At 63.3% G+C, this 57,671-nt stretch carries 42 protein-coding genes and 1 tRNA gene (1 of these 43 running past the window's edge); 23 read left to right on the forward strand and 20 right to left on the reverse strand.

The window, feature by feature from the left end; all coding sequences use genetic code 11:
• Window positions 1-18 precede the first annotated feature (18 nt).
• The 3 genes from QOL62_RS15950 (at window position 19) to QOL62_RS15960 (ending at window position 3,881) form a co-directional block, all read left to right on the forward strand.
• A tRNA-Met gene (locus QOL62_RS15950) sits at window positions 19-95 on the forward strand.
• Between the two features lie 1,341 nt (window positions 96-1,436).
• Window positions 1,437-2,834, forward strand: coding sequence for an aldehyde dehydrogenase (locus QOL62_RS15955; protein ID WP_283406938.1), 1,398 nt, complete (start codon window positions 1,437-1,439; stop codon window positions 2,832-2,834).
• 174 nt (window positions 2,835-3,008) lie between these two features.
• Window positions 3,009-3,881: an amidohydrolase family protein gene (locus QOL62_RS15960; RefSeq protein WP_283406939.1), complete on the forward strand. Its 873-nt coding sequence runs from the start codon at window positions 3,009-3,011 to the stop codon at window positions 3,879-3,881.
• Window positions 3,882-3,960: 79 nt separating this feature from the next.
• Here the strand turns inward: QOL62_RS15960 and QOL62_RS15965 are convergent, their stop codons facing one another.
• On the reverse strand, window positions 3,961-4,371 hold the full coding sequence (locus tag QOL62_RS15965) for a MarR family winged helix-turn-helix transcriptional regulator (protein ID WP_283406940.1): 411 nt from the start codon (window positions 4,369-4,371) through the stop codon (window positions 3,961-3,963).
• Between the two features lie 73 nt (window positions 4,372-4,444).
• On the opposite strand from QOL62_RS15965, the gene QOL62_RS15970 reads away from it, so the two are divergent.
• The 3 genes from QOL62_RS15970 (at window position 4,445) to QOL62_RS15980 (ending at window position 8,851) form a co-directional block, all read left to right on the forward strand.
• A complete protein-coding gene (locus QOL62_RS15970; RefSeq protein ID WP_283406941.1) occupies window positions 4,445-5,278 on the forward strand; it encodes a p-hydroxycinnamoyl CoA hydratase/lyase in 834 nt (277 codons plus the stop codon).
• A 23-nt stretch (window positions 5,279-5,301) separates the two neighbouring features.
• Entirely contained in the window at window positions 5,302-7,434 is a 2,133-nt protein-coding gene (locus tag QOL62_RS15975) for an acetate--CoA ligase family protein (RefSeq protein WP_283406942.1), read from the forward strand.
• 61 nt (window positions 7,435-7,495) lie between these two features.
• On the forward strand, window positions 7,496-8,851 hold the full coding sequence (locus QOL62_RS15980; RefSeq protein WP_283406943.1) for an MFS transporter: 1,356 nt from the start codon (window positions 7,496-7,498) through the stop codon (window positions 8,849-8,851).
• Window positions 8,852-8,941: 90 nt separating this feature from the next.
• Here QOL62_RS15980 and QOL62_RS15985 read toward each other — a convergent pair whose 3' ends face one another.
• From QOL62_RS15985 to QOL62_RS16020, 8 genes are all read right to left on the reverse strand, one after another.
• A complete protein-coding gene (locus QOL62_RS15985; protein ID WP_283406944.1) occupies window positions 8,942-9,940 on the reverse strand; it encodes an aldo/keto reductase in 999 nt (332 codons plus the stop codon).
• Window positions 9,940-10,896, reverse strand: a complete 957-nt coding sequence (locus tag QOL62_RS15990) for a Gfo/Idh/MocA family oxidoreductase (RefSeq protein ID WP_283406945.1) — start codon at window positions 10,894-10,896, stop codon at window positions 9,940-9,942. Before QOL62_RS15990 ends, QOL62_RS15985 begins: the two co-directional genes overlap by 1 nt.
• 48 nt (window positions 10,897-10,944) lie before the next feature.
• Window positions 10,945-11,853 carry a class III extradiol dioxygenase subunit beta gene (locus QOL62_RS15995; protein WP_283406946.1) on the reverse strand — a complete coding sequence of 303 codons (909 nt, stop codon included), beginning with the start codon at window positions 11,851-11,853 and terminating at the stop codon, window positions 10,945-10,947.
• A 1-nt stretch (window position 11,854) separates the two neighbouring features.
• Window positions 11,855-12,265: a protocatechuate 4,5-dioxygenase subunit alpha gene (gene ligA, locus QOL62_RS16000; protein WP_283406947.1), complete on the reverse strand. Its 411-nt coding sequence runs from the start codon at window positions 12,263-12,265 to the stop codon at window positions 11,855-11,857.
• Window positions 12,262-13,290: an aromatic ring-hydroxylating oxygenase subunit alpha gene (locus tag QOL62_RS16005; RefSeq protein ID WP_283406948.1), complete on the reverse strand. Its 1,029-nt coding sequence runs from the start codon at window positions 13,288-13,290 to the stop codon at window positions 12,262-12,264. Before QOL62_RS16005 ends, ligA begins: the two co-directional genes overlap by 4 nt.
• A gap of 2 nt (window positions 13,291-13,292) precedes the next feature.
• Window positions 13,293-14,318 carry an amidohydrolase family protein gene (locus QOL62_RS16010; RefSeq protein WP_283406949.1) on the reverse strand — a complete coding sequence of 342 codons (1,026 nt, stop codon included), beginning with the start codon at window positions 14,316-14,318 and terminating at the stop codon, window positions 13,293-13,295.
• Window positions 14,319-14,321: 3 nt separating this feature from the next.
• Window positions 14,322-15,179, reverse strand: a complete 858-nt coding sequence (locus QOL62_RS16015; protein WP_283406950.1) for an NAD(P)-dependent oxidoreductase — start codon at window positions 15,177-15,179, stop codon at window positions 14,322-14,324.
• Window positions 15,180-15,303: 124 nt separating this feature from the next.
• Window positions 15,304-16,455 (reverse strand): LysR substrate-binding domain-containing protein, encoded by a 1,152-nt coding sequence (locus tag QOL62_RS16020; RefSeq protein ID WP_283406951.1) that lies wholly within the window; start codon window positions 16,453-16,455, stop codon window positions 15,304-15,306.
• Window positions 16,456-16,554: 99 nt separating this feature from the next.
• Between QOL62_RS16020 and ligK the strand changes: the two genes are divergently transcribed.
• The 3 genes from ligK to QOL62_RS16035 all read left to right on the forward strand — a co-directional run bounded on the left by ligK (window position 16,555) and on the right by QOL62_RS16035 (window position 19,242).
• Window positions 16,555-17,229 (forward strand): 4-carboxy-4-hydroxy-2-oxoadipate aldolase/oxaloacetate decarboxylase, encoded by a 675-nt coding sequence (ligK, locus tag QOL62_RS16025; protein ID WP_283406952.1) that lies wholly within the window; start codon window positions 16,555-16,557, stop codon window positions 17,227-17,229.
• Window positions 17,222-18,286: a 4-oxalomesaconate tautomerase gene (locus tag QOL62_RS16030; protein ID WP_283406953.1), complete on the forward strand. Its 1,065-nt coding sequence runs from the start codon at window positions 17,222-17,224 to the stop codon at window positions 18,284-18,286. Before ligK ends, QOL62_RS16030 begins: the two co-directional genes overlap by 8 nt.
• Before the next feature lie 80 nt (window positions 18,287-18,366).
• A complete protein-coding gene (locus QOL62_RS16035) occupies window positions 18,367-19,242 on the forward strand; it encodes an amidohydrolase family protein (protein WP_283406954.1) in 876 nt (291 codons plus the stop codon).
• Window positions 19,243-19,343: 101 nt separating this feature from the next.
• Here QOL62_RS16035 and pobA read toward each other — a convergent pair whose 3' ends face one another.
• On the reverse strand, window positions 19,344-20,513 hold the full coding sequence (pobA, locus tag QOL62_RS16040; RefSeq protein ID WP_283406955.1) for a 4-hydroxybenzoate 3-monooxygenase: 1,170 nt from the start codon (window positions 20,511-20,513) through the stop codon (window positions 19,344-19,346).
• 86 nt (window positions 20,514-20,599) lie between these two features.
• Here pobA and QOL62_RS16045 point away from each other — a divergent pair, with 86 nt between their 5' ends.
• Window positions 20,600-21,511: a helix-turn-helix domain-containing protein gene (locus QOL62_RS16045; protein ID WP_283406956.1), complete on the forward strand. Its 912-nt coding sequence runs from the start codon at window positions 20,600-20,602 to the stop codon at window positions 21,509-21,511.
• A gap of 163 nt (window positions 21,512-21,674) precedes the next feature.
• Entirely contained in the window at window positions 21,675-22,934 is a 1,260-nt protein-coding gene (locus QOL62_RS16050) for an MFS transporter (RefSeq protein ID WP_283406957.1), read from the forward strand.
• Between the two features lie 22 nt (window positions 22,935-22,956).
• Here the strand turns inward: QOL62_RS16050 and QOL62_RS16055 are convergent, their stop codons facing one another.
• The gene (locus QOL62_RS16055) at window positions 22,957-25,749 is read right to left on the reverse strand and encodes a DUF5695 domain-containing protein (protein ID WP_283406958.1); all 2,793 of its coding nucleotides are present in this window, start codon (window positions 25,747-25,749) and stop codon (window positions 22,957-22,959) included.
• A 150-nt stretch (window positions 25,750-25,899) separates the two neighbouring features.
• Here QOL62_RS16055 and QOL62_RS16060 point away from each other — a divergent pair, with 150 nt between their 5' ends.
• The 6 genes from QOL62_RS16060 (at window position 25,900) to QOL62_RS16085 (ending at window position 38,761) form a co-directional block, all read left to right on the forward strand.
• Window positions 25,900-28,260, forward strand: a complete 2,361-nt coding sequence (locus tag QOL62_RS16060) for a glycoside hydrolase family 127 protein (protein WP_283406959.1) — start codon at window positions 25,900-25,902, stop codon at window positions 28,258-28,260.
• 6 nt (window positions 28,261-28,266) lie between these two features.
• A complete protein-coding gene (locus tag QOL62_RS19920) occupies window positions 28,267-31,080 on the forward strand; it encodes a DUF885 family protein (protein ID WP_283406960.1) in 2,814 nt (937 codons plus the stop codon).
• Between the two features lie 179 nt (window positions 31,081-31,259).
• Entirely contained in the window at window positions 31,260-32,168 is a 909-nt protein-coding gene (locus tag QOL62_RS16070) for a dihydrodipicolinate synthase family protein (protein WP_103728673.1), read from the forward strand.
• A gap of 10 nt (window positions 32,169-32,178) precedes the next feature.
• Window positions 32,179-33,177: a 4-hydroxyproline epimerase gene (locus tag QOL62_RS16075; RefSeq protein WP_283406961.1), complete on the forward strand. Its 999-nt coding sequence runs from the start codon at window positions 32,179-32,181 to the stop codon at window positions 33,175-33,177.
• Between the two features lie 67 nt (window positions 33,178-33,244).
• Window positions 33,245-35,521, forward strand: coding sequence for a DPP IV N-terminal domain-containing protein (locus QOL62_RS16080; protein ID WP_283406962.1), 2,277 nt, complete (start codon window positions 33,245-33,247; stop codon window positions 35,519-35,521).
• Window positions 35,522-35,635: 114 nt separating this feature from the next.
• Window positions 35,636-38,761 (forward strand): glycoside hydrolase family 2 TIM barrel-domain containing protein, encoded by a 3,126-nt coding sequence (locus tag QOL62_RS16085; RefSeq protein ID WP_283406963.1) that lies wholly within the window; start codon window positions 35,636-35,638, stop codon window positions 38,759-38,761.
• Between the two features lie 218 nt (window positions 38,762-38,979).
• Here QOL62_RS16085 and QOL62_RS16090 read toward each other — a convergent pair whose 3' ends face one another.
• The 3 genes from QOL62_RS16090 to QOL62_RS16100 form a co-directional block, all read right to left on the reverse strand.
• Window positions 38,980-41,895, reverse strand: a complete 2,916-nt coding sequence (locus tag QOL62_RS16090; protein WP_283406964.1) for a TonB-dependent receptor domain-containing protein — start codon at window positions 41,893-41,895, stop codon at window positions 38,980-38,982.
• A gap of 262 nt (window positions 41,896-42,157) precedes the next feature.
• Window positions 42,158-43,588 (reverse strand): amino acid permease, encoded by a 1,431-nt coding sequence (locus tag QOL62_RS16095; protein WP_283406965.1) that lies wholly within the window; start codon window positions 43,586-43,588, stop codon window positions 42,158-42,160.
• A 22-nt stretch (window positions 43,589-43,610) separates the two neighbouring features.
• The gene (locus QOL62_RS16100; RefSeq protein WP_283406966.1) at window positions 43,611-44,267 is read right to left on the reverse strand and encodes a GntR family transcriptional regulator; all 657 of its coding nucleotides are present in this window, start codon (window positions 44,265-44,267) and stop codon (window positions 43,611-43,613) included.
• A 257-nt stretch (window positions 44,268-44,524) separates the two neighbouring features.
• Between QOL62_RS16100 and QOL62_RS16105 the strand changes: the two genes are divergently transcribed.
• Window positions 44,525-45,745 carry an NAD(P)/FAD-dependent oxidoreductase gene (locus tag QOL62_RS16105; RefSeq protein WP_283406967.1) on the forward strand — a complete coding sequence of 407 codons (1,221 nt, stop codon included), beginning with the start codon at window positions 44,525-44,527 and terminating at the stop codon, window positions 45,743-45,745.
• Window positions 45,746-45,756: 11 nt separating this feature from the next.
• Window positions 45,757-46,944, forward strand: coding sequence for a M24 family metallopeptidase (locus QOL62_RS16110; RefSeq protein WP_283406968.1), 1,188 nt, complete (start codon window positions 45,757-45,759; stop codon window positions 46,942-46,944).
• A 146-nt stretch (window positions 46,945-47,090) separates the two neighbouring features.
• Here QOL62_RS16110 and QOL62_RS16115 read toward each other — a convergent pair whose 3' ends face one another.
• The 3 genes from QOL62_RS16115 to QOL62_RS16125 form a co-directional block, all read right to left on the reverse strand.
• The gene (locus tag QOL62_RS16115) at window positions 47,091-47,297 is read right to left on the reverse strand and encodes a cold-shock protein (protein ID WP_103728665.1); all 207 of its coding nucleotides are present in this window, start codon (window positions 47,295-47,297) and stop codon (window positions 47,091-47,093) included.
• A 224-nt stretch (window positions 47,298-47,521) separates the two neighbouring features.
• Complete coding sequence (locus QOL62_RS16120) at window positions 47,522-47,785, reverse strand: antitoxin Xre/MbcA/ParS toxin-binding domain-containing protein (RefSeq protein ID WP_283406969.1); 264 nt, start codon at window positions 47,783-47,785, stop codon at window positions 47,522-47,524.
• Window positions 47,786-47,884: 99 nt separating this feature from the next.
• Window positions 47,885-48,058, reverse strand: a complete 174-nt coding sequence (locus QOL62_RS16125) for a hypothetical protein (RefSeq protein ID WP_283406970.1) — start codon at window positions 48,056-48,058, stop codon at window positions 47,885-47,887.
• A gap of 308 nt (window positions 48,059-48,366) precedes the next feature.
• Here QOL62_RS16125 and infA point away from each other — a divergent pair, with 308 nt between their 5' ends.
• Both infA and QOL62_RS16135 read left to right on the forward strand, forming a co-directional pair.
• Window positions 48,367-48,636 carry a translation initiation factor IF-1 gene (infA, locus tag QOL62_RS16130; protein WP_103728663.1) on the forward strand — a complete coding sequence of 90 codons (270 nt, stop codon included), beginning with the start codon at window positions 48,367-48,369 and terminating at the stop codon, window positions 48,634-48,636.
• 32 nt (window positions 48,637-48,668) lie between these two features.
• Complete coding sequence (locus QOL62_RS16135; protein WP_158250625.1) at window positions 48,669-48,815, forward strand: hypothetical protein; 147 nt, start codon at window positions 48,669-48,671, stop codon at window positions 48,813-48,815.
• 137 nt (window positions 48,816-48,952) lie between these two features.
• On the opposite strand, the gene QOL62_RS16140 is transcribed toward QOL62_RS16135, so the two are convergent.
• Window positions 48,953-49,681 (reverse strand): dienelactone hydrolase family protein, encoded by a 729-nt coding sequence (locus QOL62_RS16140; protein ID WP_283406971.1) that lies wholly within the window; start codon window positions 49,679-49,681, stop codon window positions 48,953-48,955.
• Window positions 49,682-50,373: 692 nt separating this feature from the next.
• Between QOL62_RS16140 and QOL62_RS16145 the strand changes: the two genes are divergently transcribed.
• Window positions 50,374-52,902 (forward strand): TonB-dependent receptor, encoded by a 2,529-nt coding sequence (locus QOL62_RS16145; protein ID WP_283406972.1) that lies wholly within the window; start codon window positions 50,374-50,376, stop codon window positions 52,900-52,902.
• A 238-nt stretch (window positions 52,903-53,140) separates the two neighbouring features.
• Window positions 53,141-54,202, forward strand: coding sequence for a choice-of-anchor A family protein (locus QOL62_RS16150; RefSeq protein ID WP_283406973.1), 1,062 nt, complete (start codon window positions 53,141-53,143; stop codon window positions 54,200-54,202).
• Window positions 54,203-54,311: 109 nt separating this feature from the next.
• On the opposite strand, the gene QOL62_RS16155 is transcribed toward QOL62_RS16150, so the two are convergent.
• Both QOL62_RS16155 and QOL62_RS16160 read right to left on the reverse strand, forming a co-directional pair.
• A complete protein-coding gene (locus tag QOL62_RS16155; protein WP_283406974.1) occupies window positions 54,312-56,027 on the reverse strand; it encodes a GMC oxidoreductase in 1,716 nt (571 codons plus the stop codon).
• Between the two features lie 235 nt (window positions 56,028-56,262).
• Window positions 56,263-57,671: the 3' portion of a sensor histidine kinase gene (locus QOL62_RS16160; RefSeq protein WP_283406992.1), read on the reverse strand. It continues 61 nt past the right edge of the window; 1,409 of the gene's 1,470 nt are visible here — the last part of the coding sequence; the start codon falls outside the window, past its right edge; its stop codon occupies window positions 56,263-56,265.

The following is a 57,671-nucleotide window of genomic DNA, read 5'->3' on the forward strand; positions in this document are numbered from 1 at the left end:
AACGCACACAATCGGTGACGCGGGGTGGAGCAGCCCGGTAGCTCGTCAGGCTCATAACCTGAAGGTCGCAGGTTCAAATCCTGCCCCCGCAACCATACTCAATAAAGCCCACAGCCCTACAGAGAACGCCCAGCGTGGCCGCGCGCGGAGCCACCATCCCATTGCCGCACCGAGCCGGCAATCACGATGGCAAAAAGCAGGCGGAACATCATGCCAGGCAACTCCAACAGATGGCGGTTTTCGCCATTTCGGTACAGCCAGTTCCAAGATCCTGTTGACGGGACGCTCCGCAATACCCGACGGCATCAGCCAGCCACGTGGTTGAGCCGGCGGTCTGGATCACGTGTGAGCGCTGCGGCGTGCTGTTGCCGCGATCCGAACGCCTCACGTCATGCCGTCCGTCCGAGTGGTACGCAGCATAGTGTCCCCTCGGGCGGCTTGCTTGTAAGGCAGATCCTCTATCGTGAAGGAACCGGATGAAGGCATCCCAGCACCGGAGCATGCAGTTGATGCCTTGGCCAGATTCAGGGCGCGCGCTAAGTTCCTGCCGGAGGACGACATGCTCGTCTGCTGTTGATGCCGCGATCGATCTTGAGCACCGCATTGGAGAAGGTGTGGGATGAACCGGCCGTCGACGTGAAGACGCTGTTGCCTAATAGCGGGGGCTGACGCTCGCGACTGACTTTTTTGGAAGGCGCGCGCGACACGGCCGGTTTGGTGCCCGGCATTAAGCGATGATTGAGGGCTCCCACACCTCGCCGATGCCGCGTCAGGTGGGGACCGGGCATAAGCCCGCGCCGGGGCATAATCTGCTCCCCCAGCTGCCGAACGGGCCGCAGTCTCATCTATCTGGCGGCCACCGTCGACCGGTTCAGCCGCAAGGTCGGCACCCATCGGCCCTTTCATCACGCTGGAGACAAACTTCTACGTGGAAGCGCTCGAGGAGGCTAGGCTCGCTGCGGCAGGGCGGAGATTTTCAACACGAACCAGAGACGGTCAGTTCACAGGTCAGGCTTTCACGAGTGTGCCCCGGCGGGAGGGAGTTACCATCAGCATGGGCGGCCGCGGGTCGAACTGGGCGGCGGCGGTTCTACGACGGCGGCCTTTCCCCTAACGGGGCTATGGCCGTACCGCCTGCCACGAGGACTTTAACGAGGCGGACGGATGCCGTTCGCTGCTGCTGACGTCAGGAGAAGAGCGAGCGCTGATCGCTTTCCTTGGTACGCGTTTGGGAAACCGCAATCCTGCGCGGGTCTCGCCTGTCACTCTTGGAAGATGCTTGCGCAAATGCCCTCTAAGGGAGCGGTACCGGTTCGTCGGTGGCCCGGAAATGGGAGGGATGCAGCGGAGGGCTTTGCCGCCACGGACGTCATCGCTCTTGTCCACTCGACCCTTATGCTATAAGCTATAGCAAACTCCTAGGGAGAATGCATGCCATGAAGTTTGAGCGTATCAATCCGCTGACGGGCGATGTCGCCTCCAGTGCAGAGGCCATGACGGCAGACCGGATGGCAGCGATCGCCGAAGTTGCCGGCGGCGCGCAGCCCGCCTGGGCCGCACTGGGGCCCAATGCGCGCCGTGCCGTCCTGTTGCGCGCGGCAGACGCTCTGGAAGCGCGCAAGGACGCATTCGTAGACGCCATGATGGGCGAAATCGGCGCAACGGCCGGTTGGGCGATGTTCAATCTGACCTTGGCTGCCGGTATCGTGCGCGAAGCCGCATCGCTGACAACCCAGATCACCGGCGAAATCATCCCGTCTGACAAACCAGGATGCCTTGCCATGGCGATCCGTGAACCGGTTGGCGTGATCCTTGGCATCGCGCCGTGGAATGCCCCGATCATCCTCGGCGTGCGAGCCATCGCGGTTCCGCTCGCCTGTGGCAATGCCGTTATCCTGAAGGCCAGCGAACAGTGCCCGCGCACCCACGCTCTCATCATCGAGTCCTTTGCAGCGGCCGGCTTTCCCGAAGGCGTGGTCAATGTCGTCACCAATGCCCCGGCCGATGCCCCTGCGGTGGTGGGGGCCCTGATCGATGCGCCGCAGGTGAAGCGCATCAATTTCACCGGCTCCACGGCCGTGGGCAAGATTATTGCGCAACGCGCCGCCGGCCTGTTGAAGCCTTGTCTTCTCGAGCTGGGCGGGAAGGCACCGTTCGTGGTCCTGCATGATGCCGATCTCGACGAAGCGGTGAAGGCCGCCGCCTTCGGTGCCTTCATGAACCAGGGCCAGATCTGCATGTCGACCGAGCGCATCATCGTGGTCGAGGCGGTGGCGGATGCCTTTGCCGAGAAGTTCGCGGCGAAGGTGGCCTCGATGGCTACCGGCGATCCGCGTGAAGGCACGACCCCGCTGGGTGCGGTCGTCGACCGCAAGACTGTTGATCACGTCAACGCCCTGATCGCCGACGCCGCCGGCAAGGGCGCGACGGTGCTGACCGGCGGCCAGGCGGACAGCGTGCTGATGCCCGCCACGGTGGTGGACCGGGTGACTTCGGCCATGAACCTCTATCGCGATGAGAGCTTCGGCCCCGTTGTCGCCATGATCCGTGCCCGCGACGAGGAACATGCGATCGAGCTGGCGAACGATACCGAGTATGGCCTTTCGGCCGCCGTCTTCACCCGCGACGCCGCGCGCGGTCTGGGTGTGGCGCGCCGCATCAAGTCCGGCATCTGCCACGTGAACGGCCCGACGGTGCATGATGAGGCACAGATGCCCTTTGGGGGCGTCGGCGCCTCGGGCTACGGCCGCTTCGGCGGCAGGCAGGGGATCGACAGCTTCACCGAGACCCGCTGGATCACGGTGGAAACGCAGCCGGGCCATTTCCCGATCTGACCTGAAGCCCTGCGATGAGCGCCTATCCTCCTCCGGGACGGGCGCTCATGTCCACCAGTTCGGCCTGCTCGCCACAGCCTCCGGCGCGCAGAGCGCCGGGACCAGAGCAGGGTCCGTGTGTTCTGTGCTTCAGGCGGCTCGGTTTCGGCCCCCATTCCTGGCTGGGGAGAGACAATGACCATCGACTTGGAAAGCGTACGCGCGATCGATGTGCATGTGCATGCCGAAGTTTCGTGCCACGATCCGGAAGATCCGGTGATGGCTGAGTTCTTCGACGCGGCGTCGGCCTATTTCAAGATGCCACGCGAAAGGCCGAAACTGCCGGAGATCGCGGCTCTGTACCGGGAGAAGCGCATCGCCTTCTGCCTTTTTACAGTGGACTGCGAGAGCAATCTGGGCGCGCGCCGGGTCTCCAACTATGAAGTTGCGGACTTCGCGGCCGAGAACGCGGATATCTGCATTCCGTTCGCATCCATAGATCCGCACAAGGGCAAGCTTGGTGCGCGGGAGGCGCGCGACCTTGTCGAGAACCACGGTGTCCGGGGATTCAAGTTCCATCATATCCTGCAGGGGATCGATCCCGCAGATCGGGTGGCCTGGCCGCTCTATGAGGTCATCGCGGAGTATGGGTTGCCGGCGATCTTCCACACCGGCCATTCGGGGATCGGCACCGGGATGCGCGGCGGCGGCGGCCTTCGTCTGAAGTACGGACAGCCGATACTGGTGGACGACGTGGCGGCGGATTTCCCGGACATGAAGATCATCCTCGCTCACCCGAGCTGGCCATGGACGGACGAAAGCCTGTCCATGGCGCTGCACAAGACTAACGTCTTCATCGATCTGTCCGGTTGGAGTCCCAAGTACTTTCCGCCGCAAGTGGTGCGCTACGCCAATGGCCAGTTGCGGGACAAGGTAATGTTCGGAAGCGATTTTCCTGTCATCCACCCCGACAGGTGGATCGATGCCGCCAGGGATGCCGGCTTTCGTGAAGACGTTCTACCCGGGATCATGAAGAACAACGCCGCCCGCGTGCTCGGCCTCGCATAGGAGCTGCAGTTCGAGCGTCGACAGCGGCGAGTCTTTTGCTGAGGCGGCAGCCGTAGCAGAGGAAGGGTTCAAGGAAGCATCAACGCCAGATCGCGTTCAGCGCGGGAAGCAGGTGGTCGCGATGCTCTTCGGGAACGCGTTGCAGCAGGCCCTGTTCGTAGACCTCGATCACGCTGGCAAGTTCCGTCACCTTGGCGGCGCCTTCGGCGGTCAGCACGATAGCGAGCGATTTGCCGTCGAGCGGTTTGCGCCGGATCCACCCCGCGGCTTCCAGGCGGTTGAGCAGCGGGACCATGTTGGCGCGCTGGATGTCCAGCGTCTTGCCGATCTGGCTGCTGGTTAAATCCGAGCGATCCTGCACCAGCAGAAGCACGGCCGCCTCTGTGATTCGAAAACCCCGGTCGCCCAGGATGTCGCCCAACTCCCCCATCACGGCGTTAGCGGCACGGCGCAGCGCATATCCCGGCAGCCGCCCCAGAAGATCAGTCATGCCCTCTCCTTATGCTATTGACGATAACAATCGGGTTGCTATTCCTTACAGCAATCAAGCAAAGAGGAATGCCATGCAAGACCGCGCTGAACACGATACCGTTTCGTACACGATCGAGAATCGCATCGCCTGGGTGTCGTTCAACCGCCCCGAAAAGCGCAACTGCATGAGCCCGAGCCTGAATCGCCGGATGCAGGAAGTTCTGGACGAGCTGGAATTCCGTGACGATGTCGGCGTGCTGGTCCTGACCGGCGAAGGGTCGGCCTTTTCGGCGGGCATGGACCTCAAGGAGTACTTTCGCGAAAACGAGGAAAAGGGGCTCGGCCACGTGCGCAAGGCCCAGCGCGAGGCCTACGGCTGGTGGGAGCGCCTGCGCTGGTACGAGAAGCCGACGATCGCGATGGTGAACGGCTGGTGCTTCGGCGGCGCCTATGGCCCGCTGTTCGGCTGTGACTTGGCGGTGGCGGCCGAGGACGCGCAGTTCGGCCTCTCCGAGATCAACTGGGGCATCCTGCCCGGTGGCGGCGCCAGCAAGATCATCGTGGAACTGACCGGCTTCCGCAATGCCATGTATCACGCCATGATGGGCGAGAACGTGGATGGCCGAAAGGCGGCGGAATGGGGCCTGGTCAACGAAGCAGTGCCTGCGGACACGCTCAAGGAGCGGGTCACCGAGATCGCAACGGTCCTGCTCGGCAAGAACCCGGTCGCACTGCGCGGCACCAAGTGGGCAATCCGCCGCGTGCGCGAGATGACGTTCGACAATTCGATGGATTATCTGGTCCGCACGCAGGAGGCAGCCAACTTTTTCGATGCCGAAGGCCGCAAGGAGGCCACGCGCCAGTTCATCGATGACAAGACGTACAAGCCCGGTCTGGGCGCATACGATCTGAACAAGGCGCGCTGAGCGCCGGGCCGGGAGAGGCAGCGATGAACGATAGAACCCTTTCCAGGGGCGCCGTTGCGCGTCTGCTGCGCCCGCGCTCCGTCGCGGTCGTGGGGGCGAGCGACAAGCCAGGAGCGCTGGGCGCCTCAGTGCTTGGCAACCTTGACCGCAACGGCTTCGGGGGTGAAGTCTACCCGATCAATCCCAACCGCGAAACGATCGGCGCACGTGCGTGCCTGCCGTCGGTGGAGGCCCTGCCGGAAGGCGTCGACGTGGCTGTCCTGGCGATCCCGCAGGCCGGTGTTCTCGAGGCCGTGCGCGGACTGGCTGCGCGCCAGTGTGGCGGCGCCATCATCTTCTCCGCCGGCTTTGCCGAAGGCGGCGAGGAAGGCAAGGTGCAGCAGGCGGAGATTGCCCGTATCGCCGCAGAGAACGGCATGGTCATCGAGGGACCCAACTGTCTCGGGCTGGTGAATCACGTCGACGGTATCCCGCTGACCTTCGTCGAAACCGCAACCGCCGCGCCGGCCGGCAGCCGCGCGGTGGCCGTGGTGTCGCAATCGGGTGCCATGGCGGCGGTCCTGTGCACCACGTTCCAGGCCCGGGATCTGGCGATCAGCTATTCGGTTTCAACCGGCAACGAGGCTGCCAGCGGCGTGGAGGATTACGTCGACTGGCTGGTGGATGACGAGAACACGCATGTCATCGCCATGATCGTCGAGCAGTTCCGCCGCCCGGCCCGCTTCCTGGCGGTGGCGCGCCGGGCCCGTGACGCCGAAAAGCCGGTGGTGCTGCTCCACCCCGGAAAGTCCAGCGCGGCACGTGAATCCGCAGCGACGCATACCGGCGCCATGGCCGGCGACTACAAGCTCATGCGGCGCAAGGTGGAGCGTGCCGGCGTGATCTTCGCAGAGACGCTCGAGGAACTTGGCGACATTACTGAAATCCTGCTGCGGGGACCCGCGCTGGCGCAGCCCGAACTTGCCGTCCTGGGCGAGTCCGGAGCCTTCAAGGCGCTGACGCTCGACCTCGCGGAAGAGCTTGGCATCCCGCTTGCTCCGCTGAGCGACGGGGATTCACCGGCGTTGCGTGCTGCGCTGCCGCCGTTCGTGCCGGTCAGCAATCCGCTGGACATCACCGCACAAGGCCTCAGCCAGCCGGAGATCTACACCAACACGCTCGTGGCCCTGCTGGATGACGACCGCGTCGGGGGCGTGGTGGCAGGAATTATCCAGACCGATCCGGTGACCTGCGGCATTAAGGTGCCGGCGATCCTGGCGGCGCTGGATGGTCGCACGATCGAAAAGCCTCTGATCTTTGCGGGTCTGGATGAAGGCGCTCCGATCCCTGAAGAGGCTATCGCGGCGCTGCGGGCGAAGGGCATCCCCTGCTTTCCCAGTTCCGAGCGGGCATTCCGCGCCATGGCGCGTCTCGGCGCTCTTGCCGGCCGCGACCTGACCACCGCGAACGCGGCTGCGACGCCCATCCCGGGGCTGGGCGAGCACCACGGCGTGGTGGCCGAGTACCATGCCAAGGCGCTCCTGGCGCCGCTGGGCTTCGCTTTCCCGACAGGCCGCTTCGCCGGCAGCGCCGAGGCTGCGGTGGCGGCCGCCGACGCGGTCGGTTATCCGGTCGCGATGAAGGCGCAGGCTGCGGCACTGGGGCACAAGAGCGATGCCGGCGGTGTCATCCTGAACCTTGCGGATGCCGATGCGGTGGAGCAGGCCTGGCGTCGCATCCATGACAATGTCAGCTCCTACGATGCCTCGCTGGTGCTGGACGGCGTGCTGATCGAGAAGATGGGCGCGCGCGGAGTGGAAATGATCGTGGGCGGGCGCAACGATCCTGAATGGGGACCGGTGGTCCTCGCGGGCTTCGGCGGCGTCACGGCGGAGATCCTTCAGGATGTGCGTCTCTTCACGCCTGACATGCCGGTAGCGCAGATCGAGGCGGAACTGATGCAGCTCAAGAGCGCACCGTTACTCGCGGGCTACCGCGGCTCTCCCGCACTGGATGTGCCGGCGCTGGCGAAGCTGGTGGCACAGGTGGGGACGATACTGGCAGCCGAACCTGCGCTCGAGGAGATCGACTTTAATCCCGTCATCCTGCATCCTGTGGGGCAGGGCGCCATTGCGCTTGATGCCCTGATGCTGGTGCGACACGACAGCACAATGTAAAGCACTTGGCGGGAACGCCGCGATCACGAAGTCGCGGTGTCCTGCGGGTGTGGGAGAAGATATGGCTATACATTCCACCGGCAATCCCGCCCATGCTGTTCAGGCCGGGGATCCGCGTGCCATCATCGCACAAAGCCCGATGCGCCTGCGCCAGTTGCTGGCCATCGCGACATGTGTGGCGCTCAATGCGCTCGATGGCTTCGACGTTCTTTCAATAAGCTTCGCCTCGCCCGGTATCTCAGCGGAATGGGGCATCGACCGTGCGGCGCTGGGCATCGTGCTCTCGATGGAATTGATCGGCATGGCCGCCGGCTCCGTTCTGCTCGGCCCGCTCGCGGATCGCGTGGGCAGGCGGCCCACTGCGCTTGTGTGTCTCCTGATCATGGCGCTGGGCATGGCGGCGACGGCGCACGTGCACGCGATATGGCAGCTGGCCGCGTTCCGCCTTGCCACCGGCATCGGCATTGGCGGCATGCTCGCCTGTACCAATGCAATGGTCGCGGAGTATGCCAATGACCGCTGGCGAGGCGCGGCGGTCGCCGTGATGGCGGCAGGTTATCCCATGGGAGCCATCGCGGGAGGAGCGTTTGCAACCTCGCTGCTGGTGGACGGCAGCTGGCGCGACATCTTCACGTTCGGAGCGATCGCCAGCGCCGCTCTGATACCGTTCCTTCTCGTGCTGACCCCGGAAAGCGTCGGCTATCTGCTGCAGCGGGAGCGTCGCGACGGCACCTTGGCGAAGGTCAACCGCGCACTGGCGGGGTTGGGGCACGGACCGGTCGACCGCCTGCCGGAGCCGCTCGTCCATGCGAAGGCGAAGACATCGTTTCATCGCCTGTTCGCCGGTGACTTGCGGCGAACCACGCTCCTGCTTGCCGCAGCCTACTTCTGCCACGTGATGACGTTCTATTTCATCCTGAAGTGGGTGCCGAAGATCGTCGTCGACATGGGCTATGCCGCTTCGGCCGCCGGCGGCGTGCTGGTCTATGCCAACGTGGGCGGCCTGCTGGGTGCGCTGCTGCTCAGCGCGTTGACGCTGCGTATTCCGCTGCGGTCCATCATGATCGGTACGATGGTGCTGTCGACGGCAATGGTCGTCTGGTTCGGGCAGGGGCATGCCGATCTCGTGAGCCTGGCCTTTGCGGCTGCAGCGGCGGGCTTCTTCACCAATGCCGGCATGGTCGGCTTCTATGCCCTGATCGCATCGTCATTCCCGACCGCTGCGCGGGGTGGCGGCACCGGGTTTGTCATCGGCGTGGGGCGCGGTGGTGCGGCGTTGGGGCCGGTGGTCGCCGGGTTCCTGTTCGAAGGCGGCATGGGACTGAGCGGCGTGGCCGTGGCCATGGGCCTGGGCTCGCTCGTCGCGGCGGCAGCAATCCTCGGATTGCCCAGCAAGGCTGTCAGCGTCGAGGACTGAAAAAAGGCGGCGGGTCTGACCCGCCGCCCCTGGACTCATTCGCACGGCTGAACATCGGAGGTCCCGGGGCGATCCCGGAACCTTCTGCCTTCATGCGACTTCGGCAAAATCCTCGGTGTCGATCGTGCCGCGCATGACTTCGGGATAGCGGTGACCGGCGACCGTCTGCTGGTTTATGAGCACGCCCACCTGCTCGATCACGGCGGGGGCAATCTCAAGCCCGGAGGCGGCGTGGTTCTGGTCGAAATGCGCGATCGAACGGGTGCCGGGAATGGCGTGCAGGTGCTCTCCCCGCGAAAGCACCCAAGCGAGCGAGAGCTGGGCCGGGGTGACTCCGGCCGCCGCAGCCAGAGCATCGAACCGGTCGATCATCGCGCGATTGTGCGGCCAGTTTTCAGCAAGGAAACGGGGATGCGTGCGGCGCAGATCCTTTTCGGATAGCGCTGAGACGTCGCGCAGTTCACCCCCCAGCGCTCCACGAGCGACGGGAGAAAACGCAACGAGGGCAATGCCGAGCTCACGCGTGACATCCAGCACGCCCAGCTCCACGTTGCGTGTCCAGGGTGAGTATTCAGTCTGCACGGCGGCCATCGGGTGGACGGCGTGCGCCTCGCGGATATGGGCGGAGGACCACTCGGAGACACCGTAAGCGCCGATCTTCCCCGCCTCAATCGCCCGGACCATGGCACCCACCGAGTCGGCGACAGGTACCTTCGGGTCAAATCTGTGCATGTAGAAAAGATCGACGTGATCGGTGCCTAGCCGCTTCAGACTGCCTTCCAGCGATGCGGTGATAGCGTCAGGGCTGCAGTCAATCCCACGCCGTGCGCCGTCGACGATGATCCCGGTCTTGGTGGCCAGAAGAAAGTCGCCGCGGCGGGCCATGATCGCTTCGGCCAGGATCTCTTCGCTGACCCCGCCGCCATAGATGTTGGCGGTGTCAAAGTGGTCACACCCGGCATCCAGAGCGTGACGGAACAGCGCCACCGCATCCTCGCGGGAAGGCGGGTTTCCGTAGGCCCAGGCCACGTTCATGCAACCCAGGCCGACGTTGTGGACCTGCCGGCCCGCGAGCATGCGGTTCGCCATCAGCTCCAGCCGTCCTGCTGTTCGAGGCTGTCGGCAAGTTCGCCGATCACCCGGTAGCAGTCCAGCACCTGGGCAACAGAGGAGTTGGGCTCACGGCCTTCGCGGATTGCGGCCACGAACTCGCGGTCCTGCAGTTCGATGCCGTTGTTAGACACCGCGACGCCGGTCAGGTCGACCGGTTCTTCCTTGCCGTTCACCAGATCGTCGTAGCGGGCGATATAGGTCCCCGTGTCGCCGATGTAGCGGAAGAAGGTTCCCAGCGGGCCATCGTTGTTGAACGAGAGCGAAAGGGTGCAGATCGCTCCTGTTTCGGCCTTCAGCTGGATCGACATGTCCATCGCGATGCCGAGTTCCGGATGCTTCGGACCCTGCATGGCATGAGCGGCGACGATCTTGCCGGACTGGTAGGCGAACAGGTCGATCGTGTGGGCCGCATGGTGCCAAAGCAGGTGGTCCGTCCAGGAACGGGGCTGGCCCTTCGCGTTCATGTTCTTGCGGCGGAAGAAATACGTCTGCACGTCCATCTGCTGGACCGCGAATTCACCGGCGACAATCCTGTCATGGACATACTGGTGCGATGGGTTGAAGCGGCGCGTATGGCCGACCATGCAGACGAGGCCGGTTTCCTGCTGCTTGGCGACCACCGCCTGAGCATCGGGCCAGGAATCGGAAAGGGGAATTTCCACCTGTACATGCTTGCCGGCGTCCATGCAGGCGATCGCCTGCTCCGCGTGCATCTGCGTGGGCGTGCACAGGATCACGGCGTCGACGTCGGGCAGGGCGAGCGCTTCCGAAAGCTCGGTGCCCGAGTGCGCGGCGCCGTACTTGGCGGCGACTTCAGCGGCCTGATCGGCACGGCGGCTGATGACCGAGGCGATTTCCACACCATCGATGTTCTTGAGGCCGTCGAGGTGCTTCTCTCCGAAAGCACCTGCGCCCACGAGGGCTATGCGCATGATATTCTCCTTGGGGTATTCTGACTGGTGGCGGGCTGATGCGGACGGTCAGATCGCGGCCTGCGCCGCACCGTTGTTGCCTTCCAGCGTGGGGCTTGGCGGCACCGTGCCGTCGACCGGTTCCAGCACGATGTGCCCGATCGCGGTGTTGGAGCAGGGCACGTGATAATGACGATGCAGTGCTTTCGTCTCGCGACCCAGTGCGCCGCGCATGATGAGCCACATGACCATCTCGATGCCTTCCGAGCCGGTTTCGCGCAGATACTCGATGTGCGGTATGAAGCGCAGGGCCTGCGTGTCACCCACCATGCCGTCGAGGAACATATTGTCCCACTCGGCATTGATGAGCCCGGCCCTTTGCCCCTGGAGCTGGTGACTCATGCCCCCGGTGCCCCAGACGTGCACCTTCAGATCCTCGCCATACGACTGCACGGCCCGCGCGATCGCCTCGCCGAGCGCCCAGCAGCGGTTGCCCGATGGCGGGGGGTACGTGACGACATTGACGGCGAGCGGGATGACCTTCGCAGGCCAGGCCTCGGGGGCGCCGTACATCATCGTGAGCGGCACGGTGAGGCCGTGGTCGACGTCCATCTCGTTGATGATCGTCATGTCGAACTCATCGAGCACGAGACTCTGCGCGATGTGCCACGCAAGGTCGGGGTGCCCTTCGACATCGGGCACCTGGCGCGGGCCCCAGCCTTCGTCGGCCGGCTTGTAGCGTTCGCCGCAGCCGATGGCGAAGGTGGGGATGATCTTCATGTCAAAGGCCGATGCGTGATCGTTGTAGACCAGGATCACCACGTCGGGCTTGTTCTCGGGCTTCGCGATCCACTCCCGCGTCCAGTCGTAGCCGGCGAAGATCGGGTCGAAGTAGGCGTCGCGGTCCTTGCCGGTGTCGGCGGCAACGCCAAGCAGGGGCACGTGGCTGGATGCGATACCGGCTGTGATGCGAGCCATATCAGTAACTTTCCTTTATCGAGCGCACGCCCTTGGGGGAGCGGCCGCCGGCGTCCATCATCGCCTTGTACTCATCCACGTTCATGCCGGTCATCGTCGAGACCGCCTGCACGAAGCTCAGGCCATCGGTGGAGAAGACTTTCGACAGGAAATAGATGTTGCCGCCAAGATCGAGCAGCCGGTTGTAATCGCGGGCAAGGACGGCGTCCTTCTGCTCCTGGCTCATCGGCCATTCGTCCAGGTAGGCGCGTTCGTCGGCCAACCAGCGTGCGCGATTCTCGGCCTTCATGAGGCTCATCGCGAACTGGTTCAGGTGATACCCCTGGCGCGCCCTGGCAGCGGTATAGACGCGCGTACCCGGTATGTCGTCGAAGGCGCCAAGGTATTCGTGGATGTCCTTTGGACCTGTCATGCTTCCTCTCCTGCCCGCATCTTGCGGGCGATGATCTGACGGGCGCGCACGCCGCCCTCGTCGATGCGGTAAGCGTTGAGCTTCATGTCCGGGTTGGCGAGGATGGCCGCCTGCTGCGCTTCGAGGATCTCGCGGTCTTCGGCGAACACCCCGCCCTGCTGGGCCTTGAAGCGGGCGGTGAAGCCGGCGTCATCAATGTCGAAATTGCGTGCCATGCCCCAGAAATAGTGATGGCTCGTCTCCGTTTCAGGAGTCATGAAGTCTACCACCATGCCGCGAACCCCCTGGTCGTGGCTCTCGATCGTCGCGCCTGCGCCCACGGGTGCAACGCCGACATCGATCATGACCGCGGAGGGAAGGATAAACTGACAGACCTGCCAGCGGTCGACCGGGCCGGGCTTCTTCAGGGCGCCGCGCCAGAACGGCGGCGCGTCGATGCCGGGCATCCAGCGCGAGAGCAGCACGCTTTCGCCTTCGATCCTGCATTGCAGCGGCGCCTCCAGGATTTCCTGCTGGCCGATGGATCCGGCGTGCACGTAGGTTTCGTGTGTCAGATCCATGAGGTTGTCGATCATCAGGCGATAATCGCAGGCTACCGGATAATATCCGCCGTCGAAGGTCCAGCCCTCGGCGCTGCAGGGCCACAGGTCGGGAATGAGAGCAGGATCGGCCTTGTCCTTATCGCCGATCCACAGCCAGACGAAGCGGTGGCGTTCTGCCACCGTGAAGGTTTCTGCGCAGATGCGCCTGTTCACCGTCTCCGTCTTGAGCGGCATCTCCTCCGCCACGCCGTCCGGTCCCAGTTTCAGGCCATGGTACTTGCAGCGGATCGAATCACCTTCGCGGATGCCAATGGACAGCGGCAGCATGCGGTGCGGGCAGGCGTCGCGCATGGCCACGACAGAGCGGTCGAGACGACGATAGAACATCATCGGCACACCGCATATCGTGCGTGCGAGGGGCGCGGAGTCGATTTCCGCATCCCAACCGGCGACGTACCAGGTGTTGGTAAGCCAGGTGCTCACGCTCAGAGCCCCCGTGCCGCAAGTTGCGCGTCGAGACGCGGGAAAACCTTGCGGGTGTTGCCCTCGAAGATGGCGTGGCGTTCCTCGTCGCTGATGTCCAGCGCATCAATGTAGCGCTTGGTATCGTCGAAGTAATGCCCGGTAGTAGGATCGATCCCGCGCACCGCGCCAACCATTTCAGAACCGAACAGGATGTTCTTGTTGTCGATCACGTCCGCCAGCAGATTAATGCCCGGCTGGTGGTAGACGCAGGTATCGAAGAACACGTTGTTCATGATGTATTCGTCCAGGCTGGGCTTCTTCAGCATGTCCGCGAGTCCGCGATAGCGGCCCCAGTGATAGGGCACCGCACCGCCGCCATGCGGGATGATGAAGCGCAGTCCCGGGAACCTGGCGAAGAGATCACCCTGCATCAACTGCATGAAGGCGACGGTGTCGGCCGCGATGTAGAAGCCGCCGGTGGCGTGCATCGCCGGGTTGCACGACCCCGAAACGTGGATCATCGCCGGGACGTCCAGTTCGCACATCACGTCATAGAGGGGGAACCAGTATTCGTCGGTGAGCGGTGGGTGCTCGAAGTGACCGCCACCCGGATCTGGGTTGAGGTTGCAGCCGATGAAGCCCAGGTCCTCGACGCAGCGGCGCAGTTCCCTGATCGAGGCGGAAAGGTCCGCCTTGGGGCTCTGCGGCAGCATGCAGACGCCAGCAAACGTCTCGGGGAACATCTTCACCACTCGGGCGATCAGGTTGTTGCAGTGGAACGCCCACTCTTCCGAAACGGCCTGGTCGCCCACATGATGCGCCATGGCAGAGGCGCGCGGTGAGAAGATCGTCAGGTCGGCGCCGCGCTCCTTGATGAGCTTGAGCTGGTTCTGCTCGATCGTCTGGCGGATTTCCTCATCGGAAATGTCGGGATAGGCCGGGATGGGCTCACCAGCCTTGAAGGCGGCAATCTGCTCCTCGCGCCAGGCGTCGTGAGCCTTGGGCAGGACAGTGTAGTGACCGTGACAATCGATGACGAGCGACATGGCTCAATGCTCTCCCTTGGATGTTTTGGTGATGGCCACCAGCTTGGCCTCAAGACCTTCCGGCGGCGGAGTGAGGCCCAAGCCGCCCAGTGCCTGCTGGCGCGCTACGGTGTTCTGGGTCATCAGCGGATCGATGCCGAGGTCGCGCAGCATCTGCGCAGCCTCCGCCATCTCCGCAGCGCGGCGGCGCCCGTGGACGAGCATGCGATCCAGGTTGTAATCCGCGCGGATGGCCCAAGGCGACGGCTTCTCGCTGGCGTCGAGCGAAGCCAGTACGGCATCGGCCACACCTTCGGCATGGGCGGCCAGCATCATCTCGGCGGTGAGGGCTTCCAGGCCCTTGACCATGACCGAGCGGACCAGCTTGATTGCCGACGCGCGGCCAATGTCGTCGCCCACGACGCTTGTCCTGGCGAAACCTGCTGCCCGTAGGCTCTCTTCCGCCTCAGCCGCATGAGGGCCCGAGAGGTTGAGCGGAACCGTTAGGTGCGCAGGGCTGACTGGGGCCATGATCGCCACGTCCACATACCGCGCCCCGGCCGCTTCAAAGGCCTGTGCAGCCTCGCGCTTCGTCCCGGGAGCCACGGAGTTCATATCGCAGAACAAGGCGTCCTTGGCGATAAGTCCGGCGCAGTGCCGAGCGACGGGCAGTGCCTGATCTGCAGTCACGAGCGAGAGGACCAGCGATGCTCCGTCCAGCGCCTGCTCCACGCTATCGCCGACCGCCACCCCCAGCTCTTCCATGGCAGCGCGACGATCAGGCGCGATGTCGAAGGCAGCCGCTCCGTCGCTCCAGTTTCCGCAGCGGGCGAATGTCGACGCGGCCTCGCCGAAGCCGATCAAGGCTATGGTTCCTCTCATGCCGCCATAACTGACGATCCGAGCAGTCTCCAGCAAATTGGAACTGTCGAACGGCTATAAGGACGGGCTAACTGTCACCGCGCGACGGGCCGCGCCGACCGGTTCAGGCGAGCGTGATGTGAGGTCAGGCGCAATCCCCCGCCGCAGCCTCCAGATCGGCAAAGAACTCTGCCTGGACCTCCGTGGGCAGCAGCGATGCGCGGATCGTCATGCCGATCGTACGGGCAAAGCGCTCAGGCAGGCGGGCAAGCGGCTCGAGCCATCCCGCCTCCAGTTCGACCGAAACCTGATCGGGAGAGAGGAGCGTGATGAAATCGGTCCCCATCAGAACCTGCCGTATCATCATCGCCGATCCGGACTCGATCGGCACCGCAGGCAGGGGGAGGCCCTGATCGCTGAAGTACCCTTCGAACCCGTCGCGCAAGGGGGTTCCGCGCGGGGCCAGCGTGAAGGGAAAGCGCGCAAGGTCTGCGGCATCGGGCGCAGTGCCGCTCAGCGGATGTCCGCGCCTTGCGTAGAAGCCGGGCACGTCGTCGAACAGGCGGTGCTGGACGAGGTCCGGTTCGGTCAGCGGATCGCGCAATGCGCCCACCATGACATCCAGCACGCCGCTGCGCAGGGGCTCCACCAGTTCGGTGCGTGAACCCTCGACGATGGTGAGGCGCACTTGCGGCCGCCGGGCCAGAAAGCGGGCGACTGCGGCGGGCAGGATCCGGGCGCGCGAAAGCGGCATTGCGCCGATGGCGATGCGTCGCGTCTCATGGCCCCGCAAGGCCTGCACCTCGGAGAGTGCGGCTTCCAGTTCGACCTGTGCCAAGCGCAATTCGCGCGCCAGCTGGTTGCCCGCCTCGGTGGTCATGGCGAACTTCCCGCGCCGCGTCACCAGCGCACGGCGCATGGCCAGCGAAAGGTCGGTCACGGCACGGTGGATGGATGGCACGGAAAGCCCCGTCGCCTGGCTGGCGCCGGTATAACTGCCCGTTTCGGCCACGGCCAGCATGGCCCGCATCCGCGGCATGGTCACGTGCGGACTGCGCACGTGGGCGAGTGCCGCAGCGACGCGAGCGGCCAGGATGTCGCCGGCGCGAGTAGGAATCATCCCGTCGTGGCGGCGTTCGAACAGCGGAAGCTCCAGCATGGCCTCAAGGCGGGCCAGCGCCTGTGTTATGGCAGGCTGGCTGAGATTGACCGCGCCCGCGGCGGCATTCACCGTTCCCAGGCGGGCAATTCGCTCCACCGCATGAAGGTGGCGCAAGTTCAGCGTCCAGATGTCCATCCCACAACACTTAGCCAAAACCAATCGCACTTTCCAAAGTTCTCTTTCCGTAGAGGGCGTCAGTTCCCCATCTGTGAGGCGAAAGAAGGAGTGCATGTCATGAGTGGTATCGTCGTCCAGAACATTGAGCGTGCCGATCCTGCCGTGATCGACGGGCTTGCCCAGTGCGGCGTGGCCACTGTGCATGAGGCACAGGGGCGAACCGGTCTGCTGGCCAGCTACATGCGCCCGATCTACAGCGGCGCGCGCATTGCCGGGTCGGCTGTCACGATCAGCTCCGCGCCCGGCGACAACTGGATGGTGCATGTCGCCATCGAACAGCTCAAGGACGGCGATATCCTGCTGCTGGCACCGACCAGCCCGTGCGAGGACGGTTACTTCGGCGATCTTCTGGCGACGAGCGCGCAGGCGCGCGGCTGCCGTGGCCTGATTATCGATGCCGGCGTGCGCGACGTGCGCGATCTCACGGAGATGCAGTTCCCCGTCTGGTCCAAGGCGATCTCTGCGCAGGGCACCGTGAAGAACACGCTGGGTTCGGTCAACGTGCCCGTGGTTTGCGCCAACGCCATGGTCAACCCGGGCGACGTGATTGTGGCGGACGATGACGGCGTCTGCGTCGTTCCGCGTGAAAAGGCGGCCGAGGTGCTCGCTGCGGCGCAGGCGCGCGAGGCTAACGAAGGCGAAAAGCGCCAGAAGCTGGCCGACGGCGTGCTGGGGCTGGATATGTACAAGATGCGCGAACGCCTGGAGAAGGAAGGCCTGAAGTATGTCTGACCCGGCGCACAGCGCACCCTGCCTGTGGATGCGGGGTGGCACGTCGAAGGGCGGCTACTTCCTCAAGGACGATCTGCCGACCGATGTGGCTGCGCGTGATGCTTTCCTGCTGCGCGTCATGGGCTCGCCCGATCCGCGCCAGATCGACGGCATGGGCGGAGCCGATCCGCTGACCAGCAAGGTCGCGGTGGTGTCCCGGTCCACACGCGAAGGTATCGATGTCGATTACCTCTTCCTGCAGGTCTTCGTCGACAAAGCGGTTGTGACTGATGCGCAGAACTGCGGGAACATTCTGGCGGGCATAGGGCCGTTCGCCATTGAACGTGGATTGGTCGCCCCCACAGGCGATGAGACGCGCGTGGCGATCTACATGGAGAACACCGGCCAGGTGGCGGTCGCCACGGTGCAGACGCCGGGCGGGACGGTGAGCTATGCCGGGGACGCGGCGATCGATGGCGTTCCAGGGACGCATGCGCCCGTGCCGCTGGAGTTCCGCGATACTGCAGGCTCTTCGTGCGGAGCGCTCCTGCCGACCGGCAACGCTGCGGATACCGTCAACGGGGTGCCCGTCACGCTGATCGACAACGGCATGCCCTGTGTCGTGTTCAAGGCGCAGGATGTGGGTGTCACCGGCTATGAGGATCGCGATACGCTCGACGCGGATGCCGATTTGAAGACGCGGATCGAGGCAATCCGCCTTGCGATCGGCGAGCGCATGAACCTGGGCGACGTGACGGACAAGTCAGTGCCCAAGATGATGCTGGTCGCCCCGCCCCGTAATGGCGGCGCGATCACGGTCCGCAGCTTCATCCCGCACCGCGCCCATGCCACCATCGGCGTGCTCGGCGCTGTTTCGGTCGCGACTGCGTGCCTGATCGAGGGGTCGCCCGCCGCCGAGGTCGCGGCGATACCCGAAGGGGCGCGCAAAATCCTGTCGGTGGAACACCCGACCGGCGAGATGACATGCGTGCTGGAGACAGATGATCACGGAGCGGTCGTAAGCGCCGCGTTGCTGCGCACGGCGCGCAAGCTGATGGACGGTATCGTCTTCGGCTAGGCCGGCAAGCCACACGACAGGAAGAGAGAACCGGCGCCGGCCCTATCTGCCAAGGCCCGCGCACAACAGAAGGTCAAGGGATGTCCGAACGCATCGTCAGTTGGCACGACGCTCCGTCGAAGCCGCTCTATACTCCGCCCGCAGGCGCCGTTGACGCGCACTGCCATGTCTTCGGGCCGAGGGCGCAGTTTCCCTTCAGCGCGAAGGCGAAGTATCTGCCGGAAGATGCCGGTCCGGACATGCTGTTCGCCCTGCGCGATCAACTGGGTTTCGCGCGCAATGTGATCGTGCAGGCCAGTTGCCACGGCACGGACAATGCCGCCACGCTGGACGCCATCGCGAAGAGTGCGGGCAGGGCGCGCGGCGTCGCGGTGGTCGATCCTGCGATCTCGGAAGAGGAACTGGCTGCGCTCCACGAAGGCGGCATTCGGGGTATCCGTTTCAACTTCCTGAAGCGTCTCGTGGACGATGCGCCGAAGGACAAGTTCCTTGAGGTGGCGAAGCGGCTCCCTGCAGGATGGCACGTCGTCATCTACTTCGAGGCCGATATTCTTGATGAACTTCGCCCCTTCATGGACGCAATCCCCGTTCCGCTCGTGATCGATCACATGGGACGCCCGGACGTGAGCCAGGGCCCCGATGGCACAGACATGAAGGCGTTCCGCGCCTTCCTGAACAGCCGCGAAGATATCTGGTTCAAGGCCACGTGCCCGGATCGGCTGGACGCTGGGGGGGATCCGTGGAACGCCTTTGCCGAGGCCGTGGGACCGCTCGTTGCCGATTACCAGGATCGGGTGCTGTGGGGTACTGATTGGCCGCATCCCAACATGCAGGATGCAATCCCCGACGATGGCCATTTGGTGGACATGATTCCCCGCATTGCTCCGACCGAAGAGCTGCAGCGCAAGCTGCTCGTCACCAATCCGATGCGGCTTTACTGGCCCGAGGAAATTTGAGAGCTGCCCAGCTATGACGGATCGCGGGTAACCAGTCGCAGGTATTCCAGGGCATGGCCCTCTTCCCTCGGCAGGAGGAGGGCTTATTTACATCGCTGCTGTCAGAGAGGCAGGCCTACGTAGTTTTCCGCGATAGAACGCTGGGCCGCCTCGCTGGAAGCGATGTAATCCAGCTCGGCCATCTGGATGCGACGTTCGAATTCGCCATCTTCCGGGAAACGGTGCATCAGCTTCGTCAGCGACCAGCTGAACCGCTCCGCCTTCCAGACGCGTGCCAGGGCCGTTTCGGAATAGGCCGCCACCCGGTCGTTGTCGTTCTTCTTGAAGAAGGCGGTCAGTGCCTCCGCCGCGTAATGCACGTCGCTTGCGGCCAGGTTCAGCCCCTTGGCGCCGGTCGGCGGCACGATGTGAGCGGAATCGCCGCAGAGCAGCAGGCTGCCATAGCGCATTGGCTCGAAGACGAAGGACCGCAGCGGTGCTATCGACTTCTCGATAGAAGGCCCACGCGTGATGTGCGCGGCGGCCTCCGGGCCGAGGCGTACGCTTAGCTCGTCCCAGATCCGCTCATCGCTCCAGTCCTCCACCTTCGCTGTCACCGGCACGTCGATGTAGTAGCGGCTACGCGTGTTGCTGCGCTGGGAGGCGAGAGCAAAGCCGCGGTCATGGTTGGCGTAGATCAGTTCGTGGTTGCACGGCGGCACGTCGGCCAGAATGCCAAGCCACCCGAACGGATAGACGCGTTCGAAGGAGCGGGCGACGGAGGCGGGAACGGCTTTGCGGGACGGACCGTGGAAGCCGTCGCAGCCGATCACAAAGCGGGCCTCCACGCGCTGTTCGGCGCCGTCCTTGGTATATGTCACGTAAGGCGCGTCTCCGGCGACCTCGTGCAGGGCGACGTTGGCGGCTTCGTAGATCACCTCGACCCCGCGCGGCGCGGCCGCTTCCATGAGGTCCCGGGTGAGTTCGGTCTGGCCATAGACCATCACCTGCTTGCCGGTCAGCGCCTTGATGTCGATGCGGATCAGGCGCTCGCCGTCGGCAAGGTTGAAGCCATCATGCGGCAACCCTTCTGCCTTCATACGAGCGTCAAGCCCGAGACGCTCCATCAGGCCCACCGTGACCTGTTCCAGCACGCCGGCGCGGATGCGGGACAGTACGTAAGGGCCGGTCTGGCGTTCGAGAACGACGCAGTCGATCCCCTCGGCCTTGAGAAGGTGGGCCAGCAGCAGGCCAGCGGGGCCTGCGCCGATGATGACGACGTCTCTGCGCATGGAACATGTCTCCACAGGCGGCGCGCTCTGTTCTGGCGCATTCGCAATACCCGAGAATTGACAGGAAGGCGACAGGGGAAGAAGAGATGTATGGGTCAATTGACAGGTACTTTCGGGACATCGACATGCTGCCCAGCACCATTCCCACGTTCATGCTCTACGGCGAGGAGCCCGGCGATGCAGTGGCGGAGTTCGCGCATATCGAGACGATCGCAGTGCGCAGCTCGGTGTACGATTGGGAGATATCGCCGCACCGTCACATGCGCTGCATCCAGGTTCTGATGGTATTGCACGGACAGGTGGAGTTTCGGTGCGACGGCGCCGTGCGGACGCTGGAGGCGCCCTGCTTCATGGTGGTGCCGATCGGCAGTGTTCACGGCTTTCGCTTCACGCCCAGCACGATGGGCTACGTGCTCACTTTGTCCGCAGGGTTCACGAGGCGGGCGGAGAGGAAAGAGGATGTCATGCTGGCCCTCCTGACTCAGGGCGGCGCGGGAACGATCCCGCCCGAGTATGAGGAAAGGGTTGCCTGGCTCTGCAAGGAGATGTTGGCCGTCCAGGGGGACTGGCGCGCACCGCAGCCGCTGTTCCTCACCCTGGCTGAGGCGCTCGCCCGCTCGCTGCCCGCCGTTCAGGACCAGGAAGCCTCTTCCCCGGCCGACGAGCGGCTGGCCGGGTTCCGCAGGCTGGTCGAACTGCACCTTCGGGAGCACCGAAGCGTTGACTGGTATGCAGGCCAGCTGAACGTCACCGCCAAGACCCTGACGCGCCTCTGCCGCCGCGTACTGGATTGTACACCGACCGACCTGATCCACGCGCGGCTGGTTATGGAGGCGCAGCGGCTGCTGACCTTCACCAACGCCAATGTCGTACAGGTGGCAGACCAGTTGGGGTTCGCCGACAGCTCCTATTTCTCCAGATTTTACCGGCGCCTGACCGGGCACAGCCCCCAGCAGGACAAGCGCGGCCCTGCCGGCAGCCGGATCCCGCCTCGCTGAGCCTTCGGACTTATAGCCAACGGCGATGACAGAGGTGCCGTTCCTGCAATCCGGCATCTGGCGTGCAGCGACACCAAGGCCGAGCTTCGGCTCCCCGCCCGCCGTGTCATTTCAAGTTGACAGGAGTGTCCCCCGAAAGCCCTACTGCCGGGAGAACAGAGGCGTGGCCGGCGCCGACACATATGGGGGGAGAACTGCCATCACGACCGCTCGTGAACCGAAAGCCGATCGCGCCTATCCTCCGATCAGCCTTGCCACCAGGCTTGTGATTCTGGCGGGAGGGCCTTCCATTTCCCTGGCCACCTCGCTGATACAGCCGATCCTGCCGGAAATTCAGGCCGATCTTGCGAGCGGGCCGGAAGACGCCTTTCTAGTGAAGATGCTGATCGGCGTTATGGGCATCGCCATGGTGATAGGGGCTGCCATCACGGGGTTTCTGGTCGACCGGTTCGGATTGAAGCGAGTGATGAGCGCGAACTATGCGCTCTACGCCGTGGCGGGCACGGCGGGTCTGTATCTGGCTGACCTCCCCCTGCTGCTCGTTTCCCGATTTCTGCTGGGCATGGCCGCTTCAGGCGCCGTGACGGGATCGATCATCATAATCAATTCGCTCCTGCCACAGGAGAGCCGCGCCACCTGGCTGGGTTACTACAACGGTGTGGCGCAGATCAGTTCGGTCGTGTTCAATCCCCTCAGCGGCTTGTTGGGCGAGATGAACTGGCACTGGTCGTTCGCCATTTACGGCATAGCCGCGCCATTCGCGGTGCTCGCAATGACGGCGCTGCAGGGCCGCGTACCGATGAGACCAGAGGAAGCCATGGCGAGACCGGAGCCGCTGCTGCGCTGGTTCCCCTTCAGGTTCGCCGTGATAGGCATTGCGCTGGGGGTCATCATTTACATCCCAGCCGTGTACCTCCCATTCCTGCTCAACAGCCTTGGCATGAAGAGCCCGCAATCGATCTCGCTGGTCCTGACAGGTGACATCATCGCCGGTTCGATCGCCGCGCTTTGCTTTGGCAGGGCCCGGCGCTCGCTCTCCGAGCTTGGCGCTTTTCGCGTGGCAGTTGCGATGGCGGGGTTCGGACTCACCATAGCCGGATTCGCCACGAACTACGTTTCGGTGATTGTCGGCTCGATCTTCTTCGGCGTCGGTGTGGCCTGGTTCCTGCCCACCCTCATGCTGGGAACGGCCGCGCGGGTTGAGCCCGGCCGCCAGGGGCGAGCCGCCGGACTGGTGAAAAGCGCAAACTACATGGGCTCGCCGATAGCCGTGTTTCTAGCGGAGCCGGTTGCCCGGTCCTACGGCGCGTCCGGAGCCATCCTTGCGGCCGCCGGCCTGTCGCTGACGTTGCTCGTCGCTTCGATCACTGGAAAGGTGTTCGGCCCTTCAGACCCGCGAAGTCCGGCGCCGGTCAAGGCCTGATGGAGCAGGGGGCTCCAGGCGGCTATGGCGCTGGTACCAGCACCACCTGCGTGAGGGAAGCCGATAGCGGGATCGTGTGATCGGCCGCCGGCGCATTCGCCCCTTCCACGGTGTATGCCCTGGCTCCAGCGGTCGTGCTTTCAAGGGTGAAGACGGCTTCGGGCGATTTCGCCGTGGCGGCATCGAGGGCAAGGGTTACCCGGCCGGATTTCGTGTCGAACGCAACATCGGCGATCCGGCCCGTCCTCAGCGTGATCCAGAGACCGGCAGGCGCGATGAACACCCGCCTGCGCGCGCTGTCCTTCGGCTGGATGTGGATGCGGGAGCCATCCACCTTCAGGTCGCCGCCGAAGCCCAGCCAGCCGAACTTCGGATCGTTCACGAGGTAGCTGGCCGAGGCGATGACATGGCCGTAGAAGCCCATACCGTAATCGCCCGTCAGGGGATCCCACTTCATCATGTCCGGCCAGGAATGGAATCCGGCTGAACCGAAGCCTTCCTGGTCGATATTGGTGATGCCCCCCATAAAGCCCCCGTAAGCGACCCGCAGCAGGTAAAGATCGGAGGGATTCTTTCGGAAGGCGTCGAAGAGGGGAACGGCATTCAGCGTCGATCCATAGTGATGGATCTGGCGTTCGATGCGGGAGTACTTTCCGCCGTAGAGGAAGTCCCAGTAGCGGCGCGCGTTGCCGTTGTACCCCCAGCTCGGGATCGTGGGGTCGTACCCCAGGATGACCTCGCGCGTTACGTCCGCCTGATGCTCGTGCCCGAACCGGCGCATCCATGCGTAGACTTCCGGTTGACCGGTGGAATCCCAGGCCATCTCGCTGCCGAACGGGAACTTCAGTGTGCGCCAGTGATCGGCGCGCGCCTTCATCAAGCCTTCGACCTTTATCGCCTGCGCCGTCATTCCCTCGCGCTTGAGGTCGGCCAGGATGTCGAGGAAGACGTCTCCTTCCATCTGCCCGAACTGCGCGTAGTGCGGTGCTTCCCGCATCATCGCGACCGTGGTGCGGTACGCCCAATCCAGGTAGTATTTCCAGTCATGCTGTCTCACGAGACCGCGTTCGTGGCGCGCCAGCCGATAAAGCACCCAGTGCGCAATGGCGACATGAGGGTAGTTATATGAGCGACCGAGATCAGCGGCGTCCTTTTCGCTCCAGGATGACCAGCCGCCCCATTCCATCCTGGGATCATAGATACCGGCATGCTTTTCCGGCGCGTAATAGAACAGGCTCTTCTTCACGCCGCCCCGGTGCGGGCCGTCCGCGATCTGCAGGTGGCCCAGGATCGTCTCATTGACCATGCGCTCGAGCTTCGCCACCTCGTGCGCGTCGGGGGTGTCCAACTGCTTGATGATGGCGGCAAGCCATGCCCCGGCGCCGCCTTCGTCGCTCATGCCGGCAACCCAGACCCGCGGATCCTGCGTCACGACGCTGCCCTGTTCCCGGTCATACGACAGGATGCCGGGTGAGCGCCCGAAGGGATCGTCAGAAACTTCGAACCACTGCCGGGTGGTGGTGAACCGGCCGATGTCCGCCACGACCTGATCGAGCGGCTTGGTGATGTAGTAGCTGACGGTCTGCTTCTGACCATCGGCATAGGTCACGGTCAGACGGGCGCGGCCCCAGCCGGTGGCCTGTATCTTGTAGCGCGACCAGCCCTTGCCGCCCTCCTCAGCCGTGGCCCTGAGCGAGCCCTGCGGGAAGGCCGTGATGCTTGCAACCGGGGACGGTGATCTGAGGAAGAGGCTGGCTGTCTGGTCGGTCGGCAGGACGTATCCGGGAATGCCAACCGCTACCGGCCGCTTGTTGGCGACAAGAGTATCTTCGATGGCGCGGATACTCGGCGAGGTGACGAACCGTAGGCCGAAGGTCCGGCTTTCTCCGGGAGCCAGGGTGAAGCCGGTGGGTTCGTTCCACTGCTCGCCAGCCTTGGCCCATTCCTTTTCGGCAAAGCCACTGCTGGCGATGGTCCAGTCGTAGAACCCCTCGGCGGTCTGGAGCCGGGGGCTTCGATCGGTAAAGATGTCTCCGGCAGGGGCGGCCTTGGCTTCGAGGATGGGCCGGTAGGCTTCCAGCGGCGTACCCTTCTCGGGCAGCACGAGCAGGGCAGGTCCCTGGCCGTTCAGTCGCGTAACCTGGAGGTAGCCGGCATCGCGGCCGATGTAGGGATCGACGAAGCTCGCCTGGGCATGAGCACTGTCGAGATCGCGGTCCTTGATGATGTTGTCGAACACCATTGGCAGGCCCAGCCCGCCTACACTCACCGCAGCGGAAGTCGGGTTGGTGAGCGTGAAGCGCATGGCCAGGACGCCGTTATCGTTGATCCAGCGGCGTTCGACGCGCAACGGAATGCCAGCGCCCATCGAAGCGGTGATGTCAGCCGCTGCAACTACGTTTCTGTCCCGCGGCAGTGCCGCTATCTGCTTTCGTGCATGGGCTGAAGAGTAATCCTGCCAGGCGCCTCCTTCGGTTCGCAGGCGCAGATGAATATCGCCCAGGTGCACGTACCCGTCACCGACGCGCTCGGCTGCGCGGTTGGACGGCACGAAGTCGAACGACGGCTCGTCTTTGGGTGAGAGGCGCGCAAGCGTCTGCGTGTCCGCTCTCAGCGCGAGGTCAAAGGATGGGGTGGCAAAGGGAGTAGCGGCAGGGGGTGCCACCGCTTGAGCTGTCGGTGTTGCCGGCGACTGCATCTCGGCAGACGTTGCCCTGTCGAAAGGCAGGGTCAGGACACAGAGCGCCATGGTTCCAAGGCGGAGGAGCGTCTTCAGCTTCAGGGCAGGAGTAACCGAGGCTCGCACTATCAACATCCGCTTCTGCTTCCGGGGGATGATCACCATGCTAAGGCTGCTCTGCCCCGTCAAGAATATTATACGATATATGAAGCCACGATCATCGGGATTGACACGACCGGCCGGCACCTTACTGTATGGTATACGATATTCGATGGAGTGTGGGCGATGAAGGCAAATCGGCGCGATTGGATGGCAGGAGTGGCTGCCCTTGCTCTCTGTTCGCTCCCATTCAAGGGTTTCGCTGCGGTGATTGCCCCCATGTTCCCGATCAAGGCGCGTCCGCTGCCCCTGACCGACGTGCGCTTGAAGCCATCGGATTATGCGACGGCCGTTCAGGTGAACCTGGATTATCTGCTGTCGCTCAGCCCCGACCGCCTGCTCCACAACTTCCGGCTCTACGCGGGACTGCAGCCAAAGGCGCCCATATACGGCGGCTGGGAATCCGACACCATCTCCGGGCACATCCTCGGTCATTACATGACTTCGCTTGTCCTTGCCTGGCAGCAGACCGGAAGCCAAGAATGCCGTGCGCGCGCGGACTATATTGTCGCCGAACTGGCGGAATGTCAGGCGCAGCGAAGCGACGGCTACGTCGGAGGCCTTGGTCGCAAGAACAAGGAGGGCAAGATCGTCAACGGTCGTGAGATCTTTGATGAAATCATGCAAGGGCAGATCAAGTCCGGCGGGTTCGACCTCAACGGCTCATGGGCACCGCTCTACACCGTGCACAAGTGGTTCGCCGGCCTGCTCGACATTCACAAGGCCTGGGGCAACCCCACCGCGCTGAAGGTGGTGGTCGGCCTTGGCGGATACTTCGAGAAGGTCTTCTCTTCCCTGTCGGACGCGCAGATGCAGGAGATGCTCGCGTGCGAATACGGCGGCCTGAACGAGAGCTTCGCGGAGCTTTATGGCCGGACGGGCGAGCCCCGATGGATCGCGGTGGCCGAGCGCCTCTACGACCGCAAGGTGCTCGATCCGCTCGTCGCCCAAGACGACAAGCTGGCGAACTTCCACGCCAACACGCAGATACCCAAAGTCATCGGCCTGGCCAGGATCCATGAACTGACCGGCAAGGAGGCGCCGGGACGCGCCGCCCGCTTCTTCTTCGACCGGGTCACCAACCACCACAGCTACGTGATCGGCGGCAACGCAGACCGTGAGTATTTCTTCGAGCCGGACCAGATCGCACGCCATCTGACGGAATCCACGTGCGAGCACTGCAACACCTACAACATGCTCAAGCTGACGCGGACACTGTTTTCCTGGCAGCCTGACGCGACGCTTTTCGATTACTACGAGCGCGCACATCTGAACCACGTCATGTCGGCGCAGAACCCCGCAACGGGCGGTTTCACGTACATGACCCCGATGATGAGCGGCACTGCGCGCGGATACTCCGAGCCGGGCGGGGAAGAATTCTGGTGCTGCGTCGGGTCAGGCATGGAAAGCCACGCGAAGCATGGCGAGTCCATCTTCTGGGAAGGCGACGATACCCTGTTCGTGAACCTCTACATTCCTTCCAGCGCGCGTTGGGAAGAGAAGGGGGTGAACCTGTCACTTGATACCCAGTACCCGTTCAAGTCAGACATCCGGATCGCGATCGACCAGGCACGGCAGAGTGCGTTTGCCATGGCGCTGCGCATCCCGGCCTGGGCTCGGGGCCGGGAGCAGGTGACGGTGAACGGCTCGGCTGTGCCCGTGACCACCGCCAACGGCTATGCAATGATCGAGCGCCGCTGGAAGAAGGGAGACGTCGTAGCCCTGAACCTGCCGCTCGATCTGCGTCTGGAGCCGGCGCAGGGCTCCACCGATGTCGTCGCCGTCGTACGCGGCCCGCTTGTGATGGCGGCGGACCTCGGTCCCGCGGAGAAGGACTGGGTCGGCGTGGAACCGGCGATGGTCGGCGAAAACCTCCTCGCCAGCTTCGTGCCGCAGGTTTCCGACCGTCCGCGTTTCCTCGCGAAGGGCGTCATCCGTCCCGGTGACATGACCTTCGTTCCCTTCTATAGCCAGTACGATCGTCGCAGCGCGGTCTACTTCAAGCGCTTCAGCGAGGCCGGCTGGAAGAAGGAAGAGGCCGCCTTCCTTGCCGAACAGGCGCGGCAGAAGGATCTGGCCGAACGCTCGATCGACATCATGCATCTGGGGGAAATGCAGCCTGAGCGTGATCACGATCTCACTTCGGAGATATCCTACCCCGTGTCCTATCGCGGCCGTAACGGGCGCGATGCGCGGTCCGGCGGCTTCTTTGATTTCAGCATGAAGGTGCAGCCGGGGCCTCTTACCCTTCAGGCGACCTACTGGGGCGACGAACGTCCCCGCGCTTTCGATATCCTCCTCGATGGTCAGAAGATCGCAACGCAGCGTCTCGCGCATGAAGCGCCCGGCACGTTCTTCGATGTCGATTACGCCATTCCGGAAAGTCTCACAAAGGGCAAGTCGAAGGTCCGCATCCGCGTCGTTCCCCATGACCGGACCACGGCGGGCCCGGTGTTCGGCATGCGCATCCTTAAAGCCAGGAAGTAACCCGCGATGAGTTCTGTGGAAGACGTCGCGCTCAGCATCGCCGAAGCGGATGAACTGGCGCGTGAGGTGCTGGGTGCGTGGGGACTGGCCCCGGATCATGCGGCAGCCGTGGCGGACACCATGGTACGCGGTGAACGGGACGGCTGCACCTCGCACGGCCTCTACCGTTTGTTGGTCGCGGCCAGTTCGGTGGAGAGAGGCGTCGTTGCGCCCGATGCCGTGCCGCAGGTCAGTGAGCCTGCACCCGCTCTCGTGCGGGTGGACGGCGGTGGTGGCTTTGCTCAGTTGCCCTTCGAGCGTGGCGCACCCCTGCTGATCGAAAAGGCAAAGCGCTTTGGCATCGCGGCGCTGGCGATAAACAATGCGGTCCATTTCGCCGCTCTGTGGCCCGAAGTGGAAGCGCTGGCCGAGCAGGGGCTTGTGGCGCTCGCCTTCACGCCCAGCCACGCCTGGGTTGCCCCCGAAGGCGGCACTAGGCCCGTGTTCGGGACCAATCCGATCGCGTTCGGCTGGCCCCGCCCCGGCAGGCCCCCGTTCGTATTCGATTTCGCCACCAGCGCGGTTGCGCGCGGAGAGATCGAGCTTCACCGCAGGGCTGGCAAACCGATCCCTTCCGAGTGGGGCTACGATGCCGATGGCAGGCCCTCAACGAACGCGGAGGCGGTGCTGGCAGGAGCCATGCGAACCTTCGGTGCGCACAAGGGATCGGCGCTTGCCGCGATGGTTGAACTTCTTGCCGGGCCGTTGATAGGCGACATGACCAGCGCGGAATCACTTGCCGCCGATGAAGGACGCGGAGGGTCGCCGCTTGGCGGAGAGTTGATTGTCGCAATCGATCCCGCCGGTTTCCTCGGCGCTGCGGTGGAAGAGCATCTGCGCCGGGCCGAAGCCATGTTCGGCGCCATCGAGGAGCAGGGCGCCCGTCTGCCCGGCGCGCGCCGTCTGGCCGCGCGGGCACATTCCGAAGTGGCGGGGCTTCGCATCCCGCGCAAGCTCCACACTGAAATTCTTGAGGTTCTTGAAAGGGGGAAGAGTGTGAAGAAGTCCCTTGGAGGTGCCGTCCTCCTTGCCGGTGCCGCAATGGCTGCGCCGATGGTAGCGGTTTCCGCACCTGTCACTTCGGCCCCTGCGGCGAAAGTGCAGTCTGCCGACGCGATGTTCGAGGCGATTTCCTCGGCGGAGTTCACGTGGCGTCAGAACCAGGTTGGTCCGTGCGAGGATACGCCCAGGGACGCCAAGGTTTCTCTGCCTGACATCGGCCGGGAGGCGCAGGCGGAGCGCCTCGCCTGCTGGGAGAAGGTGGAACGGCAACTGGCCACAATACGGCAGGAGGATCTCTCTCCGGCGAACCGCGTCAACTTTGCGGTCTACAAGGGGCAGATCGACGCGCTTCTCGCGTCTCAGCGCTACCGCGACTACGAGAAACCGTTCAACGCCGATACCAGCTTCTGGGGTGACCTGACCGAGTGGGCCAGGAACCCGCTGAAGGATGCGGAGGCGGCCGAGGCTTATATCGAGATGCTGCGCGGCATACCGCGCTACTACGATCAGCAGATCGAGAACATGCGCGCCGGCCTGAAGCGTGGCTTCACGGCGCCCCATGTCACGCTGGCCGGCCGCGACAAGGGTATCGAACGTGTCGCGAACGCCAGGACCGCAGAAGAGTCCCCCTTCTACGAGCCGCTCAAGGAAATGCCGGCCACGATCCCTGCGGCCGAGCAGGAGCGGCTGCGCGCGGAAGCGCGCACGCTGATCACGCAAGGTGTGGTTCCGGCTCACGCCAAGCTGCTGTCGTTCATGCGTGGCGAGTACGAGAAGGGCGCGCGCAAAACCCTTGCCGCCTATGATCTGCCCGATGGCAAGGCCTACTACCGTGCGAAGATCCAGGAGTTCGTCACGCTCGACAAGAGCGCCGAGGAGATCCACAAGATCGGTGTGTCCGAGATGGCCCGCATTCGCGGCCGCATGGCGGCGGTGATGGCGCAGGTCGGCTTCCAGGGCGACCTCAAGGCATTCCTGCATTTTCTGCGGACCGATCCTCAGTTCTATCCCAAGACGGCGAACGAACTGCTCTACCGTGCCGCATGGATCGCCAAGACCTTCGACGGAAAGGCCGACCAGTATTTCGGCAGGCTCCCGCGCAGCCGCTTCGCGATCAAGCCGGTCCCGGACGAAATTGCCCCGTTCTACACGGGTGGGCGGGGTGGCCCGGGCATCTACCTCGTCAACACCTACAACCTGCCGAGCCGGCCGTTCTATTCGCAGGTTGCCCTGACGCTGCACGAGAGCGCGCCCGGCCACGCGATGCAGATGCCGCTGGCGGCGGAGAACAAGGATTTACCGGCCTTCCGACGGATGACGTATCTCTCCGCCTACGGTGAAGGATGGGCGCTTTATTCGGAAGCACTTGGCGAGGACATGGGGATGTACGAGACGCCGTACGACCTCTTCGGCATGCTGAGCTACCAGGCATGGCGAGCATCCCGCCTTGTGGTGGACACCGGTATCCACGCCTTCGGGTGGAGCCGGGAACAGGCGCAGACGTACCTCCGCGAGAATACGGCCCTTTCCGATCACGAGATCGAGACCGAAGTGGATCGTTACATCTCATGGCCGGGACAGGCGCTGTCCTATTACATGGGCCAACTCGCCTTCGTGAACGGGCGCGCAAAGGCCGAAAAGGCGCTCGGCGCGAAGTTCGATATTCGCGCCTTCCATGATGCGATGCTGGAGCTTGGCGGAGTGCCGTTGACAGTGGTTGAGCAACGCGTCGATCGCTTTATCGCGGACGGCGGCAAGGGGCCCTACCCAGACGAATAGACTTCACGTTCAGCAGAGGACTTCTACGGGAGGGGCGGTGCTGCGCATCCGCCCCTTTTCTCTCGCTCGCGGCGGCATGGACCCTCTCAGCGAACTTTGTGACGGGCGCTTTTTTGCGTTTGCGAATGCCTCATGAATATCGTATACGATATCTAGTTTGTAACGTAGGACGAATATCGATGGCAATCGGATGGAAAGGCGTTTTTCCCGCAGTCACCACGCAGCTCAGGGAGGATCTTTCGATCGACCTGGCAGACACACAGCGGGTGGTCGACGACCTCATCCGTGATGGGGTGACAGGCGTCATCGCGCTGGGCACCGTCGGGGAAAACAACTCGCTCGAGTATGAGGAGAAGGTTCAGGTACTTTCCGCGATCGTAGAAGTCGTCGATGGCCGTGTGCCTGTCATCACCGGCTGTTCCGAATACGACACGCGCCGTGCCGTACGCTATGCCCAGGCAGCGGAAAGAGCGGGTGCCGACGGTCTCATGCTCTTGCCGCCCATGGTCTACGTGACCAAGCCGCATGAGCTGGTGGCGCACTTCAAGGGCGTGGCGGAGCAGGTCGGACTGCCGATCATGCTCTACAACAACCCACCGGCATACCGCACCGTGATTGACAAGGGCGTGCTGAGCGCGCTGGTGGACGTCCCCAACATCGTCGCCGTCAAGGAGTCCGCGCCGGACACTCGCCGTTTCACGGATTTCCGCAACGAATTCGGCGAGCGCTACGTGCTCTTCGCCGGGCTCGACGATGTCGCTCTCGAGGGTCTCTACCTCGGTGCTCAGGGTTGGGTCTCGGGCCTCACCAACGCCTTCCCCAAGGAGTCGGTCGAGCTCGTCGCCGCGTTCGAGCGGGGCGATCATGCCAAGGCGCTGGAGATCTATCGCTGGTTCATGCCGCTCCTTCACCTTGACGCGGAGCATGACCTCGTCCAGTCGATCAAGCTGGCCGAAGAGATCATGGGTCGCGGTTCGGAGCGCGTGCTGCCCCCGCGTTACGTGCTTGAGGGAGAGCGCCGCGCAGAAGTGATCGCGATGGTCGAGAAGGCCGCTGCCACGCGGCCTGACCTGACCCCCACCCGCTGAAGGAACGTCGATGCGGCACACATTCTTCTGCATCGACGGCCATACAGCCGGTAACCCCGTCCGCCTGGTGGCGGGCGGGGCGCCGCTGTTGAAGGGCACCTCGATGTCCGAGCGGCGACAGGACTTTCTCGAACGCTTCGACTGGATCCGCACGGGTCTCTGCTTCGAGCCGCGCGGGCACGACATGATGTCGGGCGGCTTCCTCTATCCGCCGGTCGACCCGGCGAACGACGTGGGCATCCTGTTCATCGAGACCAGTGGTTGCCTTCCCATGTGCGGCCACGGTACGATCGGTATCGTGACGTTCGGCCTCGAACATGGCCTGATCCAGCCTGCATCGCCGGGCCGGTTGCGGGTTGAGGTTCCGGCGGGGACGATCGAGATCGCGTATGAGGTGGAAGGCCCGAAGGTGACTTCGGTGCGCATCACCAACGTCCCGGCTTATGTAGCCGCACAAGGCATCGCGATCGACGTGGAGGGTATCGGCACGCTCTCCGTCGACGTGTCCTACGGTGGCAACTACTACGCCATAGTGGAGCCGCAGGGCGGCTACACCGGTCTCGACGATCTTGGCGCCGCGCGAATAATCGATCTCAGCGGCCGTGTGCGCGAAGCGGTACGGGCGAAGTTCGAGCCCATCCATCCCGTTGATCCGACCATTCGCGGCGTAAGCCACGTCCTGTGGGCGGACAAGCCGAAGCATGAAGGGGCCGATGGGCGCAACGCCGTCTTCTACGGAGACAAGGCGATCGACCGCAGTCCCTGCGGCACGGGCACCTCGGCACGGCTTGCGCATCTCGTGGCGACGGGGCGGCTCTCGGTCGGCGACACGTTCGTACACGAGAGCTACATCTGCAGCCGGTTCATCGGCCGCGTGGAAAAGGCCGTCACGCTGGGCGACCAGCCGGCGATCATTCCGTCGATCGAAGGTTCGGCGATCGCGACCGGCTTCAACACGGTCTGGATCGATCGTGAAGACCCGTTCTGGTCCGGGTTCCAGGTCAAGTGATCTGATGCGCCAGGCCCGCCGCGTAGGGGGCCTGGCACTCCATGCGTTTTTCCCGTGAGAGGTCTGTATGCCGCGTTCGCTCCGCCGTTCAAGCTCGTTTGGCGTTCTTGCCGCGGTGCTGTCTGCAGTTCTCTCTCCCGCCGCCGCTGCTCCCACGCGTGAGGAGATCGAAAGGTCTGTGAAGCTGCGCGAGGAGTGGCAGTACCTCACGCGCGAAATCGCCTGGCCGGCGCAGTGGACGCCGGATTCCCGAGCCTTCACGTATCGCAAGACCGTTGAAGGCGGCTTTGCGTTTGAGACCGTGAATGCGGACACTCTGGCCAAGACGCCCGCGTTCGATCACCGGCGGCTCGCGAGCGAACTTACCCGCGTCCTCGGCAGACCCGTGGAAGCTCTGCGGCTCCCCTTTGCGGAATTCCGCTACGAAGGCGACCGGCAGGTTATTGCGTTCTATCTGGATGAGCAGGGTTGGCGTTGCTCCATCGTGGCCTACTCCTGCGCGCGCCAGCGCGAAGCTGGACGGCCCAGGGGTTTCGGCGTTGTGCGCGATCTGTCCGTTCTCGCCGACAATCACCCGCGTGTTGCACCGGACGGGCGTGAGGAAGCGTTCGTCCAGGGCGATAACCTCGTCATTCGCCGAAATGAAACCGGTGCGGTGGTGCAACTCAGCACGGACGGATCGGCGGGAGACTTCTATGATCCGGAAACGATCGCATGGTCTCCGGACAGCCGTTACCTGATGATCTATAGGGTGCGGCCCGGCTACCAGCGCCGCGTCGTGCGGGTAGAAGCGGCTCCTGAGGGCCAGATACAACCGGTCGTTCGATCGCAGCTCTATCCCAAGCCCGGTGACGCCGTGGATGTGGAGCAGCCCGTGCTCTTCGACGTGCAAACCGGGCGGCAGACGATGATCGATCCCGCACTGTTTCCGAACGCTTACGAACTCTCCGCGCCGCGATGGCGGCTAGATGGTCGAACCGTCGCTTTCGACTATGTGCGCCGCGGGCACCAGGAGGTGAAGATTATCGCTGTCGATGCGGCGAGCGGCAAGGCTCACGCAGCGGTCACCGAAGCAGCCGACACGTTCGTCTACGCGGATCGGCGCTTCGCGCACGAGCTTGGCCGATCCGGTGACGAAATCATCTGGGCATCCGAGCGGGATGGTTGGAATCACCTGTACCTCATCGATGGGCGTATCGGTCACGTGAAGAACCGGATCACACGCGGTGACTGGGTCGTTCGCGAAGTGCTGCGGGTGGACGAGGCGAAGCGGCAGATCTGGTTCGCCGCTAGCGGCATGGACAAAGGCGAGGATCCTTATTTCCGCCACTACTACCGGGTCGACTTCGACGGGCGGAATCTCACGCCGTTGACCCCTGAGGCGGCCGATCACACGGCAACCCTGTCGCCCGACGGACGGTTCCTGGTGGACACCTATTCCCGCGTCGATGTTCCGAATGTCAGCGTGCTGCGGCAGTCTTCGGACGGCGCCGCGGTGGCGACCATCACGGAAGGCGACATATCCCGGCTGACAGCAGCGGGCTTCCGCCCTCCTGAAGTGTTCTCCGCCAAGGGGCGGGACGGGAAAACGGATATCTGGGGCATGATCGTCCGTCCGAGGGACTATGATCCCGCCAAGTCTTACCCGGTGATCGAGAACATCTACGCCGGGCCTCACGACAGCTTCGTGCCCAAGCAGTTCTGGCCGTTCGGCTACCATTCGGGCGGCGACAAGGTGATCGGGATGCAGGCGCTGGCCGATCTCGGGTTCATCGTCGTTCAGATAGACGGCATGGGCACGGCCAACCGGTCCAAGGCATTCCAGGACGTAGCGTGGAAGAACCTGCAGGATTCAGGCTTTCCCGACCGGATACTGTGGCACAAGGCGATGGCGGCTCGCGATCCGTCGTACGATGTCAGCCGCGTCGGCATCTACGGTGCGTCTGCCGGCGGCCAGAGCACTCTCAACGCCTTGCTGTTCCACGGGGACTTCTACAAGGCCGGGGTCGCCTACAACGGTTGCTACGACAACCGCATGGACAAGATCAGCTGGAACGAACAGTGGCTCGGCTGGCCGGTGGACGCGAGCTACGCGGCCGCTTCCGGCGTGGACCATGCGGCGCGGCTGAAGGGCAAGCTGTTCCTCATAGTGGGAGAACAGGACAGCAATGTGGATCCCGCTTCCAGCCTGCAGGTGGTGGATGCCTTGATAAAGGCGGACAAGGACTTCGATCTCCTGATTGTTCCGGGTGGCGAACACAGCGTCGGCCGGTCGAGCGGCCCGATCGACTACATCACCCGGCGTCAGGCAGAGTTCTTCATAGAGTCCCTTCAGCCTGACTGAGCAAGGCGGCTGTCGGCGTGACGGATGACGCGCCGACATCGCGTTCTACGACGGCTTTGCGGCGGTCGAGCAAGATTTCACAGGGCACCGCGATGCCTGACCAAGGAGACCGACATGCGCCCTATCGTTCGATCAAGCGTGGCGGCGCTTGGCGTGAGTCTTCTGCAGTCGGTCGCCATGCCGCTAGCACTTGCCAACGAGGGAGGCACGTCCGAATGGGAGCAGCCCGAAGTCGTCCGGCTGGGCGCGGAGCCCATGCACACGACCTTCACCGGCTTCCACACCACTTCCGCCGCTCTCTCGCGCGACGCCAGAAAGTCCCGCTATCTGCTTTCGCTGGACGGAGAATGGAAGTTCAAGCTGTCGGCTACCCCGGAAACCCGCCCCGCCGGATTCTTCAGGCCGGACTACGACGTCTCCGGCTGGGGCACCATGAAGGTTCCCGGCATCCTGCAGGCGGAAGGCCATGGCAAGCCTGTTTTCATCGGCAGCGGTTATCCATTCCCGCGCAACCAGCCGAAGATCGATCATGGCCTGAATGAGGTCGGCTCCTACCGGCGCGACTTCACCGTGCCTGCGAACTTCGCGGGCCGGCGGATGCTTCTCACCATCGGAGCGGCCGGCGCTGCTTACTACGTCTGGGTCAATGGACAGCGCGTCGGCTATTCGGAGGATTCAAAGCTCCCCAGCGAATTCGACGTGAGCGCTCATGTGCGACCGGGCCGCAACACGGTGGCGGTCGAACTCTATCGCTTCGCGGACGGCAGCTATCTTGAGGACCAGGATTTCTGGCGCGTCAACGGCATCGAACGCAGCGTCACGCTCTATGCCGCGCCGCCGACTCACATTCGCGATCTGGTGATCAATGCCGGGCTGGAGGCAGATTACCGCACCGGCGCCCTGAAGGTGACGGTCGACCTTGGTGGCCGTTCAGCAGCCATGGGCGTACGCACCACGCTTCTGGACGGCAAACGGCGCATCCTCGTCCGCGAGGCATCGGGGCAAGGCGCGCTGGTGACGTCGGCCCGTCTGCCGAACGTCCGCACCTGGACCGCCGAAGCGCCCAACCTCTACACGCTCCTTGTCGAACTGCTGGACGAGCACGGCAGGCTGGTCGAGGCGACGAGCCGGCGCATCGGCTTCCGTACCGTCGAGGTGGCCGGCGGAGAGGTCCGGGTTAACGGCAAGCGGATCATGATCCGGGGGGTGAACCGGCATGAACATGACCCGCACACCTTCCGCATCGTGCCGGAGGAGGTCATGCGCCGGGACATCGAACTGATGAAGGCGGCGAACGTCAACGCCGTTCGCACCAGCCATTACCCGAACGATCCGCGCTGGTATGAGCTTGCCGACGAATACGGCCTCTACGTGATGGACGAAGCCAACATCGAAAGCCACGGCTACCTCAGTCTCTCGCAGGAGCATGGCAACGATCCATCGCTCCTGCTCGGCAACGATCCCAGGTGGCGCATCGCACACCTGGACCGGGTTGCGCGCATGGTGCAGCGCGATCGCAACCATCCATCGATCATCTTCTGGTCGCTCGGCAACGAGACGGGGATCGGAGAAAGCTTCGAAGCCGCAGCGAAGTGGGTGAAGACCAACGATCCCACCCGCCTCGTCAGTTTTCTCGGGTGGAGCATGAGCAACTGGCGCCACCCGGTGAACAGCTACGTCGACATCTTCGCTCCCATGTACGACGACGTGCCCAAGATGATCGACTATGCCAGGGATCCCGCTTTCACGCAGCCGCTGATCCTTTGCGAATACGCCCACGCAATGGGCAACAGCCTTGGCGACATCGCAGGATACTGGGAGGCGATGCGCAGCCATCCCAAGCTACAGGGTGGCTTCGTGTGGGACTGGGTGGACCAGACCATGCTGTTGAAGGACAAGGACGGACGGTCCTACTGGGCTCAGGGGGTGGACTTCGATCCCGATCCAAAGACACCAGGCATCCACACGGACGATAGCCCGGTTGGCGACGGCGTTATACAGGCAGACCGTACGCCGGACCCAGAGTACTATGAACTGGCGCATGTACAGGCACCGGTGACCTTCACGAAGGACGGCGACCGCTACCTCGTTGTCAATCGGCATGACCATATCGACCTGTCGGGATTCACCTTCGACTGGAGCGTGACAGAAGACGGGATCGAGACCGCCAGGGGCGTATTGCGGGCGCCGCACGTCGACCCCGGCGAAAGTGGGGCGCTGGAACTGCAGCTTCCTGTCGCCGTAGACGAGACGGCCGAGCGACTGCTGACGCTGCGAGCGCGTGCGAAAAAGGGTACAGTGCCGACCCAGCCCGCCGGCCACGTCGTCGGGTGGGAGCAGTTTGCGCTTGGTGAGCACAGGTCGCTGCTGGAGCACCGCGGTTCCGTCCTGCCGCAGGAGACCGAAAAAGGGCTGGCGCTTTCCGCTGCCGGCACGGTGATCGAGATCGACAGACACACCGGGCTTGTTATCCGCTACGATCGCGACGGTCGCACGCTGCTCACGGGTGGTGCGCCGAACTTCTGGCGTGCGCCGACGGATAACGACATCGGAGCGGGTGTCCCGAAGACTCACGCGATGTGGCAGCACTTCTCGGAACACCGCCGCGTCGAAGCGGTGACAAGGGAGGGCAACAGCATCGTCGTGCGCCATGACATGGGCGTCGGATCGGTTAAGGTGGAGACCCGCTGGACCATGCAACCCGACGGGACCGCGCGTGCCGTCGTCCGTTTTGACCCCCTTCGCGACACGCTGCCGGACCCCCTACGCCTCGGCCTTGCGTTCCAGACCTCTCCGGCGCTGGACCAGGTACGGTGGTTCGGCCGGGGCCCGCACGAGACGTACTCAGATCGCAAGACCGGGGGCATGGTCGGTCGCTGGAGCGGCAGTCTGGCAGATCAGTACCATGACTATGCGCGCCCGCAGGAAAGCGGCAACAAGAGCGACGTGCGGTGGCTGGAACTGAGCGGTGGTGGCAGCGGCCTGCGGGTGACCGGCGAGCAGCCTCTGTCGGTGAACGCGCTGGCGTTTCCTTACGCCGACCTCGCCATGAAGCCGTTCGGCACGAGGCGCAGTTCCGCCATTCGCTCACAGGGCAACGGCACGCTGTTGATCGACGCGGCACAGGCGGGGGTGGGAGGTGACACCGGCTGGAACCTGGATGGACGGCCTCATATGCCGTTTCGCATTCCCCTGAAGTCGGTCACGTGGTCCTTCACGATTGGCAGGCCCGGCGACTGAAGTTCCCGCGCTTCCGCCGCTAAAGGCGGAGCCGTCCCCTGTTTCGCAGTGCGTCCCCGGAGGCTGTCGGGCTGCCGGGGGGGATTTCGTCCGCGCCGCAACATCCGCGGCCACCTTCCGCGACAAAAAGAGCCCGTCCGGTGAGACCGGACGGGCCACTCCGTCAGCGACGACTTTCCCGGGTGGATGAGTAAGGAAAGCCGCCGCTTGCTGGCGGATTAGAAGTTGACGGTGGCACCGATGAAGATCGTGCGACCAAGCGCATCGTAGACGCCTGGATACGTGTTTCCGTTGCCGAAGGTCTGCAGGAGGCCGGCGGACAGGGCCGGGGGATCCTTGTCGAACAGGTTGTTCACACCGGCCCGCAGCGTCAGTCCGTTGTCGATCGTCTGCGTAAGCGCCAGATCGATATAGTTGTAGGCATCGATCTTGCTGTTCACCACGGTTTCAGGCGCGCTGAGCAGCGGATTGTCGGTGAGGCTCGACAGCGTCGTGCCGCCGATGTGACGCCAGGAGACAGAGACGTTCGTGTCGCTCGGCGCCATCCAGGTGAAACGCGCGACATGGCGCCATTCCGGCGTCGGCTGGCCGCAGGTGTAGCCGAACAGGCCCTTGCAGTCGTAGGTGCCCATCCCGGGGACCGGCTCCGAAACCTGCTCGAGCAGGTAGGTGCCGACAACGCCGACATTGATGCGACCGGCCTTCCCGATATCGAACGTGTAGTCCGCGTTGATGTCGAAGCCCGAGGTCTGCAGATAGCCGGTGTTGAGCGTCGTGGAAATCACATATCCGGCGTTCTGCCCGAACAAAGCACCCGATCGGGGATCGCGCCGGAAGAGCCCGCAGAAGTACGGATCGCCGGTTTCTGCGCACTGGCCAAGGATCAGGGAGGGTGCGATCGAGCCGATGTAGTCCTTCACCTTGATGTTGAAGTAGTCGATCGACAGCGAGAAGTTGCGCAGCGCCTTCGGCGTGATGACGACACCTGCGGTGTAGGTGTCCGCGGTTTCCGGCTTGAGTGCAAGGTTGCCGCCGCTGAGCGCGGAGCACGTTGCCGCCGGGCATTCGGCAATGCGGCCGTACTGTGCATCTGTCACGCCCGTGAGCTTGCAGATTTCCAGCGACGCCGAAGGGTTTGCCCCGGCGCAGGGGTCCTGCGCGGCGACGTTACCAACTGCCGTCGTTGCGAACAGTTCTGCCACGTTAGGTGCGCGAATAGCGCGGTTGTAGCTTGCCCTGATGCGCAGATCGTCGATCGGCTGCCAGCTCAGTTCGCCCTTGTAAGTCCAGACGTTGTAACCGGAGCTGAAGCCGGTCGAGTTCTGCTTGTTGTCGTATGAAGAATAGCGAACGCCTGCGTTAAACGTCAGCGACTGGAAGAAGGGGCGGTCTTCGATCAGCGGGATCTCGATTTCACCGTAGGCTTCGGTGACCGAGATGATGCCGTCCGCGTTCATCGTGCCGTTCTGCTGTGCAACTTCGTCGGCTGTGAACTTGAGCGTCTCCCGGCGGCGTTCGAGGCCAAGCGCGATGCCGACACCCTGGCTGGCCCAGGGCATCGTGACGCCCAGCTTGCCCAGGTCACCACTGAGGTTCGCCGAAATGACCTGCAGGGAGTTGCGCGATGCGGTGTTGCTCTCCCCGAACAGGTATGCGGCCTGTTCCGCCGTCATCGCGTTGGGGAGGAACACATTGGCCGGGATGCAGTTGGGATCGGTGCCGTTGATCGCGGCAACGCAAGTCGGAACGCCGTTCACGTTGATCGCGTTCAGGGCATACCCGGCGCGAACCTGGTTCACGTCGTTGAGGTAGGTCTCCTTGAACTTGACCAGCGAGTACATGTAGTTGACGTCATAGCTGAAGCCGCTGCCGAGATCGCCGCGGAGACCCGCAGTGTAGCGGTAGTCGTTGTAGCGAAGGTTGTCCCGGCGGGGTGCCAGGGTGGTGCGGTACGCCACGAGCGATTCTTCGGTCGTGTTGGTGCCGGCTGCCGCGCCGCAGATGGCCTGAAGCTGGGCCGCGCTGGCGTAGGGATTGTTGCACGAGACGTCGAATGGGGTGCCCAGCCAGATCGCCGAGGGTGCGACCTGCGAGAACGTCTGGTCCTTCATGTACATGAAGCTGCCGTAGAGTTCCGCAGCCTGGCTGAACTCGTAGTGCGCGAAACCGCCGGCCGTGATGCGCTCGTCCGAACGCTGGAAGTAGGAATCGGGCGCGTAGTTGTAGGCGTATGAGGGATCGTAAGGAACCAGCGTACCGTCACCGTTGCGGTTGTTGACGAGCGTCTGGCCCTGGTACGCGCTCTTGTCCGACAAAGGAACGAAGACACCATAGGGCGACTGGCTGGAGCCACCGCAGAACAACGCGGTGGTCGTATCCTGCAGCGCACAGGCGGAAACGTCACGGCTGGACTGGCGCACAGGGCTGAAGCTGCGATAGCCGCCGTAGACGGTTATGTTACCGCGACCGTCCGAGAAGTTCTTACCGACTGAGACGGTGATGTCCTGCTTGCCGCCGTCGATGACGGAACCCGGGGCGGGATCATAGCCAGCGGAACGCTGCAGCGCGCGCAGCGCACCGTTGTTGTTGTCATGTTGCGCAAAGCCTGTCTGGGCGTCGATCCGAACCCCGTCCAGATCCTTCTTCATGATGAAGTTGACGACACCCGAAAGGGCGTCGGAGCCGTAAACGGCCGAGGCGCCGCCCGACATGACGTCCACACGCTCGACCAAGCTGCTCGGCAGGAAGCTAAGGTTCACCGCCTGTGATGGCATCATGCGCTGACCGTCGACAAGGACGAGGACGCGCTGCGAGCCAAGGTTGCGCAGGTTGATCTTGGAGGTGCCGTCCGAACCGTTGGACACGTTCTCGTTCGCGTCAGCGGTGAACTGCGGCAGGCGGTTCAGGACCTGCTCCACGGTCGTGGCGCCCTGGTACCGGAACTCCTCCGACCCGACGATGGTCTGCGGGCTGTTCGATTCCAGATCTGCCCGCTTGATGCGTGTGCCGGTGACCACGATGTCATTGCTGATCCCGTCCTCCGAGCCGACCGGCGCTTGTTGCGCCTGAGCCGTCCCGGCGACGAGCGCAGTCAGCGCGACGGCGCAATAAAGTTTTCTCTGATGACCCCTCATACGGTGACTCCCTTGTTGGTAAGCCACAGGCTGCGTCATTTTGTACGACAAGTCAAATACCGTATACGAAATACTAAACCATCAGGAAAGCTTCTGTCTTTCCCGTGGTGATTTGGTCACAGAGCGGAGACAGCTGCCCCACTCGCACTGCCCCATTCCCGCAACTTCACGCGCGGGCTCGATCCAACAACGACGGATGGGGAAGGGAGGGCGGGCGTCGGCCCGGCGGTGCTGCCGGACCGACGCAGCGCTTGAGTTCGGCTCAGGCCGGGGCTTGCCCAGCCGTTGCAGCTTCACGCGCGGCCTCGCTGCGGGTCCGGCCGTAGATGAAGTACAGCAGCAATCCGATCACATTCCAGGCTGCAAAGCGGACCAGCGTCGAACTCGGCAAGCTGAGAAGGAGATAGGCGCAGCCCGCGATGGTGAGCGTACCAACCAACATGGGCTGGGGGCAGCGGAACAGGCGGGGGAGCTGCGGTGCGCGACGGCGAAGGATCATGAGGCATGCGCCTACGGACATGAACGCGATCAGAGTGCCTGCATTCGCAAGCTCCGCGATTTCATCGAGGCGGAAGATGCCTGCCACTATGGCGATGGAAATGCCGGTCATCAGCGTGATGCGCGTGGGAGCACCCGTACGCGGACTCACTTTGGCCAGCGCGCGCGGCAACAGGCCGTCGCGTGCCATGACGAAGAAGACGCGGCTCTGGCCGTACATCATAACGAGGATAACGGATGGAAGGGCAATGACGGCGGCCAGTGCGACGAGGTGTGCCGCTACCGGGTGATCCAGGCTGCGCAGAACGAGCGCCAGGGGTTCGGGCGAATTGGCAAGGCTGAGGAAGGGGAGCGCGCCGACCGCAGTGATGGCGACAGCCATGTAGATCAGCGTGCAGACGACCATGGAGCCGATGATGCCGATGGTGAGGTCGCGACCGGGGTTCTTGGCTTCCTCCGCCGACGTGGCGACGGCATCGAAGCCGTAGAAGGCGAAGAAGACGATGGCCGCTGCGGCCATCACGCCACGCTTTTGACCTTCGATCTCGGTGCTCGCGAAGCCGTAAGGCATGAACGGTTCGAGGTTGGAGGACTGAAAGGCGGGCAGGGCCATCGCCACGAAAACAGAAAGTGCGGCCAGCTTGATGATAACCAGCACGATGTTGAGAGTGGCGCTTTCACGCGTGCCGGCAATCAGAAGACCCATCACGCCGAGAGCGACGATGACCGCTGGCAGGTTGATGATCCCACCGCCATGCGGTCCTACGAGCAGGGCCTGCGGAAGATCCAGCCCTGCCGCCTGCATCCACCCGACAAGGTAGCCGGACCAGCCCACCGCGACCGTGGAGCAGGCGAGCGAATACTCGAGTATGAGGCTCCATCCCACGATCCAGGCGATGGTTTCGCCCATCGCCGCGTAGCTGAACGTGTAGGCGCTACCCGCTGCGGGGATGAGCGTGGCCATTTCCGCATAGGCAAGAGCGGCGCAGGCACAGACCGCGCCTGCTATGGCGAATGCAAGGATGACTGCAGGCCCGGCCCGCTCCGCGCCGACGCCAGTCAGTGTGTAAATGCCGGTGCCTACGATGGCGCCGACGCCAAGAGCTATCAGGTGCGGCCAGCTCAATGTCTTGGCAAGGGAATGCCCGGAAGCGCGCTGGGATAGTTTCTCAATGGATTTTCGCGGTCCGAACATAGGTTTCCTGATGGTTGAAGGCTCAGCTCGGCTGGCTTGCGGTGAAATGGGCCCGCAGATCGTCCAGAGTGCTGGAGATGTGCGCGGTGAGAAGGTCTTTGACACGGCTGGAGTCGCCCGCCAGCCACGCATCCAGCAGATCGCGGTGCTCAAGATGCGCGCGGTCGCCACGGCCCGCCGGCTGCAGGTGCGCGATGACATAGCGTTCGGCAAGCACCTCAAGGCGCTCCACCAGCTGCGTGGTGAGAAGGCGGCCGCCTGGTCGAACGAGGCTTACGTGATACTGTCGGTTGCGCACCGCTACGTCTTTGAGGTTTTCCTTCGTGGCGGCGTCAAGCCGCTCGAAAGCCTCGCACGCTGCGGCCCTGTCCGCATCATCGGCCTTAAGGCAGGCATAGGCTGCTGCTGCAGGTTCTATTGCAAGGCGCAGGAGATAAATCTCCTCCGCCTGGTCCTGCGACATGGGGCGGACGAACCATCCTCTATTGGCCTGACTGGTCAGCAGACCTTCGTGTTCAAGCTTGGCCAGCGCCTCACGAAGGGGGATCTTGCTCACCCCCAGTTCGGCTGCAAGCGCATCCTGACGCACCGGCTCCGAGACGGGAAGCTGCCCTTCAACGATACGCTCACGAATGACGTCGAATATGCGTTCGGCAAGAGTGCGGACGACGATGGTCACAGACGGGTCTCCATACAGGGGACGGCTGCACGGACCGTGTGTGCGGTGCCCCCGTATACGGTAGATGATCCTGGAAAGTGAGGCAATTGCGCTTCGCGAGGGGCATTCCTTTGACCCAGCCGGGGCGACCCTGTGGCAATGCGGAGGAGGGGGTCAGCAACGGCAGCAGATAAGCGTGTCACAGCATCAAACCTTGCGTGGTTGCCAAGTTAGATATACGGTATACGAAACAAGGCGGCTGTGGCAATGGAGTTTTCGTGAGCCTCATCGGAATCATAGGTGGAGGCGTAGTCGGGCTTAGCACTGGCATTGAATTGCTGCAGGCCGGGCACCGGGTTGCGCTGGTCGATGATGACGCTGCTGGACAGGCCGCTTCGTGGGGCAATGCGGGGCACATCGCCGTCGAGCAGGTCGAACCGCTGGCTTCGTGGGCCATGGTGCGCTCGCTTCCCCACCGCCTGTTCCTGCGTGGCGGCGCGGCGTCCTTCCCGCCGGGCGCGGTGGCCGAATGGCTGCCCTTCGGACTGCGCCTACTTTCAGCGGGACGCCCGAAGCGCTTTGCGACGGGATGTGCCGCGATGGCGCCGCTGATGGACCGCGCGCTCCCGGCCTGGTCTTCGCTCCTGCACCGGATCGGCGCGCAGGATCTTCTGCGGAGCGACGGGCATCTGGTTTTGTGGAACAGCGCCGCAGCAGCGCAGGCCGGCCGCAGAGCATGGGAGGGCGCACGCACTGGTCCGGCCACCGTGCATCCGGCCAGCGGCGATGACCTCTCAGCCTTGTCGAGGATCTGCGCGCGGCCGATTTCGGGCGCCGTCCGCTTCAGCGGTACGGCTCAGATCGCCGATCTGGGTGCCTTGCGCCACGCGCTGAGGCAGGCCTTCGTCGACCTCGGAGGTGCGCTCGTACAGGAACACGCCTCGCTTCAGCTGCAGCACGGGCGCGTGCAGGTGCACGGGTTGGAGGCGGACAAAATCATCGTTTGCGCGGGAGTTCGCTCAGGCGCGTTGATGAAAGCCGCGGGACACAAGGCACCGATCATCGCGGAGCGCGGCTATCATGTTCGCGCCGATGTAACCAGATGGCCCCGCGATCTGCCGCCGGTCGTGTTTGAGGAGCGCGCGATGATCGTGACGCGGTACCGACAGGCCGTGCAGGCCGCCAGCTTCGTGGAGATGAACCGGCCGGACGCTCCCGCCGATCCGCGCAAGTGGGAGAGACTGGAAACGCACATCGCCGAGCTTGGTTTGCCGATCAGCGGCCCCTTCCGCCGCTGGATGGGATGTCGGCCCACCTTGCCGGATTATCTTCCCGCCATGGGGCGCTCGACGCGGGTGCCAAACCTCTACTATGCGTTCGGCCATCAGCATCTGGGGCTGACGCTGGCCCCCGTCACCGGCAGGCTCATGGCATCCGTCATTGCCGGTGAGGCACCCGACATCCCGCTCGGCCCGTTTGACATCGAGCGATTTTCCTGAGGACCGATTTCATGATTGGCGGATCTACCATCGAAGCAGAGCTGGCGCGGCTGGCGCCATGGGCGAATCCTGCAGCGGCGATTACACCTGACGAACGGGATGCTCGCATGGACCGGGCTTGCAGGTTCACCGCAAACAGTGGCGCTGACGCCCTGCTGGTGAACGCGGGCGCCTCGTTGCGGTATTTCGCAGGCGTGCCCTGGGGGCCGACGGAGCGCCTCGTTGCAATGTTGCTGGCCCCAGGGCGCAAGCCTGTCATCATCTGCCCGCACTTCGAGATCGGCACGCTGCAGGCGGATCTTGCCATCGCGGCGGAGATCCGGACCTGGCAGGAGGACGAGGATCCCGTGGCGCTGGTCGTGGATAGCCTGCGAAGCATGGGAGCACGAACCCTTGCGCTCGATCCGGAATTGCCCTTCCACTTCGCCGAACGCATCCGGGTGGCGGAAGCCGTGAGGCTGATCGACGGCATGCCCGTGATCAAGCAGTGCCGCATGATCAAGTCGAGCGCTGAACTGGCGCTGATGCAGCAGGCCAAAAGCATGACGCTGCAGGTCCACGAGGCGGCGGCCAGGATACTGCGCCCGGGCATACGGCAAAGCGAAGTGGAGCACTTCATCGATGCCGCTCACCGCCGCCTGGGCGCGAGCGGGTCCAGCTTCTGCATCGTCCAGTACGGAGAGGCGACCGCCTATCCCCACGGGCTTCCGGGTGACCGGGAGCTTCAGGAAGGGCAACTGGTGCTGATCGATACCGGATGCCGGGTCGAGGGATACCACTCCGACATTACGCGCACATACGCGTTTGGAACGGTGTCGCAGGACATCCGGGACATCTGGAACGTTGAAAAGGAAGCGCAGCAGGCAGCGTTCGATGCCGTGCGCGTCGGAGAGACCTGCGAGAGCGTGGATTACGCGGCGCGTGCCGTTCTGGACAAGGCAGGTCTGGGCCCCGACTATGCGCTGCCGGGCCTTCCTCACCGCACCGGCCACGGTATCGGCCTTTCCATTCACGAACCGGCCTATCTGGTGCGAGGCGACCGGACCCCGCTGGCGGTCGGAATGTGCTTTTCCAATGAGCCCATGATCGTCGTCCCCTCACGCTTCGGCGTGCGGCTGGAAGACCACATGTATGTGACCGAAGAGGGTGCGCGGTGGTTCACCGAGCCGCAGCACTCGCTTGAAGCGCCGTTCGGTTGACGCACCGATGGCGGATCTGTGGCAAGCTGGCTGCCGTGCCCTGCGGTTCCGCCTGCTTCCGCTGGAACATCAGTCGTGACAGATAGCCACTCCTAACGCGGAAGCATGGTTGGCGGGCCTTGTGAAAGGCCCGCCGATCCGTGCGCTTACGCGGACTGGAGATTGACAGCCGAGGTCTTGCCGCGGCGATCGGTTTCCAGTTCGTAGGATACGCGCTGGTCCTTGTTGAGGGTGCGCATGCCAGCGCGCTCGACGGCGCTGATGTGCACGAACGCGTCGTCCCCGCCCGTTTCGGGAGCGATGAAGCCATAGCCCTTGTCGGCGTTGAAGAACTTTACGGTGCCGGTGATCATATGGGTATCCTTTGCCCAATGCAGGTATGACGGGCATACGCCAACGGCGGCGCATCCCGGCTTCGTGAGGCTGTAAGGGACAAAGGGGAGCCTTGGCGGCCCAATATCCGTCGCAGGCGACGTGTCAGCCCGGCTCTTGTACGCGGATCTGGACAATTAGATAGCCCTGATCGCATTTCTTCTCCAAATCGCCTTTCGAGCGCCGGTGAAACGCGACGGATGAATTAGCCCGTCGATTTCATGCCTGCCAAGGCATGTTCCACGCGGCCGAGGCCTTCGGCGGAATCCACCGCCAGATCAAGCGGTCGCCCGCCGAGCGTGACGCAGGCGGTATTGAGGTAGGCGATGGCCTCGTCCCGGCCTCCCAGAACTTCGAACGCCAGCTTCGTCACCTTGCCCTGGCGGCTTGCCGCGTCCGGCGTCAGCTTCGGCGTGTTGACCCAGCGAGCCTTGGGGCGGGAAGGTCTGGGTTTCTCGTCTGTGTTCATTGCGGGGTTTTCCTGCTTCTTGGTCGTTCACGTGATGGCAATCACCTCTCTGCCCTGCGGCAGGCCCGGGACTATGAGCGTAGGCGGCGGATTGGATGCTCATGGCCATCGCGGATACGCGGCAGCGCCGATCTCGTGGCGCAGGCGCGCGATCCTGGCTTCGTAGTGGCGCACCACATCGAAACTCGTCCCATTGTCGCGACTGCTCTTATTATCGGCAGCGTACTGAATGAGTGCAACTTGATGGTGAAAAAGTAATTCATTGAGACCCATGCAAGCTCTCCATTCCGCGGAAGCGCGTTCAGTCTCTCAGTCATCGGCAGGCGATTGGATTTCGACGTTGAGAGTAGCATACATGATGTTTGGAGCTGTAGCGAGGACGATCGTCCTCATTGGCCGATATTTTGCGAAGGAAGCGCCGGTTGTAATTTCAGTTTTCCGATGTATATGGAGATAGCTGCGTCGGCTCTGTCGATGCTCGCTCGCATTTTGCGGGTGTTTTTCAAACATCAGCCAACTTTCATGATCGCAGACTGCGCACGCATGATCGCAGGCGCTCTCCGATTGTGGGAAATTCAAGTTTGGCCAAGGAAGAATTGCTGACCATGGAAGGGTTTATCGAGGAGATCCTCCCCGATGGCCGCTTCGCCGTCCTCCTCGACAATGAGCACAAGATCATCGCTTATACAGCGGGCAAGATGCGCAAGTTTCGCATCCGCTCCGTCGTCGGTGACCGCGTGCACGTCGAGATGACGCCTTACGATCTTTCCAAGGGTCGGATCGTGTTCCGTGAGAAGACACCTGGTCAAGCTGGCGGGCCGCCGAGGCGGCGCAGCGGATTCAGAAGATAAGAGGCGGGGCTGTCCCGTCAAAATGGGATACTATGCACATCGATACGCAAGGCGCTCAAGGGCGTTTCAATACTGCCACTTACCCCTCCCATGGATCGCGCGATCTCCAGATCAAGAAGCCGTCCGGCTTGTTGAGCCAGGAGCATCTTCGGCGTCTCGTCGCCGCCATGATCGACTGAGCCTCACCCGTCGCGCAAGACCTCGCTGAGTGTCGGCGGTAAGCAGCGGTTCCGTCGTGGAGCTGATTGTAGCCGCCCAACCAGACGCTCCTCCAGCGGGCGCGAGCGGCGAGATGCTGCCTTCTCATTCTCCTCTGCTAGACGTTCTCTTTTACTGTCGCCTCCAGGAACGCCAGTGTCTGCGCCCACGCGAGCCGGTCAATGAGCGGATCATATCTGACGCCCGGCACCTGCTCCATTTCGGCGGCTTCGTCGTCCGAAAAGGCATGCCACCCCTCGCTATAGATCGTGATGTGGTGGTCGGCGCCAGCATGGCGTAACTCGTCCCGCAGCGCCTCGACATCGCCCGAAGGCGCATAAGGGTCCCGCTCGCCGGTCAGGATGAGCAGCTTCGCCTGCACCTCGCCGGCCTTGGCGCGGGCATGGGTGTTGAGGAGGCCGTGGAAGCTCACGACACCGCGCGCGGGGGCTCCGCTCCTCGCCAGTTCAAGAGCGCACATCCCGCCAAAGCAGAAGCCGATCGCGCCGACACGCTCCGCATCGACCTGCGGCAAGCCACGCAGCGTCTCAAAGGCAGCCACGATCTTTGCTCGAAGCCGTGCAGGCTCATGGAAGAGAGGTGCCAACGACGCGTTCGCTTGCCTGGGATCGTCGTAGAAGGCGCCGTCGCCGTAGAGGTCACTTGCCAGAGCGACATAGCCTTCTCTCGCGAGAGCTTGTGCGCGCTTGATCGGTCCAGGTCCAAGGCCCCGTGCGTTGTGTATTACCAGGATAGCGGGGTGCGGGCCGGACCCTTCAGGCACGGCCAGTTGCCCTTTGAAGGTTGCCCCATCATGTGAATAATCGAATGCCCGCGCGTCAGTCATCATCCGCTGTCCCAGATCCTGTACAAGAAGGTGTGCTTCAACAAGAGTGTCACGGCGCCTCTAGGTTAGCGTCGCGCTTAGGAACCGGGGCCTTTGTTGCCCACAATGAAGCCCCCGCTTCTATGACCGTGATGCTGCCAATGCCTCTCTATGCCCAGAGCCCCTCTTGTGCGCACAACTCTTCATAGCGGGTAGGCTTTCATCATCGTAGACCGCCGTCAAGCGCGGCAGGGGGCGCCGCCGAGTTTGCAGTCGCTGATCCTGCGCGCGATCAATGCCTCGAATCGCTCGCTGACCGCCTCGACATGGCGCTTCCATCGATCTGCAGGCAGCGTGTGCGCTCCGCACAACACGTTTGTAGTCCCTCACGGCAACACCGATCCGTCCCCGTTGCCGCGCAAGAGCAGGAGCGCCGCCGATCGTTCTATCCGAGGGCGCAATCAGTTTTGTCTCGCGAGGCACAGAGAACGTGCTTCGTGGCGCTGCCCTGTTCCGGTTTATCGGCGGAAAGTAGCCGCAAACTGCAGTATTTCCACGATTTGCAGGGGGAGCTGGAGCCTCCGCTTTGACGCTGCCGGCGTTGGTGACCGCCGGTTGGGTACTAGCCGAGCCGTTAAGTATGTCACACTGTAAGAACAGTGTTCCCGCAGCACTGGAAACCGGCGGCAAAGATCAGGGAGGGATCAAAAACAATGGGCGTTTCACGCTTCAAGATGGTTCTGGCGGCATCCACGTCGTTAGTTACCTGCACACCGGCGTTCGCGCAGTCTGCGACGGATGAAATCGTGGTGACCGCACGCCGTGTTGAAGAACGACTGCAGGACGTGCCGATCTCGATCACCGTGTTCAACGACCAGCAGCTCGACAACCGGAACGTTACCTCCGGCGCCGACCTGGCCACTTACACGCCCTCCCTGTCGGCGAATTCGCGCTATGGCCCGGAGGCTGCAACCTTTGCGCTGCGCGGATTCGTGCAGGAGAACTTCACCTCGCCGTCCGTTGCGGTGTACTTCGCGGATGTCATCGGTCCCCGCGCGCAAGGTGGCACCCCCGGCGGCAACGGAGCCGGGGTGGGGCAGTTTTTCGATCTGCAGAACGTACAGATTCTGAAAGGTCCGCAGGGGACCCTGTTCGGCCGCAATACCACCGGCGGCGCCGTGCTGATCGTACCTCAGCGTCCCACGGAAGAGCTGGGCGGTTACGTCGAAGGCTCGATCGGCAACTACGACATGTATCGCCTGCAAGGCGTGTTGAACCTGCCTCTAACCGACACTTTCAAGGTGCGCCTGGGATTTGAGCGGCACGAGCGCGACGGCTATCTGAAGAACCGGTCTGACATTGGCCCTGACGCTCTGGGTGATGTCGATTATTGGGCCGTTCGCGCGGGCATCCTGGCCGAACTGACTCCTACGCTCGAAAACTACACGATCGTTCGGTACGGCCATTCGGATTCGTACGGCATCACGGGCAAGGTTACGGTGGCTAACGTTGCGGGCTGCGATCAGGGCGTGGATCGCTCACGCTTCGGTTTGCCCACGCCCGGCAGCACGGCTTCCTTCCTCGCTCCGATCGCATGCAGCCAGGGCCTGGCTCGCGCCAAGGCGCAGGATTACGGGTACTGGGATGTCGAGAACGGCCATCCCGATCCTTCGCTCAAGATCAAGCAATGGTCGGTCATCAACACTACGACCTGGCAGGCCAGTGACGCGATCACGATCAAGAACATCGCGAGCTACCAGGAATTCCGTCAGAGCCAAGGCTTCAACATCGGCGCTGACAACTACGTGATTCCCGACACGAACCCCAATCCCGCTTTCCGCGGCCTTCCCTTCACCTGGGTCGGCCTCAATCCGGATCCGAATTTCGACAACGTCGAGCAGTACACCGCCACTGAAGAGCTGCAGATTCAGGGCCGCACGAGCGACGGCAAGTTGAACTATGTCCTGGGCGGTTATTACGAGACCAGCGGTCCGCTCAGCCCGTTCCAGGGTTCCTATTCGCCCATCACGTACACGTCCAGCGCGCCGGTGGCGCCTGGCGTGACGATCCCAGTCCTTGTCACGATAAGTTGCAGCGATATCAACACGCTCCAGTGCCGGGGCGTCGACAGCCTCGGCAGCGGCCGGTTCCCGGGTCTGGTCCAGAATTCTCTGACGCGCTATCGTTATGAAAACATTGGCTTCTTCGCGCAGGGGACTTACAACTTCACGGATCAACTCTCGGTCACCGGCGGTATCCGCTACACGATCGACAAGGTCAAAGGTCAAGGCGCGACGCGTCAGATCTTCTTCTTTGCCCCCAATACGCCGACCTTCACATGTGCGGCCTATCCGACGCGGCCGGCTGATAATCCCGAGAATTGCCTGACCACGATCAAGCAGAAGTCGGAAAAGCCCACGTGGCTCATCGATATTGACTACAAGCCCATGCCGGACGTGCTCCTGTACGCCAAGTATTCACGCGGCTATCGTCAGGGCAACGTGAACGCATCCAACACCGTGCCCGTCGCCTGGGGGCCTGAAAAGGTCGATGCCTACGAAATTGGCTTCAAGACCTCGTTCCGAGGCACGTTGAGCGGCTACCTGAACGCCGCTGCGTTCTACAACGACTTCTCCGATCAGCAGCTCGCTGCAAACCTCAATCCGGATCCGTCCATTCCCAACAACACGAACTCTCCGGCGCAGGCGATCGTCAACGCTGGTAAGTCCAAGATCCAGGGCATTGAAGTGGATGCGGCGCTGGCAGCCTACGGCTTCAACCTGACGCTTGGCTATGCCTATCTGGACACGAAGCTGAAGTCGTATACGCCTCCGATCTTCCCCGGCTACCTGCCTCCTACGACAGGGGCACTGGTTGGTGGTGAACTGCCTCAGTCACCGAAGCATCGCGTCACGATCACGCCCTCTTACACGCTGCCGCTCGATGACAGCATCGGCCAGATCACCTTGGCGGCGACGTACACTTACACCGCAAAGCAGGTCGCCTCCAACGATACGCCGTTGGGCATCCTGCCTTCTTCAAACCTCTGGAACTTGAATCTGAACTGGAATTCGATTGGCGGCAGCCCCGTCGACCTTTCCGGCTTCATCACCAACCTGACAAATGAAAAGTACCCGATCTTCGTCGGCAACAGCTGGGCCTCGACAGGCACTGAAAGCCTGATCCTCGGCCAGCCTCGCATGTACGGCCTCCGTCTGAAGGTTCGCTTCGGCGGAGAGTGACAATCCGCCAGGTGCCGCAGGACGGACGGTCCTGCGGCACTCGTACGTTTCGGGAGGTCCAACGCCGCCTCAGGCGTTCTCATGCGCCGGACGCAAGCTTACGGTGGCGGATCGAGGGCATCGTCGGAGGTGTTCCGGAAGCCGTTTCATCCGGAGACAGTCCGGCGTTTTCACTTGAAGCGGTTGCTCACCGCTGCAAGGCCCTCAGGCACTGTCCGCTTCCGCCCGAGGATTCTCCGTGCACCGCTTCCGTTCCGTCTCGCTACTCGTTTCCGGCCTTTCCGTAGTCCTCGCCGCCACGCCCGCACTCGCCGGGTCTGGCATGATTGCTGGAACCGATGTTCTGCGCACGTGGAATCTCGTGGTGCTGGGCGATCTGACGTCGTCATCGGAAGTGGAGGGGCGCACCTTTGTCGGGGGCAACCTCAACGGCAACTCCTCCAACTATCAGATCCAGCCTCTTCCGCCGTCAAGCAGTGGAACGCCCGGGCTGACGGTCGTTGGTGATGTGAATGGCGGCACGAAGAACCTTAACAATGGTTCGGGTGCGATCGTGGGCGGTAACGTCAACAGCGGGTTCAATCTGAACGGTGCGAAGCAGACGGTCCAAGTGGGAGGCAGCGTTAGCAAGACGAACGTCAATAACAACGTACTCACCTCCGGGCTCGCAGCCAGTGATCCGGCCTTCGTTCAGAACCTGTTTCAGCAAAAGAGCCTCATCGAGACATCGATGACCGGCCTGAGTCAGACGTTGAGTACGCAAACAGCCAACAGCCAGTTTAGTATTCGCGGCAACACCGGGACGTTCAATTCGCAGCCCGGAGCGGACGGCGTGGCGGTATTCAACATCTCTGCTGCCGACCTCGACAAGATTGGCGAGATCAAGTTCAACCTAAACGGTGCCGACACTGCCATCGTCAACGTGTCCGGCAAGGCAATCACGTTGAACGACAACTTCCTCGGCGGCACGCAAAATTTGGGCGAGCACGTGATCTGGAACATCACCGAGGCGCAGAACCTTTCGCTGACGACCGCATGGGGCGGCTCTGTACTTGCCCCCGGCGCAGCCGCGACGACCGGGAATTATATTCAGGGTTCGGCAGTGTTTGGCAGCCTCGAACAGAACGGGGAGATGCACATCGGCACTTATGCCGGGGGGTATTACCCGCCGAGCACGCCGACACCTCCCTCGAGCAGCAGTTCCTCAGGGGGCACAGCCGTGCCTGAGCCGGGTACGCTGGGTCTGTTTGCCCTGGCCTTTGCCGCGCTGCTTTGGCGCCGGCGCCGCGTACCGGCCTGATAGGGAACAAGTAGACCAAGTTCCATCCCCAAGATGCCTGCCTTTGCATGCGGACACTTTCGCTTCTGCGAACGGGTTCGACGCCAAAGTGCCACGTGGCAAATGCGAACTACATCGGCCGAAATCGGCGTCGACGGCAGATTGCAGCCGCCGTTCCCGAATCATCGGCTATGTGGATGCCGGGGTGGCGCTTCACCTTATGCGGTGCCGAAGAGGGGTGGTCCTGCTCCGAAAGTCGCGCGCGTAGATGATCCGCCAGTCGCAGGGCAAGGGCGACAATTGTGAAGGTGGGATTTGCATGGCCGCCGGTCGTGAAGGTGGCACAACTCGACACGTAAAGGTTATCGACACCGTGAACCTGGCAATTGCCGTCCACCACACCTTCGCGAGGGTTGGACGCCATGCGCAAGGTTCCGATGTGGTGGAAGGTGCCGGATAGCTCGTCCCCGATGGGACCGGTGTCGTGAAGCCAGTCTTCCAAGACCAACGACCCGGTGCGGTTGCGCGAAAAGTGTTCGGCCAAGATCCTGGCGAAGTGCGCCGACGTTCGCCGTTCCTCAGGGTTGATGCGCCAGTCTACGTGAAGCTTGCGCAGGCCAAGCCTGTCCCTCTCGGCGGACAGGGTGACGCGGCTGTCGGGATCGGGCTTCTGCTCGAGGTCTATTACGAGATTGATCGACCTCACTGGAAATGCCGCGTGGCGGTGTTGCCACCCTCGCCGCCAGAGGTTCGTCAGCGCGGAACCGGGATCGCGCACAAGACGGTTTAAGGCCTTGGCCCTGCCAACAGGGGGAGCGGCAGTCGGGTAGGCCAGCGACTTCAGCGCCTCCCAGCCGGAGGCGGCATCGGCCTCGTATGTGAAGATCACGCTGGCGTTGAGCAGCTTACTCTCCCGCTGGACCTGCTCGGACATCGCAAGCCCGCTTTCATACTGCAGCCCCTGGCGGGCACCGAAGATGCCGTAACGATCCTGGAGGGAAAGGCCGGTGCGTTTGTCAGTTTCAAGGCGCGCGATGCGGCCCCTGGGATGCTGCATGAAGAAGCGGCCGGCGTTTTCCAGTCCCGTCCCAAGGCCGCCCTCAACATGGTCGCGGCTGGAAAGAAGCAGTCGCGTGCTCTCCAGGCCGCCGGCGCAAAGCACGAAGGCGCGGGCCCGGACCAGTATGGTCCTGCCTTCGAGCGTCGAGGCCGTCACCGCCTCCACCCGCTGCGGCAGGCCTGTCTTCCCGGAAGCGTGCCAACGGATCACGTTGGCATGCAGGAGAACCTCCACGTTGGAGGAGGCTTCGAGCAAGGGCCGGTATTCGCGCCCCCAGTGGCGATAGAGCCGGTTGCCGATCGGGGCGTAGCGCCAGAGATAATTCGCCAGACGAGGATCATCAGGGGCTGCAATTTCCAGATCGCGAGCGGCTTCGGCGTCGTCAACCCAGGGGGTCGCGAACCCACATACCATTTCCGCTGCACGGTAGTAATGAGCCAGGTCGGCATGGCGGATCGGCCAGCCGGAGTGCGGAACCCAGTTCCGCCGCGCGAAATCGATGCGGTCGAGTTTGCCGCAGCGTCCGGTCCATTCGGATGTGGAGCCACCTAGAATCCGGCACCGGCCGGTGTCCATGGTCATCGGGTGACCGCCGACTTGGCCTTCATACAGAGACTGCGTGTCCGGTTCGAATGCGGAACCCCCGCTTTCGAGGACGCCTATCGAAAGGCGGCTTCCTGCCAAGGCCTGAGCGATGGAAATGCCGGCTGCTCCCGCACCGATCAGGCACACATCGTAGTGCAGCCCGCCGTGCGGAGTGTCCGCGATGCGAAGATCCGTTATCACCGTTACTATTCACCCCGTATGCGTGACGGGTGTAGCGCGCGGTAAATGTCATGAGAACAGGGACAAGCCGAAGTGGACCTTTCAACGCCGGGCGCGGGTCCAGTAGGCTTGGGTTATATTAGTGATGTTATTGCAAAGGCAGCGGAAGTTTTGCTGTTGCACTGCAATGCGCGTTGAAACCATAACGGATCGTCGCCCTTGCAACAGGCGTGGAGAGATCCGTTGGCGCCTTTTTTCAGGTCTCGACTTCGATGGGCAGGACCATGCGACAGACGACCCCGTCTGGTGCGAAATCGACGGTTGCTCCGGTGCCCTCGCCCCGTGCCAGGCTGCGCGTGATGAGTGTCTGGCCAAATCCCTGCCGAATCGGTGGCGTCACAGGCGGGCCTCCGCTTTCCGCCCATACCACTTCGTAGAGGTTGCCGTTCAAGGTGGAGCCTGAGACGGTCACTTTGCCGTTCTCTGCCGACAGTGCCCCGTACTTTACCGCGTTCGTTGCCAGTTCATGCACGACAAGGCCGAATGCGATTGCCACATCCGGAGCCACTGTCCGTTCCAGCTTCGAAACAGCCAGGTGAGGGCCGGCGGCGCTGACGTAGGGCGCGAGTTCGGTCTCAATCAGCGCGGCCAGGTCTATGCCCGCCCAGGAGGCGTCCGCGAGAAGACTGTGGGTCGCGGCAAGAGCCTGTATCCGGCGCGTAAACCGCAGTCGGAATTCCTCGAGGCTGTCCGATCCCGCCAGAGTGCGGCCGCATATGGAAAGGACCATGGCAAGCGTGTTCTTCACGCGATGATCCAGTTCATGCATCATCAGCGTCTGCCGCTTTTCGAACGCCTTGCGCTCCGAGAGGTCGACGAGAGTTATCACCGACCCGCCGATGGTCTCTCCCGAAACGCGAAGGGGGGCCACGCTGACCAGCAGGTCCTTGCGGGCGTCCGGATGGAATGCGAAGGCTTCCACCCCCCTGGCGGCGCTGCCGGCGGCCGCCAGGTCAAGCAGGCCGTCCGATGTCGAAATCCTGCCGTCCTCGGCGAAGGCAAGGGGCAGCGCATCCGTGAAATGGCGGCCGATTGCCTCACCGGGCATCAGGGCGGAGGCGGCCGCATTGGCCTTGATGATGTTGCCGGCGCGATCGCACACCACGACCGCTTCGTTGGCGGAGGCGATGACGGCTTCGCCGATGCGCTCGGATTCTTCCAGGGCCGCAGCCTCGACGCGGGCCGTCACGTCGCTGAACGTCAGGGCACAGCCAGTGCCGAACGCCATCGGCAAAGGCGCTGCCGTGACCATGAGGTGCCGATTGCTTCCTCTATGGCTCTGCACGAACTGCACCTGATGGCGACCGTGGCGCGCCTGTTCGATTGTTTCACGTACGACCTGCGCCGAGTTCGCATCGAGCTTCTCAAAAATGGGAAGATGCTGCAGTTGCGTCGCCGCGCAGCCGATGAGGGCGCAGAAAGCGGCGTTAGCGTAGAGCACGCGGCCCTGGTCATCGAGCGCTATTGCACCGATGTCCATCGCTTCCATGATGGCGCGGTAGCTCTCCTGTCCTCCCGACAGCGCGAAAACCGTATCTTCGTTGGCGTTGCGGACGACGACCGCGTCTGCATCACCTTCGCGGATGGCGCGGAGTGTGTCCTCCG

Source organism: Novosphingobium panipatense, from assembly GCF_900182875.1.
Classification (GTDB): Bacteria; Pseudomonadota; Alphaproteobacteria; order Sphingomonadales; family Sphingomonadaceae; genus Novosphingobium; species Novosphingobium panipatense.

Coding starts and splice junctions, on each gene's coding strand:
- QOL62_RS16015 (WP_283406950.1), bottom strand. CDS start 15,179: ATGAGAGGAACCATAGCCTTGATCGGCTTCGGCGAGGCCGCGTCGACA.
- QOL62_RS16070 (WP_103728673.1), top strand. CDS start 31,260: ATGGCAATCGGATGGAAAGGCGTTTTTCCCGCAGTCACCACGCAGCTC.
- QOL62_RS16125 (WP_283406970.1), bottom strand. CDS start 48,058: ATGGGTCTCAATGAATTACTTTTTCACCATCAAGTTGCACTCATTCAG.
- QOL62_RS16055 (WP_283406958.1), bottom strand. CDS start 25,749: ATGTTGATAGTGCGAGCCTCGGTTACTCCTGCCCTGAAGCTGAAGACG.
- QOL62_RS19920 (WP_283406960.1), top strand. CDS start 28,267: ATGAGTTCTGTGGAAGACGTCGCGCTCAGCATCGCCGAAGCGGATGAA.
- QOL62_RS16095 (WP_283406965.1), bottom strand. CDS start 43,588: ATGTTCGGACCGCGAAAATCCATTGAGAAACTATCCCAGCGCGCTTCC.
- QOL62_RS15985 (WP_283406944.1), bottom strand. CDS start 9,940: ATGGCGAACCGCATGCTCGCGGGCCGGCAGGTCCACAACGTCGGCCTG.
- QOL62_RS16045 (WP_283406956.1), top strand. CDS start 20,600: ATGTATGGGTCAATTGACAGGTACTTTCGGGACATCGACATGCTGCCC.
- QOL62_RS15990 (WP_283406945.1), bottom strand. CDS start 10,896: ATGCGCATAGCCCTCGTGGGCGCAGGTGCTTTCGGAGAGAAGCACCTC.
- QOL62_RS16010 (WP_283406949.1), bottom strand. CDS start 14,318: ATGTCGCTCGTCATCGATTGTCACGGTCACTACACTGTCCTGCCCAAG.
- QOL62_RS16060 (WP_283406959.1), top strand. CDS start 25,900: ATGAAGGCAAATCGGCGCGATTGGATGGCAGGAGTGGCTGCCCTTGCT.
- QOL62_RS16115 (WP_103728665.1), bottom strand. CDS start 47,297: ATGATCACCGGCACCGTAAAGTTCTTCAACGCCGACAAGGGCTATGGC.
- QOL62_RS15960 (WP_283406939.1), top strand. CDS start 3,009: ATGACCATCGACTTGGAAAGCGTACGCGCGATCGATGTGCATGTGCAT.
- QOL62_RS16080 (WP_283406962.1), top strand. CDS start 33,245: ATGCCGCGTTCGCTCCGCCGTTCAAGCTCGTTTGGCGTTCTTGCCGCG.
- QOL62_RS16090 (WP_283406964.1), bottom strand. CDS start 41,895: ATGAGGGGTCATCAGAGAAAACTTTATTGCGCCGTCGCGCTGACTGCG.
- QOL62_RS15975 (WP_283406942.1), top strand. CDS start 5,302: ATGAACGATAGAACCCTTTCCAGGGGCGCCGTTGCGCGTCTGCTGCGC.
- QOL62_RS15995 (WP_283406946.1), bottom strand. CDS start 11,853: ATGGCTCGCATCACAGCCGGTATCGCATCCAGCCACGTGCCCCTGCTT.
- QOL62_RS16140 (WP_283406971.1), bottom strand. CDS start 49,681: ATGACTGACGCGCGGGCATTCGATTATTCACATGATGGGGCAACCTTC.
- QOL62_RS16030 (WP_283406953.1), top strand. CDS start 17,222: ATGTCTGACCCGGCGCACAGCGCACCCTGCCTGTGGATGCGGGGTGGC.
- ligA (WP_283406947.1), bottom strand. CDS start 12,265: ATGACAGGTCCAAAGGACATCCACGAATACCTTGGCGCCTTCGACGAC.
- QOL62_RS16085 (WP_283406963.1), top strand. CDS start 35,636: ATGCGCCCTATCGTTCGATCAAGCGTGGCGGCGCTTGGCGTGAGTCTT.
- QOL62_RS16110 (WP_283406968.1), top strand. CDS start 45,757: ATGATTGGCGGATCTACCATCGAAGCAGAGCTGGCGCGGCTGGCGCCA.
- QOL62_RS16145 (WP_283406972.1), top strand. CDS start 50,374: ATGGGCGTTTCACGCTTCAAGATGGTTCTGGCGGCATCCACGTCGTTA.
- QOL62_RS15965 (WP_283406940.1), bottom strand. CDS start 4,371: ATGACTGATCTTCTGGGGCGGCTGCCGGGATATGCGCTGCGCCGTGCC.
- QOL62_RS15980 (WP_283406943.1), top strand. CDS start 7,496: ATGGCTATACATTCCACCGGCAATCCCGCCCATGCTGTTCAGGCCGGG.
- QOL62_RS16020 (WP_283406951.1), bottom strand. CDS start 16,455: ATGGACATCTGGACGCTGAACTTGCGCCACCTTCATGCGGTGGAGCGA.
- QOL62_RS16120 (WP_283406969.1), bottom strand. CDS start 47,785: ATGAACACAGACGAGAAACCCAGACCTTCCCGCCCCAAGGCTCGCTGG.
- QOL62_RS15955 (WP_283406938.1), top strand. CDS start 1,437: ATGAAGTTTGAGCGTATCAATCCGCTGACGGGCGATGTCGCCTCCAGT.
- QOL62_RS16135 (WP_158250625.1), top strand. CDS start 48,669: ATGCACATCGATACGCAAGGCGCTCAAGGGCGTTTCAATACTGCCACT.
- QOL62_RS16075 (WP_283406961.1), top strand. CDS start 32,179: ATGCGGCACACATTCTTCTGCATCGACGGCCATACAGCCGGTAACCCC.
- ligK (WP_283406952.1), top strand. CDS start 16,555: ATGAGTGGTATCGTCGTCCAGAACATTGAGCGTGCCGATCCTGCCGTG.
- QOL62_RS16035 (WP_283406954.1), top strand. CDS start 18,367: ATGTCCGAACGCATCGTCAGTTGGCACGACGCTCCGTCGAAGCCGCTC.
- QOL62_RS15970 (WP_283406941.1), top strand. CDS start 4,445: ATGCAAGACCGCGCTGAACACGATACCGTTTCGTACACGATCGAGAAT.
- pobA (WP_283406955.1), bottom strand. CDS start 20,513: ATGCGCAGAGACGTCGTCATCATCGGCGCAGGCCCCGCTGGCCTGCTG.